This window comes from Jannaschia marina, assembly GCF_013404595.1.
Taxonomy (GTDB): Bacteria; Pseudomonadota; Alphaproteobacteria; order Rhodobacterales; family Rhodobacteraceae; genus Jannaschia; species Jannaschia marina.
In genome coordinates this window covers 1-54118 of sequence record NZ_JABVAX010000014.1, presented here as the reverse complement: position 1 = coordinate 54118, position 54118 = coordinate 1, and the positions used below count along the sequence as shown (strand labels likewise).

The 54118-nt window shown below is 68.0% G+C and carries 59 protein-coding genes and 1 pseudogene (1 of these 60 cut by a window edge); 34 read left to right on the top strand and 26 right to left on the bottom strand.

What is annotated here, in order from left to right; translation table 11 throughout:
- Positions 1 to 126, top strand: partial view of a PP2C family protein-serine/threonine phosphatase gene (locus HSX43_RS16640; RefSeq protein ID WP_179381262.1) — the final stretch only. 1161 nt of this gene lie to the left of the window's left edge; only the last 126 of its 1287 coding nucleotides appear in the window; the start codon falls outside the window, past its left edge; the stop codon is at positions 124 to 126.
- A gap of 8 nt (positions 127 to 134) precedes the next feature.
- Here HSX43_RS16640 and HSX43_RS16635 read toward each other — a convergent pair whose 3' ends face one another.
- Positions 135 to 590, bottom strand: a complete 456-nt coding sequence (locus HSX43_RS16635; protein WP_179381261.1) for an NUDIX domain-containing protein — start codon at positions 588 to 590, stop codon at positions 135 to 137.
- A gap of 108 nt (positions 591 to 698) precedes the next feature.
- Here HSX43_RS16635 and hslO point away from each other — a divergent pair, with 108 nt between their 5' ends.
- The 8 genes from hslO to HSX43_RS16595 all read left to right on the top strand — a co-directional run bounded on the left by hslO (position 699) and on the right by HSX43_RS16595 (position 9803).
- Positions 699 to 1709, top strand: a complete 1011-nt coding sequence (gene hslO / locus HSX43_RS16630; RefSeq protein WP_179381260.1) for an Hsp33 family molecular chaperone HslO — start codon at positions 699 to 701, stop codon at positions 1707 to 1709.
- Complete coding sequence (locus HSX43_RS16625; RefSeq protein ID WP_179381259.1) at positions 1699 to 2292, top strand: CoA pyrophosphatase; 594 nt, start codon at positions 1699 to 1701, stop codon at positions 2290 to 2292. Before hslO ends, HSX43_RS16625 begins: the two co-directional genes overlap by 11 nt.
- The gene (locus HSX43_RS16620; RefSeq protein ID WP_179381258.1) at positions 2276 to 3415 is read left to right on the top strand and encodes a CCA tRNA nucleotidyltransferase; all 1140 of its coding nucleotides are present in this window, start codon (positions 2276 to 2278) and stop codon (positions 3413 to 3415) included. The genes HSX43_RS16625 and HSX43_RS16620 overlap by 17 nt, the downstream gene beginning before the upstream one ends.
- Positions 3412 to 3996 carry a LysE family translocator gene (locus tag HSX43_RS16615; RefSeq protein WP_179381257.1) on the top strand — a complete coding sequence of 195 codons (585 nt, stop codon included), beginning with the start codon at positions 3412 to 3414 and terminating at the stop codon, positions 3994 to 3996. Before HSX43_RS16620 ends, HSX43_RS16615 begins: the two co-directional genes overlap by 4 nt.
- A 37-nt stretch (positions 3997 to 4033) precedes the next feature.
- Entirely contained in the window at positions 4034 to 5875 is a 1842-nt protein-coding gene (locus tag HSX43_RS16610) for an ABC transporter ATP-binding protein (RefSeq protein WP_179381256.1), read from the top strand.
- Positions 5872 to 7722, top strand: a complete 1851-nt coding sequence (locus tag HSX43_RS16605; RefSeq protein ID WP_179381255.1) for an ABC transporter ATP-binding protein — start codon at positions 5872 to 5874, stop codon at positions 7720 to 7722. Before HSX43_RS16610 ends, HSX43_RS16605 begins: the two co-directional genes overlap by 4 nt.
- 78 nt (positions 7723 to 7800) lie before the next feature.
- Positions 7801 to 9018, top strand: a complete 1218-nt coding sequence (locus tag HSX43_RS16600) for a class I SAM-dependent RNA methyltransferase (RefSeq protein ID WP_179381254.1) — start codon at positions 7801 to 7803, stop codon at positions 9016 to 9018.
- A gap of 5 nt (positions 9019 to 9023) precedes the next feature.
- The gene (locus tag HSX43_RS16595) at positions 9024 to 9803 is read left to right on the top strand and encodes an ion transporter (protein ID WP_179381253.1); all 780 of its coding nucleotides are present in this window, start codon (positions 9024 to 9026) and stop codon (positions 9801 to 9803) included.
- 3 nt (positions 9804 to 9806) lie between these two features.
- Here HSX43_RS16595 and HSX43_RS16590 read toward each other — a convergent pair whose 3' ends face one another.
- Together HSX43_RS16590 and HSX43_RS16585 are read right to left on the bottom strand one after the other, a co-directional pair.
- Positions 9807 to 10448, bottom strand: coding sequence for a sugar transferase (locus HSX43_RS16590; protein ID WP_179381252.1), 642 nt, complete (start codon positions 10446 to 10448; stop codon positions 9807 to 9809).
- On the bottom strand, positions 10445 to 11215 hold the full coding sequence (locus HSX43_RS16585) for an NAD-dependent epimerase/dehydratase family protein (RefSeq protein ID WP_179381251.1): 771 nt from the start codon (positions 11213 to 11215) through the stop codon (positions 10445 to 10447). Before HSX43_RS16585 ends, HSX43_RS16590 begins: the two co-directional genes overlap by 4 nt.
- Positions 11216 to 11409: 194 nt before the next feature.
- Between HSX43_RS16585 and HSX43_RS16580 the strand changes: the two genes are divergently transcribed.
- From HSX43_RS16580 to HSX43_RS16570, 3 genes are all read left to right on the top strand, one after another.
- Positions 11410 to 13548 carry a YjbH domain-containing protein gene (locus HSX43_RS16580; RefSeq protein WP_179381250.1) on the top strand — a complete coding sequence of 713 codons (2139 nt, stop codon included), beginning with the start codon at positions 11410 to 11412 and terminating at the stop codon, positions 13546 to 13548.
- Entirely contained in the window at positions 13545 to 14222 is a 678-nt protein-coding gene (locus HSX43_RS16575; RefSeq protein WP_179381249.1) for a YjbF family lipoprotein, read from the top strand. Before HSX43_RS16580 ends, HSX43_RS16575 begins: the two co-directional genes overlap by 4 nt.
- 171 nt (positions 14223 to 14393) lie before the next feature.
- Positions 14394 to 14630 carry a hypothetical protein gene (locus tag HSX43_RS16570; protein ID WP_179381248.1) on the top strand — a complete coding sequence of 79 codons (237 nt, stop codon included), beginning with the start codon at positions 14394 to 14396 and terminating at the stop codon, positions 14628 to 14630.
- Between the two features lie 80 nt (positions 14631 to 14710).
- Here HSX43_RS16570 and dxs read toward each other — a convergent pair whose 3' ends face one another.
- From dxs to HSX43_RS16540, 6 genes are read right to left on the bottom strand one after another with little or no spacing between them, the layout of a single operon-like run.
- Positions 14711 to 16627 (bottom strand): 1-deoxy-D-xylulose-5-phosphate synthase, encoded by a 1917-nt coding sequence (gene dxs, locus HSX43_RS16565; RefSeq protein WP_179381247.1) that lies wholly within the window; start codon positions 16625 to 16627, stop codon positions 14711 to 14713.
- Positions 16628 to 16636: 9 nt separating this feature from the next.
- Entirely contained in the window at positions 16637 to 17506 is an 870-nt protein-coding gene (locus HSX43_RS16560; protein WP_407929387.1) for a polyprenyl synthetase family protein, read from the bottom strand.
- Positions 17503 to 17742, bottom strand: coding sequence for an exodeoxyribonuclease VII small subunit (locus HSX43_RS16555; RefSeq protein ID WP_208454644.1), 240 nt, complete (start codon positions 17740 to 17742; stop codon positions 17503 to 17505). The genes HSX43_RS16560 and HSX43_RS16555 overlap by 4 nt, the downstream gene beginning before the upstream one ends.
- Positions 17732 to 18658 carry a histone deacetylase family protein gene (locus HSX43_RS16550; protein WP_179381246.1) on the bottom strand — a complete coding sequence of 309 codons (927 nt, stop codon included), beginning with the start codon at positions 18656 to 18658 and terminating at the stop codon, positions 17732 to 17734. The genes HSX43_RS16555 and HSX43_RS16550 overlap by 11 nt, the downstream gene beginning before the upstream one ends.
- 60 nt (positions 18659 to 18718) lie before the next feature.
- Positions 18719 to 19432, bottom strand: a complete 714-nt coding sequence (locus tag HSX43_RS16545) for a response regulator (RefSeq protein WP_179381245.1) — start codon at positions 19430 to 19432, stop codon at positions 18719 to 18721.
- Positions 19429 to 19923, bottom strand: coding sequence for a MarR family winged helix-turn-helix transcriptional regulator (locus tag HSX43_RS16540; RefSeq protein WP_179381244.1), 495 nt, complete (start codon positions 19921 to 19923; stop codon positions 19429 to 19431). The genes HSX43_RS16545 and HSX43_RS16540 overlap by 4 nt, the downstream gene beginning before the upstream one ends.
- Positions 19924 to 20057: 134 nt before the next feature.
- On the opposite strand from HSX43_RS16540, the gene HSX43_RS16535 reads away from it, so the two are divergent.
- Together HSX43_RS16535 and HSX43_RS16530 are read left to right on the top strand one after the other, a co-directional pair.
- Positions 20058 to 20927, top strand: a complete 870-nt coding sequence (locus tag HSX43_RS16535) for a branched-chain amino acid aminotransferase (RefSeq protein WP_179381243.1) — start codon at positions 20058 to 20060, stop codon at positions 20925 to 20927.
- Between the two features lie 336 nt (positions 20928 to 21263).
- Complete coding sequence (locus tag HSX43_RS16530) at positions 21264 to 21596, top strand: DUF2794 domain-containing protein (protein WP_179381242.1); 333 nt, start codon at positions 21264 to 21266, stop codon at positions 21594 to 21596.
- A 10-nt stretch (positions 21597 to 21606) separates the two neighbouring features.
- On the opposite strand, the gene HSX43_RS20040 is transcribed toward HSX43_RS16530, so the two are convergent.
- The 4 genes from HSX43_RS20040 to HSX43_RS16510 form a co-directional block, all read right to left on the bottom strand.
- On the bottom strand, positions 21607 to 21948 hold the full coding sequence (locus tag HSX43_RS20040) for a GNAT family N-acetyltransferase (RefSeq protein WP_179381241.1): 342 nt from the start codon (positions 21946 to 21948) through the stop codon (positions 21607 to 21609).
- A 108-nt stretch (positions 21949 to 22056) separates the two neighbouring features.
- A complete protein-coding gene (locus HSX43_RS16520) occupies positions 22057 to 22911 on the bottom strand; it encodes a C40 family peptidase (RefSeq protein ID WP_328795461.1) in 855 nt (284 codons plus the stop codon).
- Positions 22908 to 24293, bottom strand: coding sequence for a leucyl aminopeptidase family protein (locus HSX43_RS16515; RefSeq protein ID WP_179381240.1), 1386 nt, complete (start codon positions 24291 to 24293; stop codon positions 22908 to 22910). The genes HSX43_RS16520 and HSX43_RS16515 overlap by 4 nt, the downstream gene beginning before the upstream one ends.
- Before the next feature lie 90 nt (positions 24294 to 24383).
- Positions 24384 to 24767, bottom strand: a complete 384-nt coding sequence (locus tag HSX43_RS16510; RefSeq protein WP_179381239.1) for a hypothetical protein — start codon at positions 24765 to 24767, stop codon at positions 24384 to 24386.
- Positions 24768 to 24932: 165 nt separating this feature from the next.
- Between HSX43_RS16510 and HSX43_RS16505 the strand changes: the two genes are divergently transcribed.
- The 4 genes from HSX43_RS16505 (at position 24933) to HSX43_RS16490 (ending at position 27766) form a co-directional block, all read left to right on the top strand.
- Positions 24933 to 25583 (top strand): carbonic anhydrase, encoded by a 651-nt coding sequence (locus tag HSX43_RS16505; protein ID WP_179381238.1) that lies wholly within the window; start codon positions 24933 to 24935, stop codon positions 25581 to 25583.
- A 73-nt stretch (positions 25584 to 25656) separates the two neighbouring features.
- Positions 25657 to 26631, top strand: a complete 975-nt coding sequence (locus HSX43_RS16500; protein WP_179381237.1) for a sodium-dependent bicarbonate transport family permease — start codon at positions 25657 to 25659, stop codon at positions 26629 to 26631.
- A gap of 4 nt (positions 26632 to 26635) precedes the next feature.
- A complete protein-coding gene (locus tag HSX43_RS16495) occupies positions 26636 to 26947 on the top strand; it encodes a P-II family nitrogen regulator (protein WP_179381236.1) in 312 nt (103 codons plus the stop codon).
- A gap of 6 nt (positions 26948 to 26953) precedes the next feature.
- Positions 26954 to 27766, top strand: coding sequence for a helix-turn-helix transcriptional regulator (locus tag HSX43_RS16490; RefSeq protein WP_179381235.1), 813 nt, complete (start codon positions 26954 to 26956; stop codon positions 27764 to 27766).
- A gap of 3 nt (positions 27767 to 27769) precedes the next feature.
- Here HSX43_RS16490 and HSX43_RS16485 read toward each other — a convergent pair whose 3' ends face one another.
- The 6 genes from HSX43_RS16485 to HSX43_RS16460 form a co-directional block, all read right to left on the bottom strand.
- Positions 27770 to 29392: a DUF4139 domain-containing protein gene (locus HSX43_RS16485; RefSeq protein ID WP_179381234.1), complete on the bottom strand. Its 1623-nt coding sequence runs from the start codon at positions 29390 to 29392 to the stop codon at positions 27770 to 27772.
- A 75-nt stretch (positions 29393 to 29467) separates the two neighbouring features.
- Complete coding sequence (locus HSX43_RS16480) at positions 29468 to 30490, bottom strand: aspartate-semialdehyde dehydrogenase (RefSeq protein ID WP_179381233.1); 1023 nt, start codon at positions 30488 to 30490, stop codon at positions 29468 to 29470.
- A 219-nt stretch (positions 30491 to 30709) separates the two neighbouring features.
- Positions 30710 to 30964 (bottom strand): hypothetical protein, encoded by a 255-nt coding sequence (locus HSX43_RS16475; protein WP_179381232.1) that lies wholly within the window; start codon positions 30962 to 30964, stop codon positions 30710 to 30712.
- Positions 30954 to 31598 carry a Rho termination factor N-terminal domain-containing protein gene (locus HSX43_RS16470; RefSeq protein ID WP_179381231.1) on the bottom strand — a complete coding sequence of 215 codons (645 nt, stop codon included), beginning with the start codon at positions 31596 to 31598 and terminating at the stop codon, positions 30954 to 30956. Before HSX43_RS16470 ends, HSX43_RS16475 begins: the two co-directional genes overlap by 11 nt.
- Before the next feature lie 47 nt (positions 31599 to 31645).
- A complete protein-coding gene (locus HSX43_RS16465) occupies positions 31646 to 32806 on the bottom strand; it encodes an MFS transporter (protein WP_179381230.1) in 1161 nt (386 codons plus the stop codon).
- Positions 32803 to 33204, bottom strand: coding sequence for a hypothetical protein (locus HSX43_RS16460; RefSeq protein ID WP_179381229.1), 402 nt, complete (start codon positions 33202 to 33204; stop codon positions 32803 to 32805). Before HSX43_RS16460 ends, HSX43_RS16465 begins: the two co-directional genes overlap by 4 nt.
- Before the next feature lie 197 nt (positions 33205 to 33401).
- On the opposite strand from HSX43_RS16460, the gene HSX43_RS16455 reads away from it, so the two are divergent.
- Positions 33402 to 35057: an ABC transporter ATP-binding protein gene (locus tag HSX43_RS16455; protein ID WP_179381228.1), complete on the top strand. Its 1656-nt coding sequence runs from the start codon at positions 33402 to 33404 to the stop codon at positions 35055 to 35057.
- Here the strand turns inward: HSX43_RS16455 and HSX43_RS16450 are convergent.
- Positions 35048 to 35737, bottom strand: a complete 690-nt coding sequence (locus HSX43_RS16450) for a sulfotransferase-like domain-containing protein (protein ID WP_179381227.1) — start codon at positions 35735 to 35737, stop codon at positions 35048 to 35050. The genes HSX43_RS16455 and HSX43_RS16450 overlap by 10 nt on opposite strands.
- Before the next feature lie 215 nt (positions 35738 to 35952).
- Here HSX43_RS16450 and HSX43_RS16445 point away from each other — a divergent pair, with 215 nt between their 5' ends.
- Entirely contained in the window at positions 35953 to 37593 is a 1641-nt protein-coding gene (locus HSX43_RS16445; RefSeq protein WP_179381226.1) for a BCCT family transporter, read from the top strand.
- Positions 37594 to 37614: 21 nt separating this feature from the next.
- On the opposite strand, the gene HSX43_RS16440 is transcribed toward HSX43_RS16445, so the two are convergent.
- Positions 37615 to 38520: an aminotransferase class IV gene (locus HSX43_RS16440; RefSeq protein ID WP_179381225.1), complete on the bottom strand. Its 906-nt coding sequence runs from the start codon at positions 38518 to 38520 to the stop codon at positions 37615 to 37617.
- An 84-nt stretch (positions 38521 to 38604) separates the two neighbouring features.
- Here HSX43_RS16440 and HSX43_RS19865 point away from each other — a divergent pair, with 84 nt between their 5' ends.
- Positions 38605 to 38733 carry a hypothetical protein gene (locus HSX43_RS19865; RefSeq protein WP_268884085.1) on the top strand — a complete coding sequence of 43 codons (129 nt, stop codon included), beginning with the start codon at positions 38605 to 38607 and terminating at the stop codon, positions 38731 to 38733.
- Here the strand turns inward: HSX43_RS19865 and HSX43_RS16435 are convergent.
- Entirely contained in the window at positions 38730 to 39023 is a 294-nt protein-coding gene (locus tag HSX43_RS16435) for a YggT family protein (RefSeq protein ID WP_179381224.1), read from the bottom strand. The two genes, HSX43_RS19865 and HSX43_RS16435, sit on opposite strands and share 4 nt — an antisense overlap.
- Positions 39024 to 39134: 111 nt before the next feature.
- On the opposite strand from HSX43_RS16435, the gene HSX43_RS16430 reads away from it, so the two are divergent.
- The 7 genes and pseudogenes from HSX43_RS16430 to yaaA all read left to right on the top strand — a co-directional run bounded on the left by HSX43_RS16430 (position 39135) and on the right by yaaA (position 46346).
- Positions 39135 to 39698 carry an acyl-CoA thioesterase gene (locus HSX43_RS16430; RefSeq protein ID WP_179381223.1) on the top strand — a complete coding sequence of 188 codons (564 nt, stop codon included), beginning with the start codon at positions 39135 to 39137 and terminating at the stop codon, positions 39696 to 39698.
- A gap of 17 nt (positions 39699 to 39715) precedes the next feature.
- Complete coding sequence (locus tag HSX43_RS16425; protein WP_328795457.1) at positions 39716 to 41110, top strand: MFS transporter; 1395 nt, start codon at positions 39716 to 39718, stop codon at positions 41108 to 41110.
- Complete coding sequence (gene mepA / locus HSX43_RS16420; protein ID WP_407929386.1) at positions 41107 to 41961, top strand: penicillin-insensitive murein endopeptidase; 855 nt, start codon at positions 41107 to 41109, stop codon at positions 41959 to 41961. Before HSX43_RS16425 ends, mepA begins: the two co-directional genes overlap by 4 nt.
- Positions 41934 to 42785: an esterase-like activity of phytase family protein gene (locus HSX43_RS16415; RefSeq protein ID WP_179381220.1), complete on the top strand. Its 852-nt coding sequence runs from the start codon at positions 41934 to 41936 to the stop codon at positions 42783 to 42785. The genes mepA and HSX43_RS16415 overlap by 28 nt, the downstream gene beginning before the upstream one ends.
- Before the next feature lie 99 nt (positions 42786 to 42884).
- Positions 42885 to 43318, top strand: a pseudogene (locus tag HSX43_RS19710) (DDE-type integrase/transposase/recombinase); the annotation flags it as partial.
- Between the two features lie 180 nt (positions 43319 to 43498).
- A complete protein-coding gene (gene recQ / locus HSX43_RS16405; RefSeq protein WP_179381219.1) occupies positions 43499 to 45532 on the top strand; it encodes a DNA helicase RecQ in 2034 nt (677 codons plus the stop codon).
- A gap of 43 nt (positions 45533 to 45575) precedes the next feature.
- Positions 45576 to 46346, top strand: a complete 771-nt coding sequence (gene yaaA, locus HSX43_RS16400; protein WP_179381218.1) for a peroxide stress protein YaaA — start codon at positions 45576 to 45578, stop codon at positions 46344 to 46346.
- 10 nt (positions 46347 to 46356) lie between these two features.
- Here the strand turns inward: yaaA and dapE are convergent, their stop codons facing one another.
- Together dapE and HSX43_RS16390 are read right to left on the bottom strand one after the other, a co-directional pair.
- Positions 46357 to 47508 (bottom strand): succinyl-diaminopimelate desuccinylase, encoded by a 1152-nt coding sequence (gene dapE, locus HSX43_RS16395; RefSeq protein ID WP_179381217.1) that lies wholly within the window; start codon positions 47506 to 47508, stop codon positions 46357 to 46359.
- The gene (locus tag HSX43_RS16390; protein ID WP_179381216.1) at positions 47501 to 47842 is read right to left on the bottom strand and encodes a hypothetical protein; all 342 of its coding nucleotides are present in this window, start codon (positions 47840 to 47842) and stop codon (positions 47501 to 47503) included. Before HSX43_RS16390 ends, dapE begins: the two co-directional genes overlap by 8 nt.
- 64 nt (positions 47843 to 47906) lie before the next feature.
- Between HSX43_RS16390 and HSX43_RS16385 the strand changes: the two genes are divergently transcribed.
- Positions 47907 to 48977, top strand: a complete 1071-nt coding sequence (locus HSX43_RS16385) for a transporter substrate-binding domain-containing protein (RefSeq protein WP_179381215.1) — start codon at positions 47907 to 47909, stop codon at positions 48975 to 48977.
- Positions 48978 to 49055: 78 nt separating this feature from the next.
- Here the strand turns inward: HSX43_RS16385 and HSX43_RS16380 are convergent, their stop codons facing one another.
- Positions 49056 to 49301, bottom strand: coding sequence for a GlsB/YeaQ/YmgE family stress response membrane protein (locus HSX43_RS16380; RefSeq protein WP_179381214.1), 246 nt, complete (start codon positions 49299 to 49301; stop codon positions 49056 to 49058).
- Between the two features lie 101 nt (positions 49302 to 49402).
- Between HSX43_RS16380 and HSX43_RS16375 the strand changes: the two genes are divergently transcribed.
- Positions 49403 to 49645, top strand: coding sequence for a DUF6525 family protein (locus HSX43_RS16375; protein ID WP_235962707.1), 243 nt, complete (start codon positions 49403 to 49405; stop codon positions 49643 to 49645).
- Between the two features lie 70 nt (positions 49646 to 49715).
- On the opposite strand, the gene dapD is transcribed toward HSX43_RS16375, so the two are convergent.
- Positions 49716 to 50543: a 2,3,4,5-tetrahydropyridine-2,6-dicarboxylate N-succinyltransferase gene (gene dapD / locus HSX43_RS16370; RefSeq protein ID WP_179381213.1), complete on the bottom strand. Its 828-nt coding sequence runs from the start codon at positions 50541 to 50543 to the stop codon at positions 49716 to 49718.
- Positions 50544 to 50859: 316 nt separating this feature from the next.
- On the opposite strand from dapD, the gene HSX43_RS16365 reads away from it, so the two are divergent.
- The 4 genes from HSX43_RS16365 (at position 50860) to HSX43_RS16350 (ending at position 53772) form a co-directional block, all read left to right on the top strand.
- On the top strand, positions 50860 to 51042 hold the full coding sequence (locus HSX43_RS16365; RefSeq protein WP_179381212.1) for a hypothetical protein: 183 nt from the start codon (positions 50860 to 50862) through the stop codon (positions 51040 to 51042).
- A gap of 111 nt (positions 51043 to 51153) precedes the next feature.
- Positions 51154 to 52311, top strand: a complete 1158-nt coding sequence (locus HSX43_RS16360; RefSeq protein WP_179381211.1) for a helix-turn-helix domain-containing protein — start codon at positions 51154 to 51156, stop codon at positions 52309 to 52311.
- Positions 52312 to 52432: 121 nt separating this feature from the next.
- Positions 52433 to 52888: a DMT family transporter gene (locus tag HSX43_RS16355; RefSeq protein ID WP_179381210.1), complete on the top strand. Its 456-nt coding sequence runs from the start codon at positions 52433 to 52435 to the stop codon at positions 52886 to 52888.
- A gap of 44 nt (positions 52889 to 52932) precedes the next feature.
- Positions 52933 to 53772 carry an LOG family protein gene (locus tag HSX43_RS16350; RefSeq protein ID WP_179381209.1) on the top strand — a complete coding sequence of 280 codons (840 nt, stop codon included), beginning with the start codon at positions 52933 to 52935 and terminating at the stop codon, positions 53770 to 53772.
- The last annotated feature ends 346 nt before the right edge of the window (positions 53773 to 54118 follow it).

Sequence of the window (54118 nt, the reverse complement as noted above, 5' to 3'; positions counted from 1 at the left end):
GTCGACGCCATCGAGGCGGCGTTGGCCGCCCATTCGGGGATCAACGATTTCGCCGACGACATCTCGATGCTGCTCTTCCGCTACGATCGACCGGCGGGGGTGCAGCAGGGCCTCGCCGCGCGCTGAGGTGCCAGTCAGGCGGCGAGCTTCCGGAGGATCGCCTGCGCACCCGGGCTCGCTACCCGCCGCGCCGCCACCGCAAGCGGCAACCAGATCGCGCTGTGCCCCGCCTCTTCGGGCGGGCCGAGGCGCAGGCCCGGGCACGCGAGGTAGATGTGACAGAGCTTCTCGGCGTGAAAACCGTAGTCGGGCATGTAGGTGAAGATGCGGAACGTCCCGAGCCGGGCCCGCACGATGGTGGTGTAGCCCGTTTCCTCCCGCAACTCGCGGACGAGGGCGCGCAGCGGCGTCTCGCCCGGGTCGATGCCCCCGCCCGGAAGCTGCAACTCGTCGACGTCCTCTGTCACCTGCCGGGTGAGCAGGACGTCGTCACCCCGCCGCAACACCGCATAGGCCCCGTGGCGCAGCCGATAGGTGCGGCCGCGCTCGGGCGGCCGTCCCGCGCGGGGAATGGCGGGGCTGTGGAGCATGGGGTTGGTCCTGACGCTGCGGTGCCTATATGACACCCTTCAATTGACAGCCCCCGCGGCGGAGCGAAACCCGTTTCGACCGGCCGTGTGGCATGAAGGAGTCTGGCCATGACCGACGCCACCACCCGCCTCTGGGATGATACCGTCCTGCCGTTCCAGCTTGATGCGTCCGACATCCGCGGTCGCGTCGCGCGCCTCGACGGCGTACTGGAGGACGTGCTGCGCCAGCATGACTACCCGCCGGCGATCGAGGCGCTCGTGGCCGAGATGGCGCTGCTGACGGCGCTCATCGGTCAGACGATCAAGCTGCGCTGGAAGCTCTCGCTGCAGGTGCGCGGCGATGGGCCGGCCCGGCTCTTGGCGACGGATTACTACGGCCCGACCGAGGACGGGGAGCCCGCGCGCATCCGCGCCTGGGCCAGTTACGACCGCGACCGGCTCGACGAGATGACCGCGGCCAACCGAAACCCCTTCGACCTCGTGGGTAGCGGCTACTTCGCCATCCTGATCGACCAGGGCCCCGACATGGCCCCCTATCAGGGCATCACGCCGCTCGCCGGCGGGAGCCTGTCGGCCTGCGCGCAGACCTACTTCGCGCAGTCCGAGCAGATTCCGACGCGCTTCGCCCTGGCCTACGGGCGCTCGACCCTTCCGGGCGAGGAGGAACAATGGCGCGCCGGCGGCGTGATGCTGCAGCATATGCCTAAGGCCAGTCCGCTCCTGAAGGACGAGGGCGGATCGGGGCAGGGCGGTTTGCTCACGGCGGAGGACATCCTCTCGGACGACGAGGGCGAGAACTGGACGCGCGCGAACGTACTGCTCGACACGACCGAGGAGATGGAGCTCATCGGCCCGCAGGTGTCGCCCGCGGATCTGCTCCTGCGGCTCTTCCATGAGGAGGGCCCCCGCGTCTTCGAGAGCCAGCCGGTGCGCTTCGGCTGCACCTGCTCGCCGGACAAGGTGCGACAGTCGCTGTCGATCTATTCGGCGAAGGACATCGCGCACATGACGACGGACGAGGGCATCGTGACCGCCGACTGCCAGTTCTGCGGCGCGCACTACGAGTTCGATCCGGCGACGCTCGGCTTCGAGGCGACGAAAGAGCCCGATGACGCCTGAGACACTTCGGGCCGCGCTGGAGAGATCCGGCGCGGCCTCCTCCGATTTCGACCTGAACCCGGATGTCATCCTGCCGGGCCGGCGCATCTTGCGGGACGCGGCCGTCCTCGTGCCGTTCGTCGAGACGGAGCGGGGCCTGCGGCTCATGCTGACGAAGCGGTCGAGCAAGCTGCGCCACCATCCAGGGCAGATCGCCTTTCCGGGCGGCAAGCTCGACGAGGGAGAGGGGCCGGTCGAGGCTGCGCTGCGCGAGGCGCGGGAGGAGGTCGGCCTGCCAGAGGGCGCGGCGGAGATCCTCGGGACTCTGCCGAGCCACGAAACGGTGACGGGCTTCACTGTCACACCGGTCGTGGCGCAGGTCGCCGCTTTCGAACCTGTGCCCGAACCGGGCGAGGTGCAGGAGGTCTTCACCGTCCCGCCCGATCATGTCCTGCGATCCGCGCGCTTCGTGGTGGAGAAACGGCGCTGGCGCGGGGAGTGGCGCAGGTACTACGCCGTGCCCTATGGTCCCTACTACATCTGGGGCGCGACGGCCCGGATCTTGCGGGGGTTGGCGGGGCGCTTCGATGAAACTGACGGGTGAGTGGCTGACCACCGCCGCGACGCAGGCGGTCTTCGCGATGCTGAGTGACGCGGGGCATCGCGCGCTCGCCGTTGGGGGCTGCGTGCGCAATGCGCTGCTCGACGCGCCGGTGAGCGACATCGACATCGCGACCGATGCCACCCCCGAACGCGTGATCGCCTTGGCCGAGGCCGCTGGGCTGAAGGCGATTCCGACCGGTCTCGACCACGGCACCGTCACCGTTGTCTCCGGCGGGCTGCCGCACGAGATCACGACCTTCCGGCGCGACGAGGCCACCGACGGCCGCCATGCGACGGTGGCCTTCACCACCGAAGTCGCCGAGGATGCGGGGCGGCGCGATTTCACCATGAACGCGCTCTACGCGGAGGCCGACGGCACGGTGGTGGACCCGCTCCACGGCCTGCCGGACCTGCAGGCGCGGCACGTCCGCTTCATTCGCGACCCAGAGGAGCGGATCCGGGAGGACTATCTGCGCATCCTGCGGTTCTTCCGCTTCACGGCCTGGTACGGCGACCCGGCGCGGGGTCTCGATGCCGAGGGCCTCGCCGCCTGCGCGGCGCTGGCCGAAGGGCTCGAGCGGATCAGCGCGGAGCGGATCGGGGCGGAGACCTGCAAGCTCCTGGCCGCGCCCGATCCGGCTCCGGTGGTCGCGGCGATGGCGCAGGCGGGTATTCTGCAGCGCATCCTGCCGGGGGCCGACGCAACCGCGCTTCCGGTGTTCATTCACATGGCCCCTGACGCGGATTGGCTCGCCCGGCTTGCGCTCCTCGGGGGGGATGCCGCGGGCCTGCGCCTTTCGCGCGCCGATGCGAAGACGCGCGACACCCTGTTCCAGGCCGCGCGGGAAGATATTGCGCCCTTCGCTCTCGGGGACATGCTGGGTCTGCGTGCGGTCGATGCGCTCCTGATCCGCGCTGCGCTCATGGGGCTGCCGCCCGACCCTGCGGCGCTGACCTCGGCGCGAGAGGGCAATGCGGCGCAGTTTCCGCTAAGGGCGCGAGACCTGATGCCGGACCTCCAGGGCGCGGCCCTCGGCGCCGGTCTGGACAAGGCGCGCAGTCTCTGGCGCGCGCGCGAGGGCGAGGTCTCCAAGACGGAGCTGATCGCGGCGGCGCGCGCGTGATCGACCCGCTCTACCTTTTCGTGTTCTTCGGCCTGTTCACACCGGGTCCGAACGTGATCCTGCTGACGGCATCCGGCGCGCGGTTCGGCTTCCGTCCGACACTCCCGCACGTGTTCGGCGTCGCCGCCGGTGTCGGCATCACCGCGGGCCTGACCGCACTCGGGGTCGGGGCGCTCCTGCTCGCCATTCCCGCGCTCAAGTTCGCCCTCCAGGTCGTCGCCGTCGCCTGGATCCTCTGGATGGCCTGGAAGCTCTTCCGGTCCGCTGCGGGGCCCGAGGCCCGCGGGCGCGACCGGCCATTCACCTTCGTCGAGGCGGTCCTCTTCCAATGGGTGAACCCGAAGATCTGGATCATCGCGCTCGCTGCCGCATCGGGTTACGCGAGCGATCTTCCGGCCCAGCTGGAAGCCCTGCGCATCGGCAGCGCCTTCAGCGGCATCAACCTCTTCGTCTGCCTCTTCTGGACATTCGCGGGAACGCTGCTGGCCTATCTGCTGACGACGCCACGGGCCTGGCGGATCTTCACGACGATTATGGCAATTGCGCTTGCCGGTTCGGGGCTCATGGTCTTCGCCGCCTGAGCGCCTATACTCTGGGTTGCAGACAAGGCACCCCACGATGTTCCGCTACTTCGAAAACATGGTCGACCCCTATGCGCCGCATAAGGGGGACGATTCGCCGCCCGCCCGGCTCTGGCCCTTCCTCAAGGACTACTCGCGCCCCTTCGCGCGAGTGTTCTCGATCACCGGGGCCGTCGCCGTGGTCGTGGCCGTGGTCGAGGTCTGGCTGATCTACTACATGGGTCGGCTCGTCGACATCCTGTCGGCCAGCACGCCGGCGACGTTCCTGTCCGAGCATGGGGTCGAACTCCTTCTCGTGGCGCTCTTCATCCTCATCCTGCGGCCCGCGTTGCAGGGCGTGAGCACACTTCTGCTCAACCAGTCGATCCTGCCGAACTTCGGGACGCTGATGCGGTGGCGGGCGCACAACCATGTGCTGCGCCAATCCGTTGGCTGGTTCGAGAACGACTTCGCCGGCCGTATCGCCAACCGCATCATGCAGGCCCCGCCCGCCGCCGGCGAGGCGGTGTTCCAGGTCTTCGACGCGATCGCCTTCGCGCTGGCCTACCTGATCGGGGCGGCGATTCTCCTTTGGACGGGCGATCCGCGGCTCGTGCTGCCCTTGATCGCGTGGTTCGTCCTCTACGGTGTCCTCGTGCGCTGGACGATCCAGCGCGTCGGCCCCGCCTCCAAGGCCAGCAGCGACGCACGCTCGATGACGACGGGCCGGGTGGTCGACGCCTATTCGAACATCCATTCCGTCAAGCTCTTCGCCCACGAGGGAAAGGAGCTCGACTATGCGCACCAGGCCATCGAGGAGACGCGCCGCACCTTCCAGGCCGAGATGCGGATCTTCTCGATCATGGACATCTCGCTCGTCGTCCTGAACGGCCTGCTGATCGTCGGCGTGGTCGGCTGGGGCGTCTGGCTCTGGGTGTCGGGCACCTCGTCGGTCGGCGTGGTGGCGGCGGCGACGGCACTGGTCCTGCGGCTGAACGCCATGACCGGCTGGATCATGTGGGCGCTGACGTCCTTCTTCCGCTCGCTCGGCGTGGTGGAGGAGGGGATGGAGACCATCGCCCAGCCCATCCACCTGACCGATGCGCCCGATGCGAAGCCACTGACGCTCGGGGCGGGGGCGCTGTCCTTCGACGGCGTCACGCATCACTACGGCGGTGCGAAGGGGGGCGTAACCGACCTGACGCTGCACATCCGCGCGGGCGAGAAGGTCGGGCTCATCGGCCGCTCGGGCGCGGGCAAGTCGACGCTCGTGAAGCTGCTGCTGCGGTTCTACGACCCGGAACGGGGCCGCATCGCCATCGACGGGCAGGACATCCGCGGCGTCACGCAGGACAGCCTGCGCCACGCCATCGGCATGGTGCAACAGGACAGCTCGCTCCTGCATCGCTCGGTTGCCGACAACATCCGCTACGGCCGCGCCGACGCGACCGACGCGGAGGTGGAGGCCGCGGCGCGTAAGGCGCAGGCGCATGACTTCATCCTCGACCTCGCCGACCCCGAGGGCCGCACCGGATACGACGCGCAGGTGGGCGAGCGGGGCGTGAAGCTCTCGGGTGGGCAACGGCAGCGCATCGCGCTGGCCCGCGTCATCCTGAAGGACGCGCCGATCCTCGTGCTGGACGAAGCGACCTCGGCCCTCGACTCGGAGGTGGAGGCCGCCATCCAGGATACGCTCTATGGCATGATGGAGGGCAAGACGGTGATCGCAATCGCCCACCGCCTCTCCACCATCGCTGCAATGGACCGGATCCTCGTCATCGACGACGGGCGCATCATCGAGGAGGCGACCCACGAGGAACTGCTGGAGCAGGGTGGTCTCTACGCGCAGTTCTGGGCGCGGCAGTCGGGCGGATTCATCAACACGCAGGCCGCGGAATGATCGACCGCCTGCTGACCTGGATGGGCGACCGGATCGACCCGTTCGACCGGGCCGAAGGGCCGCCTCCACGGGAGCTGCGCGCCTTCTTCCGCTGGTGCCTCGCCGGGGCCTGGCCGGTGATCCTCGTGGCTTTCGCCGTTTCGGCACTGGCCGGCGTGACGGAGATCGTGACTGCCTTCCTGCTCGGCGCGGTGATCGACAGCGCGGTCGCGGGGACGGAGGATTACTTCGTCCGCAACGCGGCGCTGCTGATGCTTTTCGTGGGGTTCTACCTCGTGCTGCGCCCGATCATCTTCGGGGCCTCCGCCGCCTTCAACGGCCTGACGGTCACGCCCTCGGTCTATCCGCTCGTGCAGTCGCGGCTGCACCGCTGGACCATGGGGCAGGCGGTCACCTTCTTCGACAACGATTTCGCCGGCCGCATCGCCACCAAGCAGATGCAGACCGCCCGCGCCGTGACCGAGGTGACGTCGGAGCTCATCAACGTCGTCGCCTTTACCCTGTCTTCGGTGATCGGCTCCGCGCTTCTGCTGATCGCCATCGACTGGCGCATCGCGCTCGCCCTGACGGTCTGGCTCGTGGGCTATGTCTTCATGTTCCGCTTCTTCATGCCGCGCATCCGGGCGCGCTCGAAGGCACGGGCGGCGGCGCGCGCGATGGTGACTGGGCAGGTCGTCGATACCATCACCAACATCAAGACGGTCAAGCTTTTCGGCCATGGAGAACACGAGGACCGCGCGGCGCTCGACGCGATGGGCGCGCTGCGGGGCAGGTCCATCGCCTTCGGGCGCATGTCCACGGGCTTTCGCTTCACGCTGATGACGCTCGCCGGGGTGCTGCCCGTCGTTCTGATCGGTGGGGCGCTCCTGCTCTGGCGCGCGGGTCAGGCCACCCCGGGCGAGATCGCCACCGCCGGGGCCATCGCCATCCGTCTGAGCCAGATGTCGGGCTGGGTCAGTTTCACGCTCATGGCGATGTACGCCAACATCGGCGAGGTCGAGGACGGGATGAACACCCTCACGCCGCGCCCGACACTCGAAGATGCGCCGGACGCGGTCGAGATGGCGCGCGCCGACGGGCGCATCGCGGTCGAGGACGTGAGCTTCGCCTACGGGCGTGACGAGGGCGGCATCGCCGACATGACGCTGCGCGTCGCACCGGGTGAGAAGATCGGCGTCGTCGGGGCCTCGGGCGCGGGGAAGTCGACGCTCGTCGCACTGATCCTGCGGCTCTACGATCCCGAGGAGGGTCGCATCACGCTCGACGGGCGCGACATCCGCACGCTCAGCCAGGACAGCCTGCGCCGGCAGATCGGGATGGTTACGCAGGAGACGGCGATGTTCAATCGCACCGCCCGGGACAACATCCTCTACGGTCGCCCAGACGCGAGCCAGGCCGAGGTCGAGGATGCCGCGCGCCGGGCCGAGGCGCATGAGTTCATCACCGGGCTGCGCGATCACAAGGGCAACACCGGTTACGACGCGTTCCTCGGCGAGCGCGGCGTCAAGCTCTCGGGCGGGCAGCGGCAGCGGATCGCACTCGCCCGCGCGATCCTGAAGGACGCGCCTGTGCTGGTGCTGGACGAGGCGACATCTGCACTCGACTCTGAGGTCGAGGCGGCGATCCAGGCCGCGCTCGACAGGGTGATGGAGGACAAGACCGTCATCGCCATCGCCCACCGCCTGTCGACGATCGCGCGGATGGACCGGATCATCGTGCTGGAGGACGGTCGGATCGTGGAGGAGGGCACCCACAAGGAACTCTTGGCCGCAAAGGGCACCTACGCCCGCTACTGGGAGCGGCAGTCGGGCGGGTTCATCGGTGTCGAGGAACTGGCCGCGGAATAGGCGAACCGGCGTCGATGCCGGTTGCAACTCCGGTCGACCGGAGTTGCCTGCGCGCCGCGGATCGGTCAGGACGCGCGCATGACTCAGACGCATCGCATCACCCGTCTCGGCCACCACGGCGATGGCATCTCGGACGGCCCGCTCTTCGTGCCGCGCAGCCTGCCGGGCGAGGTCGTGACCGGGGAGATCGTGGGCGATCGTATCCCCGCGCCGAAGATCGTCACACCCTCGACAGATCGGGTCGCGGCCCCCTGCCGTCATTACAAGAGGTGCGGCGGATGCGCCCTGCAACATGCTTCCGATGCCTTCGTGGCCGACTGGAAGGCGGGTCTCGTCCGCGACGCGCTGGCCCGTGCCGGGCTCGATGCCGAAATCGCCGGGGTCGAGACCTCGCCGCCGCAGAGCCGCCGCCGCGCCGCGCTTGCGGGGCTCAAGACGAAGAAGGGCGCGCAGGTCGGGTTCCACGTCGCGGGCGGGTCCGCGATCGTCGAGATCCCCGATTGCACGTTGCTCGACCCCGCGCTGCTGGCCGCGCGCCCCGCTCTCGAACAGGTCACGCGCCTTGCCGCCGCCCGCGGGTCGGAGGTGACGCTGCACCTGACGCAGTCGGCGACCGGGCTCGACCTTGCCATCGAGGATGCCAAGCCCTTCGGCCGGGAGGAGATGCTGGGTCTCGCCGCGCTCGCGCAGTCCTTCGCCCGTATCACCTGGAACGGGGAGCCGGCGCTGCAGCAGACGCCACCTCAGGTCGCGATGGGACCGGCGCGGGTGACGCCGCCGCCCGGAGCCTTCCTGCAGGCGACCGAGGCCGGGGAGGCCGCGCTCGTCTCGCGCGTGGTCGATACGCTCGCCGGGGCCGCGCGTGTGGTCGACCTTTTCGCGGGATGCGGCACGTTCACCTTTCCGATCGCGCGCGCGGCCCCCGTCCACGCGGTCGAGGGCGCACGCGCGCTGATCGATGCGCTCGACGGCGGAATCCGCCGCGCGACGGGTCTCAAACCGATCACGACGGAGGTGCGCGACCTGTTCCGCAATCCGATGCTGCCCGAGGACCTGAAGGGCTTTGACGCGGCCATCATCGACCCGCCGCGCGCGGGGGCCGAGGCGCAGGTATCGCAGCTGACGCACGCCACGGACCTGGAGCGGATCGCCTTCGTCAGTTGCAACCCCGGCACCTTCGCCCGCGATGCCGCCACGCTCTCGCAGGCGGGATGGCGCATGGGTCCGGTCACGGTTGTTGACCAGTTCCGCTGGTCCGCCCATGTGGAGCTGGTCGCAGCCTTCCACCGGACCTGACCGCCATGACCGCCTTTCGCACCCGCCTCGATGCCTTCCTGAACCGTGCCGCCGTGACCCGGTTCATCACGGCGGTGATCCTCTTCAACGCGGTCCTCCTCGGTCTCGAGACCGTTCCCGCGGCGATGGAGGCGGCCGGCCCGCTTATCCTGGCTCTCGACGCGGCATGCCTTGTGATCTTCGTGGTCGAGCTTCTGGCCAAGATGGTGGCGCAGGGGCGGCGCTTCTGGCGCGATGGCTGGAACCTCTTCGATGCGGTGATCGTCGGTGTCGCCCTGATCCCCGGATCGGGGTCGTTCAGCGTGCTGCGGGCGCTACGCATCCTGCGGGTCCTGCGGATCGTGTCGGTCTTCCCGCGCCTGCGCCGGGTGGTCGAGGGCCTCATCACGGCGCTGCCGGGGATGGCCTCGGTCTTCGTGCTGATGGGGATCATCTTCTACATCGGCGCAGTGATGGCGACGACGCTCTTCGGTCCGTCCTTCCCCGAGTGGTTCGGCACGCTGCCGCGTTCGGGCTACTCGCTCTTCCAGATCATGACGCTCGAGAGCTGGTCGATGGGCATCGTGCGCCCCGTGATGGAGGTCTACCCCTACGCCTGGGCGTTCTTCCTGCCGTTCATCCTGGTGACGACCTTCGCGGTGGTGAACCTTCTCGTCGGCCTCGTCGTGAATTCCATGCAGGACGCCCACGCGGAGGAGACGAACGCCGCGACCGACGCCTACCGCGACGAGGTGCTTGCGAAGCTCGCCGCGATCGAGGAGCGGCTCGACCGGTCCGGCTCCTAGGCGTCAGACCCAGCGGCCCTTGCGCTTCGGGCGGATGCGCTTGGGGAAGAACTTGGCGGTCGTCCAGCTGATGAGCTTCACGTCCATCCAGAACGTGCGGTGACGCTGATAGAGCATGTCGAGGTGAGCCTTCCGGGGGATGCAGATGCGGGTATAGACCGCCTCGGTCTCGGCGGGCGTGCGCGTCTCGGCGAGGACGCGCGCCTCGTGCGGGGCGTAGATGAGGCTCGCGAGGCCGGTCACGCCGGGGCGGGACTTCAGCACCTCGCCGTAAAGCTCGGGAAACATCTCGACGTAGCGGCGGAGGGGCGGGCGCGGACCGACGAAACTCACGTCGCCCCTGAGGATGTTCCACAGCTGCGGCAACTCGTCGAGGCGGCGACGGCGCAGGGCGCGGCCGAGCGGCGTGATCCGCGCGGACTTGTCTCCGCCGGTGACGCCCGCGTCGTTCGGATCGGCCGACATGGTGCGGAACTTCCAGAGCGTGAAGCCCTTGGTCGGCGTCTGCATACGTTCGGAGCCGTAGAAGATCGGCCCGTCCCCTTGTCGCCAGACCTTCCAGGTCACGACGGCGATCACGGGCGCGAGGAACATCATCAGGTAGATCGAGAACACCACGTCGAAGAGCCGTTTGCCGGGCGTCATCCGCAGACCTCCCGCCATTCGGCGACGATCTTGTCCGCGTCGGCCGCGTCTGCAGGCAGGGGGGCGATCGTCTGCAGGAGCCGGGTATCGAGCGTCACCTCGGCGATGGCCGTGGGCGCGGGCGTTGCCGGTGTCCAGTCGCGCCCCGCGGCGCGCAGCAGGTCGAGCATGTCGGTCGCCACGGGGGCGGCGACGTTCAGGACGGGCGGTAGTGGATCCGGGTGACGTGCCAGCCGCAGGAGCGTCCGGGCCAGGGTCACCGGTCCGACATAGCTGCGGCGCGGGCCGCGTCCGTCCTCGAAGACGTCGACCGTCGGCACCGCCGGGCCGAGCCTCGACAGCAGCGCATCGGCCCCGGCGACGTTGCCGAGCCGCAGGACCACGGCTTCGGGCCCCTCGGGATGCGCCGCGCGCCACTCGGCGGCCGCGGCCTCCATCGCGGCCTTCGCCGTGCCGTAGGGTGCAGCCGGGGTGGGATACATCGTCTCGCCGAGGGCCCCCGTCCGACGCCCGTAGATCGCCGCTGAGGAAAAGAGCAGGACACGGCGCGCGCGCACCGCCCTTGCCGCCTCGAGTGAGTCGAGGGCGGTGCCGGTATTCGCGGAGAGCGCCGCGGCATCGCCCAGGGTCACCCCGGCCAGCGCGATCACGCAGTCCCGGCCCGCGAACCCGTCGGCCGACACATCGCCGCGTCCGAGCCAGGCCGTGTCCGAGCCCGACCAGACCCGTTGCAGCATCCGCCCGATGCGGCCGGTGGCACCGGTCACGGCGAGGCCCGAGGGCGAAGGCGCGTTTCTTTGCATCGGATGTCCGTCGGTTGCGGGTTTGACAGGGGGTGGCCCGGCGGAGTTGCAGAATCAAGACAGTCCTTTGCCGGTGGGGCCGGTTTTCGCCGGCCTGCCCTTTCGTGATGACGACTTTCGGGCCATGAACGTCTGGCACAGCCACGGAGGGCCTGGCCATGACGATCCGCACCCGCGTCTCCGCCCTTGTCGCGGCCCTTGTCCTCGCCAGCGGGGCCGACGCGCAGCAGATCCGCTCGATCAACAGCTACGGCGTGCCGGGCCTGATCGACATGCCCTCCGCGCAGATGCAGCCCGATGCGGAGCTGACGACCTCGCTGACGCTGCTCTCGAACGGTGTGGGACGCGGACAGATCGCGTTCCAGCTTCTGCCGCGCCTGCAGGCGGTGTTCCGCTATGCCACGCTTCCCGATTTCCTGAATGTCGGCGGCGGAGAGTTCGAACGGACCTACGATCGCAGCTTCGACCTGCGGTTCCAGCTTCTCAAGGAGGGGCGCTATCGTCCGGCGGTGACTGTCGGGCTGCAGGATTTCGGCGGTACGAGCATCTACGCGGCCGAATACCTCGTCGCCACCAAATCCTTCGGCGACTTCACGGTGACAGGCGGTCTCGGCTGGGGCCGGTTCGCGACGCGGGGCGGGTTCGGCAACCCGCTCGGTGCGATAAGCGACCGTTTCGATGATCGCCCGCCCGTCGACGTGGGCGAGGGCGGGCAGGTGCAGTCGGGTCAGCTGTTCCGGGGCGACGCGGCGCTCTTCGGCGGGGTCCAGTATCAGTGGTCCGACCGCCTCATCCTCAAGGCCGAGTATTCCTCCGACGCCTATGTCGTGGAGGAGGACCGCGGCATCATCGACCAGCGCACGCCCATCAACGTCGGATTCGACTATGCCCTGCGGCCCGGCGTCCGCCTCGGCGGATATATCCTGAACGGGGCGGAGGCCGGGCTGACGCTTCAGTTCACGCTCAACCCCAAGCGCAGCACCTTCGGCTCGGGTGTCGAGGCGCGACCTCAGCCGGTGACCCTGCGCCCCGACCGTTCGGCGAACCCGGCGGTCTGGGACACGGCCTGGACGCAGGACGGGGTCACGCCCGTCGTCACCCGCGCACGGCTCGTCGACGATCTCGACGATGAAGGCCTCGAGGTCGTCGCCACGAAAATCGACGGCAACCGTGCCGAGATCCATTTCCGCAACCCACGCTACACCACGAACGCGCAGGCCATCGGCCGCGCCGCCCGACGGGCGACGGCCATCCTGCCGGCGTCGGTCGAGACCTTCGTGCTCGTGCCGCTCAATGCACGCGGTCTTTCCGGGACTGCGGTGATCCTGCGGCGCAGCGATATCGAGGCCCTCGAGAACAGCCCGAACGGGACGGCCGAGATCCTGGCCGTGGCCGGGCGCGTGGATGCCGCCACGCTCGACCGGACGGGCCTCGTCGTGCAGCCCGACGCCTTCCCGCGCTTCAACTGGAGCCTCGGCCCCTACGTCTCGCTCAGCACCTTCGATCCGGACAATCCGGCGCGCATCGACCTCGGGGCGCAGCTCTTCGGCTCCTACGAACCTGTGCAGGGGGTGCTCTTCGAAGGCGCGATCCGGCAACGCATCGTCGGAAACCGGGACGAATCGACCCGGCGCTCCGAATCGGAGCTGACACGCGTGCGGACCGACACGAACCTCTTCGCGCGCACCGACGGCCCCTTCCTGCAGTTCGCGACGGCGAATTACCTCTGGCGGCCCGGTCGCAACCTCTATGCCCGCGTCTCGGGCGGATACCTCGAGGAGCAGTTCGGCGGCATCTCGACCGAGCTTCTGTGGAAGCGCGACGGCAGCCCGCTCGCGATCGGCGTGGAATACAACCGCGTCCGGCAGCGTGACTTCGACAAGCGCCTCGGCTTTCAGGATATCGACGCGACCACGGCTTTCGTCACCGGCTACTACAACCACGGCAACGGCTTCCACAGTCAACTGTCGATCGGCCAGTATCTGGCCGGCGACCGCGGCGCGACCTACGAACTGGCGCGCGAGTTCAGCAACGGGTGGCGTGTCAGTGCCTATGCCACCAAGACGAACGTGAGTTCTGAGGATTTCGGTGAGGGCAGCTTCGACCGGGGCATCCGTATCACCGTACCCTTCAGCTGGGTGCTCGGCACGCAGACGCAGACGAGCTCGTCCCTGCTGATCCAGCCGATCCTGCGCGACGGTGGTGCGCGGCTCAACCTGCGTAACCGGCTCTATCCGATGGTGCGGGAACAATCGGCACCGGATCTGACCGACGATTGGGGAAGGTTCTGGAGATGACGATGCAGCCCTTGCGCAAGACCCTTGCCGCCCTTGCCCTGACCGTTCTCGCGGCATGCGGCAACCAGCAGGAGAGCAACACCCTCCTCGTCGCCGGCCAGGCGGCGTTCGACGTGCTGCGTCCGGGGGGGCGCACGCCGCCGCCCGACGCGCGTCAGGTGCTGTCGCCGGCGCTCATCGCGCAGTCGGATACCTCCGCGCTCCTCGTGGTGCAGCTCGATCAGAATCAGGGTTTCACGGTAATCCCGGAGGCCGCCAATCGTGGAACGGTGCAATGGCGTTCGGGCGACGACCGCGGCCTTCTGCGCCGTGACGGTATCATCGTCGGCACGCGCGGCTTCGGGCACGATCTCTATACCGCCGATGTCGCGGCGCTCGACGCTGCGTTCGACGCCGGGGGCGCGGCGGATGCCCTGCGCGTCAATCGCTTCCTGACGCCCGAGGGCAAGATCGACACGGTCGACATGATCTGCGCCGTGCGCCTGACCGGAACGGAAACGCTCAACATCTACGGCAAGCTCAAGCGGACCCGGGTGTTCGAGGAGGACTGCCGCGCGGGCGGAGGCGATTTCGTCAACCGCTACTGGGTCGAAGCGAACGGAACCGTGCGCAAGAGCATCGAGCGAATCAGTCCCGAACTCGGCGCATTCGAGATCACACGCCTGACCGAGTGACCGTTCTGCGGTGCAGAAATGTGCAGGTTCCAGTGTGGCCGCTCAAAACCGTGACAATGATGCATAGCCGTCGTCAATAAACCGCTCTTTCAGGGTTGGCAAAAAAGCATTCCTTGAACGTCTATGGTGAGTACAATACCTGTGGGGCGAGTCGAAACCTGGAGTGTTGCTATGACTAAATTCTTTGCATTGACCGCCGCCACGCTCGTGGCCGCCGCGCCGATTGCCGCGACCGCCGACGAGGCCGTGCGCCTCGAGACGGACAAGGCGTCCCAGTCGGCCGGTATTCTCGCCGGTGGCACCGCCCTGACCGCGGGCACCGTCGTGGTCGTCGCCGGCGTCCTTTTCGCCGTCGTCGCGGACGACAGCTCGTCCTCCTCGACCACGCTGGAGCCGGTCGCCGAATAAGGCGATATGCCGAGCGGAGAGATTTGAAGAGGGCAGGTCGATCGGCCTGCCCTTTATCCTTTGCGCAGTCGTCAGGCGCGTCAGGCGCGGCGTTCGAGCACCTCGATCCCCAGAACCGACAGCACCTTCGCCTCGATATCGATGGCGGCGAGGCCCGCGTCGGCGTACATCTGGGCCGGCCCGGCCTGGTCGATGAAGGTATCGGGCAGAACCATGGAGCGGAACTTCAGCCCGGTGTCGAAGACGCCCTCCTCGGCCAGAAGCTGCGCGACGTGGCTGCCGAAGCCGCCGACGGCCCCTTCCTCGATCGTCAGAAGCGCATCGTGATCGGCGGCGAGGCGCAGGATCAGATCGCGATCCAGCGGCTTGGCAAAGCGCGCGTCGGCCACCGTCGGCGTGATCCCGCGCGTGATGAGCCGCTCCCGCGCGGCCTCGACCTCGGCCAACCGGGCCCCGAACGACAGGATCGCGACGCCGGACCCCGCATGGATCAGACGGCCCTTGCCGATTTCGAGCGGGATGCCGCGCTCCGGCATCTCCGCGCCGACGCCCTCTCCCCGCGGAAAGCGGAAGGCGATCGGTCCCGCGTCATGCGCAGCCGCCGTCGCCACCATATGGCGCAGCTCCGCCTCGTCGGCAGCGGCCATGACGGTCATCCCCGGAAGGTTCGACAGATAGGCGATGTCGAAGGATCCGGCGTGTGTCGGCCCGTCCGCGCCCACGAGCCCCGCGCGGTCGATGGCGAAGCGGACCGGCAGGCGCTGCAGGGCGACGTCATGGACGATCTGGTCGTAGCCGCGCTGCAGGAATGTCGAGTAGATCGCACAGAAGGGCTTCATACCGGAGGCGGCGAGCCCCCCGCAGAACGTCACGCCGTGCTGCTCGGCGATGCCGACGTCGAAGCACCGCGCCGGATAGCGCTCGGCGAAGAGGTTGAGGCCGGTGCCGTCCGGCATCGCGGCCGTGACGGCACAGATGCGATCGTCGTCCGCCGCTTCCTGAATGAGGCTCTCGGCGAAGACCTTGGTGTAGCTCGGCGCATTCGAGGGGGCCTTCGACTGGGCTCCGGTCGAGACGTTGAACTTCGCGGTCGCATGTCCGCCGTCGCGGGCCGTTTCGGCCGGGCGGAAGCCCTTGCCCTTCTTGGTGATCGCATGGATCAGGATCGGCCCGGTCGCCCGGGTCTTCACCGCGCGCAGAACGCCAAGCAGCGTCTCCATGTCGTGCCCGTCGATCGGGCCGACATAGCTGAAACCCAGTTCCTCGAAGAGCGTGCCGCCGACGGTCATGCCCTTGAGCATCTCCTTCGCCCGCCGCGCGCCTTCCTGAAACGGGGGCGGCAGGAAACCGACGGCCCCTTTCGCCGCAGCCTTCAGGTCATGGAACGGATTGCCCGCATAGAGCCGCGAGAGATAGCCCGAGAGCGCCCCGACGGGAGGCGCGATCGACATCTCGTTGTCGTTGAGGATGACGATCAGACGCTTGCCCAGGTGCCCCGCGTGGTTCAGCGCCTCGAAGGCCATGCCCCCGGTCAGCGCCCCGTCGCCGATCACCGCGATCGCGTCGCCGTTGCCCGGCGCGCCGAGTTCCCGTCCCATGGCGAAGCCGAGTGCGGCGGAGATGGAGGTCGAGGAATGGGCGGCTCCGAAGGGGTCGTAGTCGCTCTCCGCGCGTTTCGTGAAGCCGGAGAGTCCGTCCTTCTGCCGCAGGGTATTCATGCGCCCGCGCCGCCCCGTCAGAATCTTGTGCGGATAGCACTGGTGCGAGACGTCCCAGATCAGCTTGTCGCGCGGCGTGTCGAAGACGGCATGGAGCGCGACGGTCAGTTCGACCACGCCGAGGCCGGCACCGAGATGCCCACCTGTCTGCGATACCGCGTGGATCGTCTCCGAGCGCAGCTCATCGGCGACCTGCCGCAATTTCCTGTCGCTCAGGGGGCGCAGATCGGCTGGCCCCGCGATCCGGTCGAGCAGGGGGGTCTTGGGAGCATCGGACATCGGGGGCCTCTACTTGTCGCGGGTCACCACATAGCGGGCGACGGCAGCAAGGGTAGCAGCGCGGTCCCCGAAGGGCAAAAGGGCTTCCTGTGCAGATTGAACAAGGGCTTCGGCCCGCGCACGGGCCGCATCTGCGCCCATGAGCGAGACAAAAGTGGCCTTTCCGGCCTGCGCGTCCTTGCCCACGGCCTTGCCGACTGTGGCCGCGTCGCCCTCCACATCAAGCAGGTCGTCCGCGATCTGGAACGCGAGCCCGATGTCGGCCGCATATTGCAGCAGGGGCGCCGCATCGGCCTGCCCCAGAAGGGCTCCGGCGCGGCAGGGCCATTCCAGAAGACGACCCGTCTTCAGGCGCTGCAGTTCGGTAATCTGCGCCAGGTCGAGCGGCTCCGCCGCCGTTTCGGCCGCGATGTCGAGCGCCTGACCGCGCACCATCCCCGCAGCCCCCGCATCGCGCGCAAGCGTCAGCACGAGTTCTGCACGAATCGCCGGATCCGGATGCGTCAGCGGTCCGGACAGCCACTCGAAGGCGGCCGTCTGCAGCGCATCCCCGGCCAGAACGGCGGTCGCCTCGTCCCACTTGCGGTGCACCGTCGGCTGGCCGCGTCGCAGATCGTCGTCGTCCATACAGGGCAGGTCGTCGTGGATCAGCGAATAGGCGTGAACCGCCTCGATCGCCGCTGCTGCCCGAAGGGCCTGGACGCGCGGCACATCGAAGAGCCCGGCGGTCTCGAGCACGAGGAACCCGCGCAGGCGCTTGCCCCCCGCCGTGGCGTAGCGCATGGCATCGGCGACGGGGCCGTCGAAGGGGGCGAGCAGGTCGTGAAGCGCGTCCGCGATCTCGTTCTGCGCGGCGCGCAGGGCCGTCTGGAAGTTCACATGCCCTCGACCGGTTTCGCGCCCGTCGGTTCGCCCTTCGCGTCGAGGGTGATCTGGGCCACCTTCTCCTCGGCGGCCTTGAGCTTGGCGTCGCAGTGCTCCTTCAGTTTCGCCCCGCGCGCATAGAGTTCGATCGACCGCTCGAGCGGCACGTCGCCGGAGTCGAGCTGCGTGACCACCTCTTCCAGCTGCGCAAGCGCCTCCTCGAAGCTCAGGCTCTCGATCTCATCCGCCATTTTCCCGCCTCCGCAGAACGTCCACATGGGCCGCGGCCGAGGCCGCGAGCGCTTCGAGGTCATAGCCCCCTTCGAGACAGGAGACCAGCCGCCCGCCTGCGTGGGCGTCGGCCAGGTCGCAAAGCCGCTCGGTGATCCAGGCGAAGTCTTCCTCCACCCACTCGAGCTGCGCGAGGGGATCGGCGCGGTGGGCGTCGAAGCCGGCGGAGACGAGCACGAGTTCGGGCGCGAAGGCGTCGAGCCGCTCCAGCGCGGGCGCGATCTTGGCGCGGAACGTGCGGCCGTCGGATCCGGGCGGCAGGGGCACGTTGATAACGTTGTCATGGGCTCCGCGCTCCGACCGTTCCCCTGTCCCGGGCCAGAGCGGCGACTGGTGCGAGGTCACGAAGAGCGCGCGGGCTTCCTCCCAGAGCAGATCCTGCGTCCCGTTACCGTGGTGGACATCGAAATCGACCACGGCGACGCGGCTCAGCCCGTGCACTTCGAGTGTGTGTTTCGCGGCGATGGCGACCGTTCCGAAAAGGCAGAAGCCCATGGGCTTCGCCGTCTCCGCGTGGTGGCCCGGCGGGCGCATGGCGACGAAGGCATTGCCGGCCTCCTCGTCGAGCACGGCATCGACCGCCCGACAGGCCGCGCCGACGGCCAGGCGCGCGGCGTGCAGGCTGCCCGGCGACATATAGGTATCCGCGTCGAGCTGCGCCCAGCCTTCGGTGGGCGAGGCGGCGGTGATCGCGTCGAGATAGGCCTGCGGATGGCAGCGCAGGATCTGCGCATCCGTTCCGTCCGGTGCCTCCTCCCGCCGAAGGTCCATATCGTCCAGCGCCGCGCGGATCGCAGGCAGGCGCGCGACCTGTTCGGGGTGGCCCGGCGGGGTCTCGTGCAGGTCCGCGTCCGGGTGGGTGATAAAGAGCGTCATGGTCGTCCTCTGGCCGGAAATACGCCGGGGCGCGCAAGGGGCCGTGCCCCTCCGCCCGTGTCAATCGGGGGCCAGCATGTAGCCTGCGCCGCGCACCGTCTGCAGGTAGCGCGGCTGTTTCGGGTCGGTCTCGAGCTTGCGGCGGAGGCGCGTGATCTGCACGTCGACCGCGCGTTCGCCGGCGGTGTCGCCATCACGGCCCAGCTTCTCGACCAGATCTGCACGGCTCACCGGCTCGTGCGGGGTGGCCGCCAGCACGCGCATCAGCGTCGTCTCCGTCGCCGTCAGGCGGATCGGGTCTTCGCCACGATAGAGCTCGCCCCGGTCGAGATCGTAGCGCGCGGGTCCGAGGTTCAGCGTCTTGGGCATCGCGTTTCCGGCGTTCTGCGGCGCGCGTCGCAGGATCGCCTTTAGCCGCAGGAGCAATTCCTTGGGCTCGAAGGGCTTCGCGAGATAGTCGTCGGCCCCCGATTCGAGGCCGGTGATCCGGTCAGAGGTCTCGCCCTTCGCCGTCAGCATCAGGATGGGCATCTCCCGGCTCTCGCGGATTTCGGCGCAGAGGACGTAGCCGTTGTCGCCCGGCATCATCACGTCGAGGATGGCCATGTCGAAGTCGAGTCCGGCCAACAGGCGACGCGCGTGCTCGGCATCGCGCGCCGCCGTCGTCAGGTAGCCGTTGCGCACGAGGAACTTCTGCAGAAGGCCCCGGATGCGTTCGTCGTCGTCGACCAGCAGGACATGGGCCTGATGGCCGGGCGTGGCATCGTCGGTCATCTGTCGCCTTCCTTGACCGCCGCGAAGTGGCGGCGCAATTCCGGGTCCATCATATGTTCAAGAACTTCCCGAAATCCAGCGACGGAGGCCGGGCCCGCCTCGCGGAAGGCGGCGCGCATCCGCGCGCGCTGCGCGTCCGACAGCCGTTGCTCGAGCGCAGCCCCCGCATCCGTCAGGAAGAGATGCCGCTCCCGCCGGTCGCGCGTGCCCACGCGGCTGTCGACGAGGCCGTCCTCGATCAGCGTCCGCAGGACGCGGTTGAGCGATTGCTTGGTGACGCCGAGGATCGCCAGAAGGTTGTTGACCGTCGTGCCCGGCGTGCGATTGATGAAGTGGATCGCGCGGTGGTGCGCGCGGCCGTAATTCAGGTCCGACAGGATGCGGTCCGGGTCGGCGGTGAAGCCGCGATAGGCGAAGAACATGGCTTCGATCGCCCGGCGCAGTTGCTCGTCGGTCAGAAACAGCAGATTGTCGCTATGTCCCTGGGCCATGCGGTTCCTCCTTGCCGTGAAATTACGTCAGCCTTGTTGACATTCCAAGAGTCGATTGTTACCCACCGTCAGCTTTTGCGCAATATTATGTCCGTTTCGGGCATAAATTGGAAATATATGGGAAGGAGATCGTCATGGCTGGGTCTTATGCCGAGCTTGAGGGCAAAATCTGGATGGACGGCACGCTGGTCGACTGGAAGGACGCGAATGTCCACCTCCTGACCCACGCGATGCACTACGCGAGTTCCGTCTTCGAGGGCGAGCGCGCCTACTCCGGCAAGATCTTCGAGAGCCGCAAGCACTCCGAGCGCCTTCTGGCCAGCGGCCGGGCCCTCGACATGGAGATCCCTTGGACGGTCGACGAGATCGAGGCCGCCAAATACGAGACGATGCGCGCCAACGGGCTCGAGGATGCGTATGTTCGCGTTCTTGCCTGGCGGGGCGCCGGGGAGGACATGGGCGTCAGCTCCGCGCGCAACCCGGTGCGCATGGCCGTCGCGGTCTGGCCCTGGGGCAACTACTACGGCGACGCCAAGACGCGCGGCGCGAAGCTCGACATCGCCAAGTGGAAGCGCCCCTCGCCCGAAACGGCGCCGCACACGGCCAAGGCCGCCGGACTCTACATGATCTGCACGATGTCGAAGCACGCCGCCGAGGCGAAGGGCTGCTCGGACGCCATGATGTTCGACTATCGCGGCTACGTGGCCGAGGCGACGGGGGCGAACATCTTCTTCGTCAAGGACGGTGAGGTCCACACGCCCGATCCCGATTGCTTCCTCAACGGGATCACGCGGCAGACGGTCATGGGGATGCTCAAGGACCGTCAGATCAAGGTCCACGAACGCCACATCATGCCCGAGGAACTGGAAGGCTTCGAGCAATGCTGGCTGACGGGCACAGCGGCCGAGGTCACGCCCGTCGGGCAGATCGGGGACTACAATTTCGAGGTCGGCGCGATGACGCGCGACATCTCCGATGCTTACGAGAAGCTCGTCCGCAGCTGAGGTGACCGGGGGCGACGCGAAACGGCCCCGTTCACGCGAACGGGGCCGTCTTCATGTCGCGATGGCGCAGCGTACTGCGCCGAAAGTGTAGGCCCCCGAAGCGGCGACTGGGTGGGGGCTATGATCCGCCGCCCCGGGGGTGAGCTATTCGCTCCTACACGAAACGGTATGACGGGCCCTGAGGGCGATCCGAGGGAAGGCGCGCGGTCTTGATCGGGTGATTTCGTGGCCGGATGAAGGCGTGGTAAACCTTTGTTAACCATGAATACCGCCGATTACGGGCGCGCGATCCCCGGGGGGCTTGCCTTGTGGGGCTGCCGGGGCCACGTTTCCGGTATGAATGCGCCGACCCCGATCCGGCCCGCACAGGACGCGGTTCATTTCCACCGCACCGAATTGCAGGTCATCCTGTCGCTCTATGGCCGCTTCGTCGCCGCCGGCGAATGGCGCGACTACGGCATTTCCTCGCTGCGCGACGTGGCGATCTTTTCGGTATTCCGGCGCACGGCCGAGCAACCGATGTACCGGATCGAAAAGCGCCCGAAGATGGCGGCGAAGCAGGGGCAGTATTGCGTGATCGGCATGGATGGCCGGATACTGCGGCGCGGGCATGATCTGAAGACGGTGCTGCGGGTGTTGGAGCGCAAGTTGATCCGGGCGGTGGAGTGAGGCAAGGCTTTCAGGCGCAATGGTCGCCTGTCGAGATCCGGAAAACGTTTACGTCCCCGACAGCGCTTTCGATCCGATCAAAGCCTCTCTGTTCATAATACGGTGAGTTCTCGTCCGTGGCGTTTAGATAACAGTCCGTGTAGCCTATCTGCGCCGCCGCGCTGACGGCCGATCGGATCAACCGAAATGCGATACCTCGCCGCCTGAAGTCAGGCTCGACCCATAGTGCCGCGATCCAGGGAGTGAGCGCGGGACGTAGTGGAAGGTCGTCCTCGATCAGAAGTGCCGAACCGAGATACTCCGGGCCATCACAGGCAACGAATGCAGATGGCAGGCAATTAGGTACCGCCATCGCACGGACAGCACGCAGTCCAGCATCGGTGAGCTATCGTGCCTGCGAACTCCGGCCGGTCTTCGAGATGGAAGATGTGCATCTATCCCGTCCGAAGGTGCATGGTAACTAATGGTGCCCTTCGACCCGCCGCCGCATCGCGATCTCGCCGGTTCCCGCGCCGTTCGCTCCCGACGCGATCCGCGCCGCGGCCTGCCCAAGCGGCTCGTAGGCGACGGCCATGTGATGCGCGTTGGCGTGCAGGAGCGTCTCCGCGTCGGACATGAGGCCGACATGGCCCTGCCAGAAGACGAGGTCGCCGCGCTGCGCGGGCTCGTCCGGATGCAGTTCCCGCCCGACGCCGCGTTGCTGATCGCTGTCGCGGGGGCAGTCGGTGCCGCAGGCCACCAGTGCGGCCTGCACGAGCCCCGAGCAGTCGATGCCCCACCGCGAGGAGCCGCCCCAGAGATAGGGCGTGCCGAGGAACATGTCCGCGACGCCGACCGGGTCGGAGAAGCGTGCGCGTAGCGGTTGCAGGTGCCCGGTCGGGATGAAGTGGCCGGTGGAGATCTTCTTGAAGTCGCCGAGGTCGGACGTCACGCGCACGTGGCTGCCGAAGAAGATCGCGACTTCCGGCGGGGCCTTCAGTCGCGCCTTCGGGTACAGATGCGTGGCCGGTGCTGCGACCCAGTGGGTCGCGGCTTCCTGCCGGGTGAGGGCCCCGGCGATGACATAGCCGCAATAGCCGTCGCGGAGGGACTGACCGAAGGCGAAGCCGTCGCGCTCGTCGATCACGCGAAAGGCCTCGCCGAAGAGAAGCTGGCTCGCGCGCTCGCCGCGCGGGCTGTCCGAGAGGTTGACGAGCGGTTGCTGCACCGTGCGCACCGTCCCCTTGACGTAGCGCGTGGCCTCGACGATCCCGCGCAGCTCGTGCGCGGCGGCGTGGCCGTTCGCGGGCGTCATCCGGGGATCGTAGGCGCTCACAGGTCGAGCACCCTTGGCAGCGCGTCGAAGATCGCCCGCGCGCCCATGCCGACGCCGCCCTTGGGCCGGCCCGGCGCGGCCGAGGGCGTCCAGCCGTAGATGTCGAAATGGGCGAAGCGCGGTGTCTCGCGCACGAAGCGGTCTAGGAAGAGCGCGGCCGTGATCGAGCCGGCGAAGCCGCCCGAGGGCGCATTGTCGAGATCGGCGATGCCCGGTTCGATCATCGCGTCGTAGGGGCGGTGGAACGGCATCCGCCAGAGCGGGTCGCGCACGCGCTTGCCCGCCTGCGCAAGTGCCATCGCGAGCGCGTCGTCGTCGGTGTAGAACGGCGCGAGGTCGGGGCCCACGGCGACCCGCGCCGCCCCCGTCAGCGTGGCCATGCAGATCATCAGGTCGGGCGGCGTCTCGTCGGCGAGGGCCAGCGCATCGGCCAGCACAAGGCGGCCCTCGGCGTCGGTGTTGTTGATCTCGACCGTCAGCCCGTTGCGTGCCGTGAGGATGTCGCCGGGGCGGAAGGCATTGCCCGAGACCGCGTTCTCTACCGCGGGGATCAGAACGCGCAGGCGCAGGGGCGTACTCGTCGCCATGATCATATGCGCAAGGCCCAGCACCGTCGCGGCCCCGCCCATGTCCTTCTTCATCAGGCCCATGGAGGCTCCGGGCTTCAGGTTGAGCCCACCGGTATCGAAGCAGACCCCCTTGCCGACGAGCGTGACCTGCGGCCCCTCGGTGCCCCAGCTCAGGTCGATGAGCCGCGGCGCGCGTGTCGAGGCCCGGCCGACCGCGTGGATCATCGGGAAGTTCGAGGCCAGCAACTCGTCGCCCTCGGTGACGTGCAGACGGGCGTCGTGCCGCGTGGCGAGATCACGCACCGCCGCCTCGAGCTCGGCGGGACCCATGTCGGACGCGGGCGTGTTGATAAGGTCGCGGGTCAGGAACTCGCCGGCGGCGATCGCCTCCAGCCGCGTGGCGTCGACGCCCTTCGGCACCTTGAGGCGCGCGGGCTCTCGCTCTTCGCCTGCGTAGCGCGTGAAACCATAGCCTGCGAGAAGCCAGCCGAGCGCGGCTTCCTCCATCTCGTTCGCGGACAGATCGCCCTCGAGCGCGTAAGTGCCGGACTTCAACTGCGTCGCGATGCGCGCCGTCTGAAATCGGACGCGCGCGCGCTCCTTAGCGCCGCCCCAGCCGGCAAGCACCCTGGCGACCGCCATGTCGGGGGCCGGCAGGCGCAGAACCTGCCCGGCGGTTCCGGTGAAATCGCTGGCCGCGACCCAGTCTCGGACGGGCTCGTCCTGCGCGGCGAGCCAGCCGTCGAAGCCTTGCCGGGGGACGATCCGGAGGGGGATGGCCCGCGTGTCGGGGGCGGCGAACTTGGGTGTCATAGGTCCTCGGGGCGCGCAACGGCTCGGCAGAGGACACGATAGCGAAGGCACCCCCCGCCGCAAGGTCCGCGACGGGTTTTGCCCGGCAGGTCAGGCGACGGGCTGGGGCGCGTTGTCCATATGCCACCCTCCGGTGCTGCCCGGCGTGCCGAGACGCTTGAGCCGGGCGACGCAGGCCGCGACCGCGGCCCCGTCGCCGCGCCGGGTGCAGTCGACGACGGCCGCGGCGGTGTCGCGGATCGTCATCATCCCGATCTTGCCGGCAACCGCCTGAAGATCGGTGCAGCTGCGGATGAGGCCCTGGCGGTGATCCTCCTGCGCCCCGACGAGTTGCACGAGCCCCTCGATCCGGTCGAGCGCCTCGGTGATCGTCGCTTCGGCCCGCAGACCTTCGTCGGTGCAGAGCGCGGCCAGAGTGGCATGGTCGAAGGTCACGTCTTCGACGGGTTTCAACTTGACGATGGTGTCGTTCATCGGTTCGATCCTCGGTCAGAAGCCCCCACGGCGTCTGACGTCCGGTCTGCTGGCGGAACGGGGCGAAACTCGGGCAAGCCTTCGGCGATCAAACGTAGAAATCGCTCGAATTGTACGAGCCCCTGCGGTTAGAAGCCCCGGAAACGACGCTGCAGGACGAAGCACATGCGCCAAACTCGACCGCTTCCGGGGTCTCTCGTGCAACGCTATCACGGTTGGAAGGCCACGACCTTCTCCGAGAACGCGGCCTGGTATCGCAAGCTCGCCACCGACGGGCAGCGGCCGCGCGCCATGGTCATCAGCTGCTGCGACAGCCGAGTGCACGTGACGTCGATCTTCGGTGCGGAGCAGGGCGAGTTCTTCATTCATCGCAACATCGCGAACCTCGTGCCGCCCTACGAGCCCGACGGGCAGATGCACGGCACCTCGGCGGCCGTCGAATATGCCGTCACCGCGCTCAAGGTCTCGCAGATCATCGTCCTCGGACATTCGCAGTGCGGCGGCGTGCAGGGGTGCGACGCGATGTGCTCGGGCCATGCGCCGGAACTCGAGGCGAAGGACAGTTTCGTCGGCCGCTGGATGGACCTGCTGCGTCCGGGTTGGGAGGAAGTGCGCGATATCCCCGACGATGCCGAGCGGCGGCAGGCGCTGGAAAAACGTGCGGTGCTGACCTCGATCGACAACCTGATGACGTTTCCCTTCGTAAAGTCTGCCGTGGAGGCGGGCGATCTGGTTCTGCACGCGCTCTGGAACGACATCGTCGAGGGCACGCTCGAATACCACGATGCCCAGACCGACAGTTTTCAGCCGATCTAGGCCGAGGACCCTTGCCCTTGGGGCAATTCAGGCGGCATCGAGCGCTTGTTCAATCTAGTTGGAGTTCAAGACGATGGACCTTTTCGCGCTGGCCGTGGGCAACCTGACCTCGCCGATCATCCTGTCCTTCGCGCTCGGGCTCTTCGCTGCCCTGGCGCGATCCGATCTCTCGATCCCCGAGGCGGTGGCGAAGGGGATGTCGATCTACCTGCTCTTCGCGATCGGCTTCAAGGGCGGTGTCGCCGTCGACGAGGCGGGGCTTTCCGGCACGCTCCTCGGTGCGCTTCTCGGGGCCGTCGTTCTCTCCTTCGCCTTGCCCTTCGCAGCCTATGCGCTCCTGCGCGTTATGACGCGGCTTTCGGCGCTCGACGCGGCCGCGGTCGCCGCGCACTACGGCTCGATCTCGATCGTGACCTTCGTGGCCGGCACCTCCGTCCTCGAAAGCGCGGGCCTTTCCTACGATGGCTGGATGGTCGCCGTCGCCGCCGCGATGGAGGCCCCGGCGATCCTCTCGGCGCTCTGGCTCGTGGCGCGCTCCGGCGGCGGGCGACAGATGGATGGCGAGTTGATGCGCGAGATCCTGTTGAACGGTTCGATCGTCCTGCTGATCGGCAGCTTCGTCATCGGCTGGGTCACCGGGTCCGAGGGCCTCGCGCGGATCGAGAGCTTCATCGTCTCGCCGTTCCAGGGCGTGCTCTGTCTCTTCCTGCTGGACATGGGCCTCGTCGCCGGCCGGGGGCTGCGCAATGCGCGCGGCGTGTTGCGGCCCGGCCTGCTGACGTTCGGTGTAGTGATGCCACTCGTCGGCGCGGCCAGCGGCGCGGCGGCGGGCCTGATCCTCGGGCTCGGCACCGGCAGTACGATGCTCTTCATGGTGCTCGGGGCCTCGGCCAGCTATATCGCCGTACCGGCCGCCATGCGCGTGGCCCTGCCCGAAGCGAACCCCTCCGTCTACCTCACGCTTTCGCTCGGGGTGACGTTTCCGTTCAACCTGACCCTCGGCCTCGCGATCTATCTCGCCGTGGCCCGGTTCCTCACCGGAGGCTGACGACATGCAGACCCACCCCGCCAAGCGCGTCGAGATCATCATCGAAGAGGTCATGGAGAAGCGCCTCACGTCTGCTCTGCTGGGCGCGGATGTGACGGGGTTCACCGTGCTGCCGGTCAAGGGCGGGTCGGGGCGATCGGGCCACTGGAGCCGCGCCGGACAGGTCGGGCGCGCCACGGGTATGGTCTCGGTCGTCTGCATCGTGCGTCCCGACCGCCTCGACACGCTCCTCGAGGCGGCCTTCGCCGTGGTCGAGCCGCATATCGGTGTCGTCTCGGTGACGGACTGCGAAGTTCTGCGCGCCGAGCGGTTCTGACCCCCTATGCCCGACACGAGTTTTGACCAGTACATGCCCGCGCTCGAGCGGATCGACCCGCCGCAGGTTCTGCCGATCCTGCGGAACATCCTTTTCGCCGCCTGTGTCGAGGACGTCTGGGCGCTCCTGCGCGAGACGATGGCCCGCTTCGGCTTCGACCGTATCAACTACAGCTATGCGCCCGCGCTCCGCGATCCGGCTCAGGCGAGCCGATCGCTCCGGTTCACGCTGACGAGCCATCCGAACCCGCGGGTCGCCACCGTCTATCGCGGTGCGCTTCTCGACCGCTCGCCCATGCGGCGCTGGGCGAGCGAGAACGTGGGCGCGATCAGCTGGTCCCGGCAGCCCGACCTCCTGCGTTCCTACGACATGGTCGAGGAGGGGCCGGCGCTGAACGCGCTCCTGGCCGAACTCGGCTTCCATGCGGGCTATACGCTGGGCTTCCCGCGGACGGCCGAGACGGGCAAGGGCGCGATGGGCCTCACGGCGCGCGCCGATTTCGACCAGGCGGACGTCGATGTCATCTGGGCGCGGCACGGCACGGCCATCGAAGCACTCGCCGGGGCGGCGCACGCCCGGATGGTGCAGCTGCCGCTCGTGTTGCCCCACGTCTCGCTGACCGACCGGCAGCGGGCGATCCTGAACTGGATCGCCGACGGCAAGACCGTTCAGGACGTCGCGCTGCTCCTCGACCGGTCGGTCGGCGCGATCGAGAAGCAGCTGCGCGAGGCGCGGACGCGGCTGGGCGTCGAGACGACGGCCCATGCCATCGCCCGCGTCGCGCTCCTCAATCAGTTGAGCGTGCCCGGCTCGTCCTGAGGTTCAGGGCTGCCATTCGAGCCGCTCGCCCTCGGGCCATTCGAGGGTGACGCCGATCTCCACCTCGACTTCCGCCCCGGCGGCGACCTCCAGATCCCACTGCGCCACGCCGCGCCGATCCTCGACGTTGCGCGCGTCGGGCTCGGGCGTCGTCGTGATCGCGACCTCCAGGTCCTCCTCTTCTGAGTAAGGCAGGGCGAAGCGCGTCTCGACCACTTCCGGCTCGGTCGACAGATTGCGGACCCGGAACAGCAGATCCTGTTGCCGCGTGCCGGAGGTAAAGAAAAGGCCCCGGTCCCCGGTCGAGTTGAGCCGGCGGATGAATTCCAGCCGCAGATGCTCCTGCGGGCCGAAGGCCAGCTCCACCTCGTCCCCCGCAGGCATCAGCGGCAGGCGCGACTCGCCGATGCGCGCGCCCTCCCGGTAGAGCGTCGCCGCGCCGGGCAAGAGGGGCTCGCCGGTCGAATTGGTCAGCTCCGCCATCAGGAAGGCCGTCTGATCGACCCTCGGGTTCGCACGGTTGAAGACCCGCGCGTCGAGCGTCTGCGTATCGAGCGCCAGCGTCACGCTGCCGCCCGCGGGGAGCGTAACGGGCTCGGGGTAGTCGTAGGTAACGACCGGGCCGTCGAAATTGGCCTGCGCCACAACCGGCTCCGCCATGGCCGCGGGCCGCGGCGGGGCGCGAAAGACGCTTTCGGACGCCGCGCCGAGGTCCGCCTCCTCACGGGCCCGTTCCGGTTCTTCCTGCCGCAAGCGCGCCTGATCCGGGAAGACGGGGTTCGGCGCGGTCTGCGCGAAGGGATCGGCGGTCGAAAGCGTCACCGCCACGTCGGTGAGCGGCAGGTCGGTGCGCTGCCAGACGTCCACCTTGCGATCGAGCGTGACGACATCGTCCGCCCCGAGGCTCACGTCGTACTTCGTGGCCCAGCCCGCCTGATCCGAAAAGCTCTCGATCTCGAGCGTGACCGACCCGGCCTCTGCCATCGTCACGCCGACCGCCAGAAGCGACAGCGGCCCGAGGTTCGCACCTGTCGCCCGCAGGTCGATCCGGGCCTGGGCGAGGTCGCGCTCGGCCTCCTCCACCGCGCGCTCGGCGGTGCGCAGTTCCGCGCGTGCGTCGGTGCGTGCCACTTCGGCCGGTGCGACCCGGGTGGCAAGCAGGTCGAGCGTCGCCTCCATCGCCTTGGCGTCGAGCTCCGACAACGACTCGCCGCCGAGCGACCGCAGGAAGGAGAGTTGATCCTCGGCCGACTTCATCGCCGCCGCGGCGCGCAGTCGCGCGTCCTCGGCCTCATGCGCCGCTTCCTCGGCAGCGAGCAGCGCCTCATGCGCGGTCTGCTGTGCGGGCGTCAGGAAGGTGCGGCCGTCGGCGATTGCCTCGGGCAGGATCTCGACCGCGCCGAGGGTTCCGTTCGACAGGGCGATATCCGGCAGTCCGTGTCCGCCAGAATAGGGCACCAGCAGCCGATGCGTGCCTGCCGGCAAATCGACAGTGCCGCTGCGAAGAAGGGTCGCGCCCTGCAGATAGATCTCGGCCTCGGTTACCGGGGCGGGCAGATTGAAATCCGCGGCAAAACCGGCGGCCGGCATGAAAAGAAGTGTTGTGGAGAGAAGAATTTGGCGCATGAAAAGGCCCCCGAAAAATGTAATCGGGGGCCAGTGTCGCGCGGCGGGCCGACGGTGTCAGCCCTTGTAATTGCGTCAGTGTTTCTTAAGCACCCGCTCGCCCAGCGTCTCGGCGATCTGGACCGCGTTGAGCGCCGCGCCCTTGCGCAGGTTGTCGGAGACGCACCAGAGGTTCAGGCCGTTCTCGATGGTCGAGTCCTGCCGGATGCGGCTGATGAAGGTGGCGAAGTCGCCCACGCATTCGATCGGCGTGACGTAGCCGCCGTCCTCGCGCTTGTCGACGACCAGGATGCCCGGGGCCTGGCGCAGGATATCGAGTGCCTCATCCTCGTCGAGGAACTCCTCGAACTCGATGTTGATCGCCTCGGAGTGGCCGACGAAGACCGGCACGCGCACGCAGGTGGCCGTGACCTTGATCGACGGATCGACGATCTTCTTCGTCTCCGCGACCATCTTCCACTCTTCCTTTGTGGAGCCGTCCTCCATGAAGACGTCGATGTGGGGGATGACATTGAAGGCGATCTGCTTGGTGTAGACCTGCGGTTCCTTCTCCTGACCCGGCACGTACATGCCCTTGGTCTGGTCCCAGAGCTCGTCGATCGCGTCCTTTCCCGTGCCCGACACCGACTGATAGGTCGAGACGACGACGCGCTTGATGCGCGCGCGGTCATGGAGCGGCTTGAGCGCCACGACCATCTGCGCGGTCGAGCAGTTCGGGTTCGCGATGATGTTCTTCTTGGCGTAGCCGTCGACGGCCTCCGGGTTCACCTCCGGCACGACAAGCGGCACATCCGGGTCGTAGCGGTAGAGCGAGGAGTTGTCGATCACGACGCAGCCGGCCTTGGCGGCGACGGGCGCGTACTTCTTCGTGGCGTCCGATCCGATGGCGAAGAAGGCGATGTCCCAGCCGGTGAAGTCGAACGTCTCGAGATCCTTCGTCTTCAGTGTCTCGTCCCCGAAGCTCACTTCCGTCCCGAGCGACCGCCGCGACGCAAGCGCGGTGATCTCATCGACGGGAAACTGGCGTTCGGCCAGGATGTTCAGCATTTCGCGGCCCACGTTCCCCGTGGCGCCGCAGACGACGACCTTGTAGCCCATCATATCCTCCGAAGGGTTGGGGAGCGGGGGCGGGCTATACCCGAAACACCGCGGGGGCAAGCGCCGGTGGTCACAGGCCCGCGAAGGGTGACCGCAGAGCCGCGTCTTTAGCGACGCCGGCCCAGTCGCGTGTCGCGGCTTCTGTCGTCGCATCGCTCCGGGACGGTCGACGGCCACGCGGGTCATTTCCGCCAGAGCAGCAGCAGCGATCGCGGCTGGTCATCCCCTTTGTGCCAGCGCCTCCAGCAGCTCCCACTTCTGCTTGTCCTTGCGGTCTTCGATGCCCGCCTCGCCCGCTGCCTCGTAGATCTCCGCCCGTGGTTTGCCAAGCCAGCGGGCCAGGGCATCCTCGACCGGTCCATCGAGCGCGTCGAGGAGGTCGTCGCGCGTCATATCGTTGTGGCCCTTGACCTTCTGGACGCGTCCGAGATCCTTCAGCGCGCCGACCGTCAGCTCTTCCAGGTCAACCGCCATCGGACAGCGCCTCGACCAGCTCGGCCTTGTCCATGTCCGACCGACCCTCGATGTCGCGGTCCTGTGCCATGTCCATCAACTCGTCCTTGGTCTTCTGCTCGAGCGCGACCTTGGAGCCCTTGCCGCGCCCGTTCTCGTCGGTCGCGGCCTCGATCGCGTCGAGGAGCGCGTCCTTGTCCATGTCGCTGCGGCCCTCGATGTGGAGGTCTCGGGCGCGCTCCATCAGCATCTCCTTGGTGGGGCCGTCCTCCTTGATGCGGGCGACTTTCTCCTTCACGTCGTCCGGCTGGTCGACGAACTGGGCCGTTCCGTCCTTCTTCTTCTGGGTGGAGCGCGCGTATTCGTCTTCGGTCAGGAGCATCCGGACCTTCTTCGGCAGGTAGCGTTCACCCGTCTCGGCGCTCTCGCCGCCCGACTTCGTGCCCCAGTCCTCCTCGGTCCACTCGTGGAGGTCGGTTTCGTCCTGATCGGGGCCGTCGTCGGCATAGCCGCCGCCGCGCTTCTTGTATTCCTGCACCGCCATCTGGGCCTTGCGCGCCGACCACTGGCCGGGCTCGCCGCCCTTGTCGGACTGCATCATCTCGTCCTTCACCTCTTCCCAGAGGTCGGGATCGGTCTTCTTCGCGTCACTCATCTCGGGGGCCTCCTATGCCGGGAGAACCGCGTCCGGCCCGATTCGGTTCAGTCGGTGCTGTCGGGCGCGAAGAGGTAGATGACGCAACCGAGGGCCAGCACGACGGCGAAGACGCCGAAGAGGGTCTGGAACCCGGCGAGCCCTTCGCCCGCGGCGCGGAAGACCGGGCCCGTGGCGAACTGCGCGATGCCGACGCCGCCGATGGAGAAGAGGTTGAGCAGGGTGACGCCCCGGCCGGTCAGGTGGGCGGGGAAGAAGGCGCGCCCGTGCGCCACGCAGAGCGCATAGCTCGACCCGAGTGCCCCGATCGCCGCCAGCAGCGCCGCGCTGGCCCAGAGGCCGGGCACCGGCTGCCACCAAAGGATCGCGAGCATCGCCGCGCCGAGAAGGTTGCCGGTCAGAACCACCCACTTGCGGGTGCCGAAGATGCGGTCGGCGGGCGCATAGACGAAGTTGCCCGCGATCATCGCCGCCGCCATGACGAGCGTGACCGTCCCGACGAACGCGACGTCGTAGATCTCGGCGATGTAGGGGCCGACCCAGAGACCGCGCAGTCCCGCGGCCGGCGCGTAGTTCACGAGGAGCATCGGCAGGATGAACCAGATCGCCCGGATACGCAGCACGTCGAGGAGCGAGCCGCGCTCTCCGCCCTCCACCGCCTCGGGGTCGCGGACGAAAGCCCAACAGCCGAGGGCCGTTGCCGCCGTCAGCATGGCCAGTGCCTGCATCGCGCCGCGCCACCCGAGGAGGTCCGCCGCCCAGCCGAGCGGCACGCTGGCCGCGATGTTGCCGAGCGAGCCGACCCCGACGAGGACGCCGGCCAGCGTGGCGAAGACGCGGGCAGAGAAGACGCGGGCGAAGATGAAGTAGCTTGCCATCAGCACGGGCGCGCAACCGGCACCGATAAGCCCCATGGCGAGGTCGATGTGCCAGCCCTCGGTGGCGATGGCGAAGAGCGCGGCTCCGCCTCCACCGCAGACCCCGAGGAGCAACGCGGCCGTCCGGCGCGGACCGACCCGGTCGAGCGCCCAGCCCACCGGCAGCTGCATCGCCGCGAAGGTCAGGAACCAGATGCCCGAGGCGCGGCTGAGCGTGGCCGGATCGACGCCGAGGTCGGCGGTCAGATCGGGGGCGAGGACGGCGAGAAAGGCGCGGTAGAACTGGCTGAGCACATAGGCCAGCGTCAGGATCGCGATGCCGGTCTTCACGGTGCCACCTCGGAGCGCGCGCGCCGCCCGCGCCAGAGCGCCGTTCCGATGAGGGCCCACCCCAGAAGACCCTTGCCGTGGTCCGAGAGCGTCGGTTCGGCGCGGAACGTCAGCAATCGGACGACGTCGACCGGGCCGGGCGGATGCTTGACCACGATCTGCCACGGCAGCCCGTCGAAGATGGCCTGATAGTAGAGGTAATAGACCTGCGGAGAGAGCCAGACGAACGCCCAGAAGAGCAGAAGCGCCGCGGGCAGGCCGATACGCCGGCCGCGCCGGGCGATCCCGACGACGAGCGCGATCCCGGCGGCGGACAAAAGCAGCGTCACGATCAGGAGGCCGATCTGCTCGCCACCCGTGAGGGTGTGGAAGCTGTCATCGGGGTAGCCGAAATCCATGTCTCCTCCCGGCCGCGCCGCGCGGTCGTCCGCCGTTCCTGCCACTCCCCGCGCTTGCCGCCTAGCCCCCGCCTGCGCTAAGTCCGCGCAAAACCGCATGAGGTCCTTTCCTGTCCAAGCCGGCCCATCCCTTCGCCCGCCTGTGGCGCGGCTACCTGCGCCGGCACCTCTGGTGGATCGCGCTCGGGGCCCTCCTGATGAGCGTCGAGGGCGGCACGGTCGGCGTGCTGGCGTGGATGCTGGAGCCGATGTTCGACCTCGTCTTCGTCGAGGGACGTGCCGATGCCGTCGGCTGGGTCGGTCTCGCCATCCTGTCGCTCTTCGTGCTGCGCGGGGCCGCGGGTGTGGCGCAACGCGTGGTCATGGCCCGGGTCGCCTTCACGGCCTCGTCCCGGCTTCAGCAGGATCTGCTCGAACACGTCCTGCGGCTCGACAGCGCCTACTTCAGCCGCAACTCCCCGGGTCAGCTCATCGAGCGGGTGCAGGGCGACGTGCAGGCCATCCAGACCATGTGGGTCCAGCTCATCACCGGGGTCGGGCGCGATGCCGTGGGGCTGATCTCGCTGATGGTCGTGGCACTCTCGGTCGATCCGGTCTGGACGGCGGTGGCCATCGTCGGCGCGCCCCTTCTGGTGCTGCCGAGCCTCGTGGTGCAGCGCTACATCCGCAAGAAGGCGTTCCGCCTGCGGGAGATCGCCGGGCGGCGCACGACGCGGCTCGACGAGATCTTCCATGGGATCACGCCGATCAAGCTCAATGCGATGGAAACCTATCAGCAGGCCCGCTTCCGCAGCGCGACCGAAGATATGGTGCGCGCCACGATCCGCACGCAGGCGGGTCAGGCCACGGTGCCGGCGCTCGTCGATTTCGCCATCGGCTTCGGCTTCTTCGCCGTGCTGCTCTATGGCGGGCCGCAGATCATCGCGGGCGAGAAGACGGTGGGCGAATTCATGGCCTTCTTCACCGCCATGTCGCTCGCCTTTCAACCGCTTCGTCGCCTCGCCAACATGTCGGGGGCGTGGCAGACGATGAATGCCTCGCTCGACCGGATCTATGCGCTGCGCGATACGGTGCCCACCATCGTCGATCCGGTGACGCCCGCCGCGGCGCGGCCGGCCTCCACCGAGATCGTCTTCGACGACGTCCACCTCGCCTATGGCGACAATCCGGTGCTTCGCGGTGTCGACTTCACCGTGCCCGAGGGCACGACGACGGCGCTCGTCGGTCTGTCGGGGGCGGGGAAGTCGACGGTGTTCAACGTGCTGACCCGCATGGTCGACCCGGAGGCGGGCCGGGTCACGATCGGCGGACAGGCGCTCGGCGACTACCGGCTCGCGGAGCTGCGGGGGCTCTTCTCGGTCGTGTCGCAGGATACGCTCCTCTTCGACGAGAGCCTGCGCGAAAACCTCCTCCTCGGGCGTACCGACATATCGGAGGAGGCGCTCCGCTCGGCGCTCGACGCGGCCCATGTCTCCGACTTCCTGACCGACCTGCCGCAGGGCCTCGAAAGCCCGGCCGGGCCGCGCGGTTCCAACCTCTCGGGCGGGCAGCGGCAGAGGGTCGCCATCGCGCGCGCGCTTCTGCGCGACACGCCGATCCTGCTCCTCGACGAGGCGACCTCGGCGCTCGACACCAAATCCGAGCGTCTGGTGCAGAACGCATTGAACCGCCTGTCGCAGCAGCGCACGACCCTCGTGATCGCCCACCGTCTCTCGACCATCCGGGAGGCGGACGAGATCCTCGTGCTCGACAAGGGCCGGGTCGCCGAGCGCGGCACTCACGCCGAGCTTCTGGACCGGGCGGGTCTCTACACGCAGCTGCACGGGATGCAGTTCGGGGCCGATCAGACCTGAAGCGCCCGCGCCCTCATCGCCTCGTAGAAGGTCAGCGCCGCCCGCAGCAGGTCGCCGCGCGTGACCGGGGGCATTGGCCCCTCGGGCCCGGCGAACCCGGTCGAGCGGTGGACCGCCCCGTACCAATGCGCGGCCCAGACGCCATCGGCCGGGTGCCCACCCGCGGGCCATTCGAGCATCGCCGCATCGAACGGCAGGCCGATCTCGGCGCAGATCCGCCTGAGCATCGCGGCCGGATCCTGCCGCAGGTCGGCGGTGTCGACCACGAGGCCGCCGAACCGATCGTAGAGCGTGGCCTGCGCGGCGAAAGCGATGTCGGCTTCGGTGATCTCGTCCCGCTTGGCACCGTAGCTCGCGATCACCCGCGCCGGATGGCGGATCAGATGCAGATGCACCGCCCCCTCGGCCCAGTCGAGCGGCATGCCGTCGACCATGTGGTGCGCCATGTGCTTCTGGTAGCCGTGTCGCATCGGCGGTGCGGCACAACGCCGGGCGACGTCGGCGGGGTCGGTCGGCTGGCTCGCCAAGATCGCGTCTCGCATCGGATGATCGAGGCCGGTGCGTGCGAGGTAGGCGGCATAGAAAGGCTCGTCCATCACCTCGACGTCGGCGCGGTTGCCGAAGGCATACATCATGGCAGTGGAGAGGTTCCGCGGCCCGGACCAGGCGACGATCTTCATGGGCACCTCCCGCATGGCACGCGGGAGAGACCCGCACGCCCCTCGTCCGATGCGGCGCGCGCGCGGTCAAGGGGGCGTGCCCTGCCCCTGCAGTCGAGCCATGCAAGCGCGGAGGTTGATCTCCGGTGCATGACGCTAGGTCAATAACACAGGGCCGGGCCAGCCCTCTTTCGGATCAATCGGGCGCGGACGGACCGCAAGGAACGGAGACAGACATGACCGATGCGACAGCCGGGACGGGTATTCCCGCACCCGAGGGGACCAGTGACCTGATCGAGACAGACTACGAAATCGGCCAGGACAACGTGCAGAAATCGGTCGGGCCGTTCGGGCTCGACGTCCACAACCCCGTCTTCGCGATCTCCGGTCTCGCGGTCGTGGCCTTCGTGTTCTTCACGCTGGCCCTGCCGACACAGGCCGAGGCGATCTTCAGCGCCATGTTCGACTTCACCACCAAGAATTTCGACTGGTTCCTCCTCGGCGCGGCGGACCTCGTGGTGATCTTCGCGCTGCTGCTCATCGTCACGCCCTACGGTTCGATCCGGCTCGGCGGAACGAATGCGACGCCCGACTACCGCTACCCGGCCTGGTTCGCGATGCTCTTTGCCGCGGGTATGGGCATCGGCCTCATGTTCTACGGCGTCTCGGAGCCGCTGACCCATTTCTCGGCTGCCTTCGGCGAGACGGCGACGGAGGGCGATCTGCGGACCGACTGGGCCCCGCTCGGCGCGGCGACCTGCGACGAAGCGGGGTCGATCCGGCTCGGCATGGCGGCGACGATCTTCCACTGGGGGATGCACCCCTGGGCCATCTACGCGACCGTGGCGCTGGCCCTCGCGCTCTTCACCTACAACAAGGGGCTGCCGCTGACGATCCGATCGGCCTTCTATCCGCTCCTCGGAGAGCGGGTCTGGGGCTGGCCCGGCCATGTCATCGACGTGATCGCCGTCTTCGCCACGCTGTTCGGCCTCGCCACCTCCCTCGGTTTCGGCGCGACGCAGGCGAACGCCGGCCTCAACGCGCTCTTCGGCTTGCCCACGGGCACCACCTCCGAGGTGGTTCTCATCACGCTCATCACCTCTGTCGCGCTCATATCGGTGGTGCGCGGTCTCGACGGTGGCGTGAAGATCCTCTCCGAGATCAACCTCGGCCTCGCCGCGCTTCTCGCGCTCTTCGTGCTCATCGTCGGGCCCACGGTCTTCCTGCTGACGTTCTTCTGGGACAGCCTGCTGGCCTATTTCACCTTCCTGCCCGCGCTCTCCAATCCGTTCGGGCGTGCAGACGTCAACTTCAGCCAAGGCTGGACGGCCTTCTACTGGGCCTGGTGGATCAGCTGGTCGCCCTTCGTCGGCATGTTCATCGCCCGCGTCAGCCGCGGCCGGACGGTACGCGAGTTTGTGACCTGCGTGCTCATCATCCCGTCGTTCGCCTGCGTGGCCTGGATGGCGATCTTCGGCGGGGCGGCGATCAACCAGGTGCTGGCCGACGGCTATACCGCCGCGCAGGAGGCCGATCTGCCGTTGCAGCTCTTCAAGATGCTGGAGCAACTGCCGCTCGCCGGCATCACCTCCTTCATCGGGATCGTGCTCGTCATCGTCTTCTTCGTCACCTCGTCCGACTCGGGCTCGCTCGTGATCGACACGATCACGGCCGGCGGCAAGATCGACGCGCCCGTGCCGCAGCGCATCTTCTGGTGCGTGTTCGAGGGCGCGGTCGCCATCGCGCTGCTGGTCGGGGGCGGTCTGGCCGCATTGCAGTCGATGGTGATCTCGACGGGCCTTCTGTTCACCCTCGTCCTGCTGGCCATGTGCTGGTGCATCTTCCGCGGCCTGGCCAGCGAACGCGAGACGCTCTGACCCGACGGGCGGCGAACCGTTTCAGGCCCCGCCCGCGACCCTCGCCTTGTAGAGGTCGCGCAGCCGCGCGGTGACCGGCCCGAGCGCGCCGTCGCCGATCACCCGGCCGTCGATCGCTCCCACGGGCGTCTGTGCGCCGAAGGTACCGGTCAGGAAGGCCTCGTCCGCGCCATATGCATCCACAAGCGAGAAGTTGCGCTCGAAAACCGGGATGTCGTTCGCACGGCAGAGGTCGATCACCGTCTGTCGGGTGATCCCGTTCATGCAGTAGTCGCCGGTCGAGGTCCAAACCTCGCCCTTGCGGACGATGAAGAAGTTGCAGGCGTTGGTCGTGTTCACGAAGCCATGGACGTCGAGCATCAACGCCTCGTCCGCGCCGGCCTTCTCGGCGGCGATGCAGGCGAGGATGCAGTTGAGCTTCGAATGGGAGTTGAGCTTCGGATCCTGCGTCATCGGCAGGCCGCGCAGATGCGGCACGGTGGCGAGCGTCACGGGCCGGGGGATCCGGGGCGTCGAGTGCTCCATGATGATGACCATCGTGGGCCCTCGGGTCGACAGGCGCGGATGCTGGAACGGCAGGCGCTTGACGCCCCGCGTCACCATCAGGCGCGCATGGGCATCGGTCGTCATGGCGTTCGCCGCGCGCGTCTCCTCGATCGCGGCGATCACCTGATCGGGCCTGCACCCTATGTCGAGGTCGATGGCCTTCGCCGCTTCGAAGAGCCGCGCGATGTGTTCGTCGAGGAACGCCCACCGACCGTCGTAGAGGCGCAACCCCTCCCACACGCCGTCGCCCAGCATGAAGCCGCTGTCGTAGACCGAAACGACCGCGTCGTTCCGGTGTCTGAGGGTTCCGTCGACCCAGATGCGGATGTCCGCGTTGCGGGCATCCTCCTCGGCGTCATGGGTGCTGATCCGATCGTCCATGGCGCGACCGTGCCGTCACCATCACGTGATTTGCAAGCGCCCCGCTTGCGGGCGCAAGATCGAACCCCGTGATGGAGGTGTCCCATGGCAGTGAGAACCGAAACCCGCGCGATCCTTCTGGCGCTTGCGATCCTCGGCGGCGTGGCTTTGCAGCATGTCGACCACGTCGAGCAGGCAAACTGCCTGTTCTGCCGGATCGCGGCGGTGCTTTAACCCAGGAGCAGCGATCGCTGCCAACTGGCGAGGATCATCCGCGCGATGATGATCCCGAGGAAGAACACGAGCGGCGCGAGGTCGAGCGCGCCGGTGTTCGGCAGAACCCGGCGGATGGGGGCATAGGCCGGTTCGAGGATGCGGTTCAGACCGTCCCAGAGCTGCGCGACGATCGGCTGGTGCAGGTTCAGGACCCCGAAATTGATGAGCCACGACATGATGATGTGCGCGATCGCGAAGAACCAGGCGACGCTCAGCAGCAGTTGCAGGATGTCGATGATAAGGATCATGTCGGGCCTTCCTTCGGATCTGTCGCCCTGATCTAGGCGCGGGGCACGTCACCCGCAAGCTGACGCGTGGTCGGGGTTGACGTAAACCGCACCAAGGTCAACACGGCACCCATGTATCCCTTCGTCCGACTGGCCTGGCAGCTCTGGCAGCAGCGCAAGGCCCCGCCGATCGCGCCGACCGAAACCCATGTGTCGCATCACATCTGCCTGCCTTGGGATCTCGACGGATTTCTCGAACTCAACAACGGGCGCACGCTCACGCTCTACGACATCGGCCGGTTCACGGCCGGGCAGCGCATGGGGCTTGCCGCGGCGCTGCGTCGGCGCAAATGGGGGCTCGCCGTCGCCGGCGCGAGCATCCGCTACCGCCGCCGCGTGACAGGCTTCCAGCGGATCGAGATGCACACGCGCTGCGTCGGCTGGGACCACAAGTTCGTGTATATCGTCCAGGCGATGTGGGTGAACGGCACCTGCACGTCGCAGGCCCTCCTGCGCACGGCGGTCACCGCGAAGGGCGGCACCGTCGACCCCGCCGAGGCCCTGCGCGAGATCGGCCACGACGGCCCCGCGCCCGAGATGCCGGCCTGGGTCGCCGCCTGGATCGAGGCCGAGGGCACCCGCCCCTGGCCACCCGAAGGAGCCGTACCCGCGGGTCACACACCCCCCTCGATCTAGGGGGGCGGCCACTGCCCGTGTTGCACCGCGTCACAAAGCCGCCCAAGGTGCGCCCTGCACCTGGGGAAGGGCGGACGATGATCGACACGGCACTGAGACGCCGCGTGCGCGGCTGGATGATGTTCGACTTCGCGTCGCAGCCCTACAACACGCTGCTCCTGACCTTCATCTTCGGTCCCTATTTCGCCAGCGCCGTCATGGACGACCCGGTCGAGGCGCAATCGGCCTTCGGCTTCGCCGTCGGGGCCGCCGGTTTCGTCATGGCGATCAGCGCGCCTGTCCTTGGGGCGATGGCCGATGCCTCGGGCAGGCATCTGACCTGGATCAAGACGTTCTCGGTCCTCTACGTTCTCGGCTCGGCCGCGCTCTGGTTCGCGGTGCCGGGGGCCGAAACCGTCTGGCCCATTCTGCTGGTCTTCTGCATCGGCCTCATCGGCATGGAATTCGCGACGATTTTTACCAACGCCATGCTGCCGACCCTCGGCCCGCGCGAGGAGATCGGGCGCATCTCGGGCTCCGGATGGGCGCTGGGATACGTCGGCGGCGTGCTCTCGCTCGTGGTGATGCTGCTTTTCTTCGCCGAGAACGAGGCCGGCGTGACCTTCCTCGGCATCGCGCCGATCCTCGGTCTCGATCCCGATATGCGCGAGGGCACACGCTTCGTCGGCCCGTTCACGGCCCTTTGGTACGTCGTCTTCATGGTGCCGTTCTTCCTCTGGGTGAAGCCCGCGCGCGCCGTTTCCGACACGATGACCTCGGTCGGCGAGACACTCCGCCGTCTGGCCGAGACCGTCCGGTCGTTGCCGGGCCGCCCCTCCTTCATGGCCTATCTCGGAGGGTCGATGCTCTACCGCGACGCGCTCAACGGGCTCTACACCTTCGGTGGCATCTATACCGCCGGCGTCCTCGGCTGGAGCCCGGTCGACATCGGCGTCTTCGGCATCATCGCCGCGATCACCGGGGCGATCTTCGCGTGGATCGGCGGACGCGTCGACCGGGCGCGGGGCCCGAAACCCGTGATCGTCTTCTGCGTCGTCGCGCTCACGCTCATCTCGCTGACCGTGGTGACGGTGACGCCCACTACAGTCCTCTTCGTGCCGGTGCCAGAAGGCTCCGCCCTGCCGAGCCTCACGTTCTATGTCCTCGGCGCGGCGATCGGGGCCGCCGGCGGGTCGCTGCAGGCGTCGAGCCGGACCATGCTCGTGCGTCTCGTCGACCCGGATCACGTGACCGAGGGCTTCGGCCTCTACGCGCTCGCCGGAAAGGCCACGGCCTTCCTTGCACCGCTTTTGATCGGCATCGTGACGCTGATGTCGGGAAGCCAGCAGATCGGGGTTCTCCCGGTGGTTGGATTGTTCATACTGGGTCTGATCCTGCTATTCTGGGTCAAAGCGGAAGGGGAGAGCGCATGATGATCCGTGCCATCGCAATCTGCCTCGGGCTGGCGCTTGCGCCGCCCGCCGAGGCGCAGCTTGCCAAGACGCAGTTCGGAGCGGCGCAGACCGGCTCGCAACAGCGCGCGGAGCCCTTCGGGAGCTACGCACGGGGCTGTGCCGCGGGTCTGGTGGAACTGCCCGAGACGGGCGACAGCTGGCAGGCGATGCGCCTCAGCCGCAACCGCAACTGGGGCCATCCCGAGCTCGTCGACCTCGTGCAGGACATCGGCCGCCATATGAACCGGATCGGCTGGGGCGGCATCTACGTGGGCGACCTGAGCCAGCCGCGCGGCGGTCCCATGCTCTCGGGCCACCGGAGCCACCAGATCGGCCTCGACGCCGACATCTGGCTCTATCCGGCGACCGACATGACGCTCACCCGGCGCGAGCGCGAGAACCTCTCGGCCGTTTCCATGCGCCGCTCGAACGGGGCCTTCGTCAATTCGAACTGGAGCCGGGGGCAGCACGAGCTGGTGAAGAAGGCCGCGCAGGATCCGCGCACGGCGCGCATCTTCATCTTCCCCGGTGCCAAGGTCGAGATGTGCCGTACCGAGACGGGGGACCGTTCGTGGCTCCGCAAGGTCCGGCCCTGGTACGGGCACCATTATCACATGCACGTCCGCATCTCCTGCCCGCGCGGCGCGAGCGGCTGCCTGAACCAGGACCCGCCCCCCCCGGGCGACGGCTGCGCCGAGGCGCAGGACTGGGTGAACAACATCCTGAACCCGCCGCCGCCCGACCCGAATGCCGCACCCGCGCGCCCGCGGCGGGAGCTGCAACTCGCCGACCTGCCAACGCAATGCGTCTCGGTCCTCTCCTCGCGCTGACCCTGCTGCCCGCCTCGGCGGCCGCGGAGGCCGTCTTCCTCGGCTCCCACGTCTGGGATCCGGGGTTCGACGGCGCGGGGGGCTATTCGGCTCTCCACCTCGAGGCGGGCGGTACGGCGCTCCTGCTGTCGGACCGCGGCCATTGGGTGCGCGGGACGCTCGCGCGCGACGCCGACGGCGCGGTCAGCGCGTTCCGCCCGACAGCTCATGGTCCTCTCCTGCGCTCGACCGGCGGCACGCTGCAGGCGGGCGAGACCGACGCCGAGGCCATCGCCGCCGCGGGCGATGCGCTCTACGTGGCCTACGAGGGGGCACACCGCGTCATGCGCCATGCAGACATCGCGACGCCGCCGGAACGTTTCACGCAGGACGCCGGTTTCGACGGGCTGCAGGAGAACTCGGGTCTGGAGGCGCTCGCGGCGGATGCCGACGGCACGCTCTACGCGATCCCAGAACGGTCGGGCGGCCTCGGTACGCCGTTTCCCGTCTACCGCTTCGACGGCACGACCTGGTCGAAGCCGTTTACCCTCAGGCGGGACGGACGTTTTCTCGTATCGGGGGCCGACATCGGCCCCGACGGACGGCTCTACCTGCTCGAACGTGACTTCGCGCTCCTCGGGTTCCGCAGCCGCGTGCGCAGCTTCGACCTCGACGGAAGGGACGAACGCCTCGTGTTCCAGAGCGGGATCGGCGTGCACGACAACCTCGAGGGTCTTGAGGTCTGGCAGGACGAGTCGGACCGTATCCGGCTCACGATGATTTCCGACGACAACCAGCGCCCGCTGATCCAGCGGACGGAGTTCGTGGACTACGTGGTCGAGTAGCGGCGGGCCGGCCGACCGGCGACACCCGCGCGTTCGGCGTCGGCGCGCTGCACGAGAAGAGAGGCCAGCCGCACTTCGGGCGCGCCTTTCGCGCATATCGTATTCGATGCGTTTTCGCGCCGGATCCTCGGCTGGGCCATGGGGAGGAACCTGAAGACGCAGCTCGTCCTCGATGCAGCGAACATGGCGATCGGCCAGCGCAAGCCGTCGGATGTGGTGCAATATAGCGACCATTCGCGCAATACACATCCGTTGCGTGCGGTCTCGGTTGCAAGGAGGCGGGCGTCAGGCCGTCCGTAGGATCGGTCAGTGACACATACGACAACGCCATGTGCGAGAGCTTCTCTGCGACCTTCGAATGCGAGCTTCCGGACAGGCGAAAGTCCCGGACCAGGGCGGAAGCCCGCATGGCGATCTTCGAATTCATCGAGGGCTGGTACACCCCCGGCCGCCGTCACCTGGCTCTGGGCTATCTCTCGCTCATCGACGACGAAAGAATCGCGCTCGAAACGCTAGAGTTCTCCAACTTATAACCGTCCACAAAACCGGGAGAGCTCCAATCTGGGCTATACTCTGACGCTACCGCAAACCGGCAAAAGCATCCGAATAAACGGCATTGTTGGGTTTGTGAAATATACAGTCACCTATCTTTAATCGCTTGTTTCCCATCCGCCGCTATGGGATTCGGAGGGAAACCGAGCAGAGCAGACCCGATGCCAGATCCGCAGGACCTCCTGTCCTCCATCTTCGGATTCGACGCCTTCCGCCCCGGCCAGTCGGAAATCGTGGAGGCGGTGGTCGCGGGGCACGACGTGCTCGCCATCATGCCGACCGGCGGTGGCAAGTCGCTCTGCTTCCAGCTGCCGGCGCTCTGCCGTGACGGGCTGACCGTGGTCATCTCGCCGCTCATCGCGCTGATGCGCGACCAGGTGCGCGCGCTGCAGGAGGCCGGGGTCGTGGCCGGGGCGCTCACCTCCGGCAACACCGAGGAAGAGACCGAGGCTGTCTGGCAAGCGATCGAGGACGGTACGCTCAAACTGCTCTACATCGCGCCCGAGCGGCTCGCCTCCTCGGGCACGGAGCGGATGCTGCGGCGCGCGGGATGCGCGCTCATCGCCGTGGACGAAGCCCATTGCGTCAGCCAGTGGGGCCACGATTTCCGCCCCGACTACCTGCGCATCGGAGAATTGCGCCGCGCGCTCGACGTGCCGCTCGCCGCCTTCACCGCGACCGCCGATGCCGAGACGCGGGACGAGATGGTGCGCCGCCTCTTCGCCGCGCCGCCCGAGGTCTTCCTGCACGGTTTCGACCGACCGAACATCACGCTGACCTTCCAGCCGAAGGACGGGCCGCGCCGGCAGATCCTTTCGTTCGCGGCCGCCCGCAAGGGGCAGTCGGGCATCGTCTACTGCGGCACCCGGGCCAAGACCGAGACGCTGGCGAAGGCACTCGGCGACGATGGCCATAGCGCCTGCCACTATCACGGCGGCATGGATGCGGAGGACCGGCGGGCTGTCGAGCGGAGGTTCCAGCAGGAAGACGGGCTGATCGTCGTCGCGACAGTGGCCTTCGGCATGGGCATCGACAAGCCGGATATTCGCTGGGTGGCGCACGCCGACCTGCCGAAGTCGATCGAGGCCTATTATCAGGAGATCGGCCGCGCCGGGCGCGACGGGGCCCCGGCCGACACGCTCACGCTCTTCGGGGCAGACGACATCCGCTATCGCCGGCAGCAGATAGACGAGGGGCTTGCCCCGCCCGAGATGCGCGCCGCAGACCACGGCCGACTGAACGCTCTCCTGGGCCTCGCCGAGGCGCAGGTCTGCCGCCGCGTGACGCTCCTGCGGTACTTCGGCGAGGGGGCCGAGCCCTGTGGCAATTGCGACCTCTGCGAGACACCGCCCGATCTCTTCGATGCGACGACCGAGGTGCGCAAGGCGCTCTCGGCGATGCTGCGCACGGAGGAGCGGTTCGGCACCGGCCATCTGATCGACGTGCTGACCGGGACGGAGACGGAGAAGACCCGGCGCTTCGCGCACGACAGCCTGCCGACATGGGGCTGCGGCTCTGACACGCCGAAGCCTCAGTGGCAGGCGATCTTCCGGCAGATGATGGGCCTCGACCTCGTGCGGCCCGACGCCGAGCGCCACGGCGCGCTGCGCATGACCGAGCCGGCCCGGCCCATCCTGCGCGGGGAGGAGAGCGTGACGCTGCGCCGCGACAGCATCAAGAGGGCCGAGCGCCGGCCGGCCGTCAAACAGCTGGTGTCGGAAGAAGATGCACCGATGCTCTCGGCGCTCAAGGCGAAGCGCCGCGCGCTGGCCGAGGCGCAGGGGGTGCCGGCCTACGTCGTCTTCACCGACCGCACCCTGATCGAGATGGCAGAGACGCGGCCCGAAACGCTCGACACGATGGCGCGGATCTCTGGCGTCGGGGCCAAGAAGCTCGACCGCTACGGTGCGACATTCCTTGCCGTCCTGACCGGCGAGATGCCCGAGGCCGTGCACCCGGCCCGCCGCAAGCTCGCCGGGCGGAGCGAGGGGGCGATCTACGACCGGCTCCTTTCGGTACAGAACGACCTGAGCCGCGGCGAGACCGGAACCGACAAGCCGATGACCTGTTCGTCGTCGCAACTGGCCAAGGTCGCACGCGCGCGCCCCGAGGCCGACGACATCACCCGTATCCTCGGCGAGCGCCACGCAGAGCGCTTCGGCGACGCCTTCCTCGAAGTGCTGCGCGAGGGTTGAGGCCCGCGCGCCGGTCCCTAGATTGAGGCCAAAGGAGCCGCCCATGCTGACCGTCCTCTCGCCCGCCAAGAAGCTCGACTTCGACGTCGTGACGCACGAGACCACGCCGATCCGCTTTCCGGGCGAGGTGACGGAGCTTCTCGACGTGACGCGCGGGCTGTCGGTGGCCGATCTGATGAAACTCATGTCGATCTCGGAGAGCCTTGCCGTCCTGAACCGGGACCGCTTCCGCGACTGGGATAAAGCCCCCGAGAAGGCGGCGCTCTTCGCCTTCGCGGGCGACACCTATACCGGGCTCGAGGCCGCCACGCTGTCGGAAGACGCGCTGCGCCACGCGGGCGGGCATCTGCGCATCCTGTCGGGGATGTTCGGCCTGCTCGGCCCCTTCGATGCGCTCAAGCCGTACCGGCTGGAGATGGGAAGCCGCCTCAAGACGCCGCGCGGCAAGACGCTCTATGCCTTCTGGGGCGACCGGATCGCGCGGGCGCTAAACGCCGACGCGGAGGCGGTTGGCGCGACCCATCTTCTGAACTGCGCAAGCCAGGAGTATTTCGGCGCGGTCGACCGCTCGGTCCTGACCCTTCCGGTCATTACGCCGACCTTCCTCGAGGACAAGCCCGCCGGCCCCAAGGTGATCAGCTTCTTCGCCAAGCAGGCGCGCGGGGCAATGGCGCGTTTCGTCATGGAGAACCGTATTACCGACCCGGCCGAGCTCGCGGCCTTCGAGACCGGCGGCTATGCCTACCAGCCCGACCGCTCGACCGCCGAGGCCCCGGTGTTCCTGCGGCCCGATACGGCACAGAAGGCCGCCTGACCCGAGAGGCTCAGCCGGGCGTCCCGTCGAAATAGTCGCGCAGGATGCGACCGTAGATCGCCTTCAACTGCCCGATCTGCTCCACCCGGACGCGCTCGTCGACGGCATGCATCCGGTGACCGACGAGGCCGAATTCCACGACCGCGCAATGGTCCTTAACGAAACGCGCATCCGAGGTGCCGCCTGTCGTCGAGAGCTCCGGCACGCGGTTCGTCTCGATCTGCACGGCCTGCGAGACGAGGTCAGACAGGGGACCGGGCGGCGTCAGGAAGCTCTCGCCCGAGATCTTCGTCTCCATCCCGATCGTCACGCCAGTCTCGGCGGAAATGCGATCGGCCTCGCCGCGCATCCACGCGATGAGGTCCGCGCCGGTATGCGCGTCGTTGAAGCGGATGTTGACGGTCGCGCGGCCTTCGGCGGGGATGACGTTCGTGGCCGGGTTCCCGACGTCCATCGTGACCAGCGCAAGGGTCGACGCATCGAAGTGATCGGTGCCCTCGTCGAAGACCTGCTCCGACAGGTCGGCCATGAGCCGTGCGAGCGCCGGCAAGGGATTGAGCGCCAGATGCGGGTAGGCGGAGTGCCCCTGCCGTCCCGTTGCCGTGAACCAGGCCGTAAGCGAGCCGCGCCGGCCGATCTTGATCATCTGGCCCATGTGTTCGGGGCAGGTCGGCTCACCGACGAGGCAGACGTCGAGTCTTTCCCCCTCCGTCTCCATCCAGTTGAGAAGCGCGACGGTCCCGTCGGTCGCGCCCCCCTCCTCGTCGCCGGTGATGGCGATGACGACCGCGCCGTCGGGCGGGCTTTCGTTCACGAAGTCCACGGCAGCCGCGGCGAAGGCGGCGACGCCAGATTTCATGTCGGTCGCGCCGCGCCCGTAGAGCCAGCCGTCGTCGATTTCGCCGCCGAAGGGGTCCTTCGTCCAGGCCGCACGGTCGCCCACGGGCACCACGTCGGTGTGGCCATTGAAGCCGAAGGTCCGCGGGTGGCCCTTCGCGCCCCAGCGGGCGTAGAGGTTCGGCGTCCCGTTCCGGTCGACCCGCGTGCAGGCAAAGCCCGCGCCCGACAGCAGCTCCTCCAGCAGCACGAGCGCCCCGCCCTCCTCGGGCGTGACCGAGGGACAGCGGACGAGCGCCTGCGTGAGCGCGACCGGGTCAGTCATCCTCGCCCTCCCGGAAGACGGTCGTCTGCGCGACCACGACCGAGTTCTCGCGCAGCGCCCGCGCCATCAGCTTGCGTTCCTCGGGGTCGATGTCATGGCCCTCGGCCTCCCGCTCCTCGAGCGAGCCGTAGCCCGTCACCTCCAGCACGTTCAGATCGGCGGTCTTGAGAACGGCGACCGTCTCGCGCACGGCTTCGTCCTCGTCGACGCCACTGGCGTAGCACATGAGGGCCGCACCCGAAGCCCCGTCGGGCAGACCGTCACCGGACTTGCGGCCCACCTCCACGAGGAGCGTGAAAACGAAATGCGGGCGCTTGGGCTTCTTGTCGGACATGCTCCCGGGTGTCCGCCCTGACCGGGGGCTTGTCAACCGAGCCCGCCCCGTGCGTCATGCCCCAATGCGTGTCCTGTTGAGCCTGTTCCTCGTTCTGATTACCGCACTGCCCGCTCGGCCGCAGGGCTCGGAGAGCGACCGGCTCATCGTTGCAACGGTAACGCGCCCGCCCTTCTCGATGACGGTCGACGGCGCAGAAACGGGCTTCGCGCTCGATCTGTGGGCCGCGCTCTCGGCGGAACTGGGTCTCGTCTACGACGTGCGCCGCTATGCTTCCTTTCCCGACATGCTCGCGGCCGTCGAGGCGGGCGAGGCAAATGCCGCCGTCGCCAACATCTCGATCACGGCCGACCGGGAAACCCGCATGGACTTCACGCAGCCGATCTTCAGCGCCGGCGTGCAGGTGCTGATGACCTCCGAGACGGGGATCTGGCCGATGCTGCGCGCGGCCTTCTCGCCGCGGCTTCTTCTGCTCGGGCTTCTGGCCATAGGCGGGCTCTTCGCCCTGGGGATGCTGATGTGGGCCTTCGAGCGGCGACGGCACGACTACTTCGGCACCGATGCCCGCAGCGCGGCCTTTCCGGCCTTCTGGTGGGCGCTGAACGTGCTGATCTCGGGCGACTACAAGGAGAAGGACCCGGCCTCACCGCTCGGCCGGGTCTTCGGTGTGCTGATGATCGTCGGCAGCCTCTTCGTCGTCTCGATCTTCGTGGCGCAGATCACCGCGAACCTGACGCTCGACGCGATCAATCAGGACGTGGCGCGCATCACCGATCTCGACGGTCGCAAGGTCGGCACGACCGAAGGCTCGACCACCGCCACCTATCTCGAAACCCGTCGCGTCGCCCATCAGACATACGCGGACCTCGCGACGCTCCAGAATGCCTTCGAGGGCGGCGAAATCGACGCGATCGCCTTCGACGGCCCGGTTCTCGCCTACTACCTGCAGAGCACGCCCGACCTCGACGCGCGGCTCATCGACCGGGTGTTCCAGCGGGAATACTACGGCATCGCCCTGCCGACCGGCTCGGACCTGCGGGAACGCATCAACCGCGCACTCCTGCGGTTGGAGGAAGACGGCACCTATGGCGAGATCCAGCGGACATGGTTCGGGGCGTCCTACACGGACCGCTGAACCGACGCGAAAATGGCCAGGCGTGACCCGGCCATCTATTGGGAAGATCGTCGGGTCGGGCCCGACGATTACGTGACCCTAGTTGCGCACCGCCCGCACACCGAAGATCAGCAGGCAGGCCCCGGCGATGCCCACGAAAAGCTGCGGGATCCACGCGTTCGCGGCATAGATGCCGACGAGGCTCAGGATCGCGTTCAGGACGACGGCCCCGACGATCCCGAGGACGATGTTCAACAGAAGGCCCGTGTCGGCCTTCATAATCATGCTGGCGATCCATCCGGCCAGGCCGCCGACGATGATGGAGGCGAAGAATCCGAGACCCATGACGCATCTCTCCTTGGTTGTGCGTGATGGAGTGAAAACGCGCGGAACGCGCCGCGGTTCCCGGGTTTGACAGCACCCGCGCGGAGGCGCATGTCACCTCCATGCCCCGCAAGTCGCCCCTGATCGAAGCCCGTGACCGCAAGCGGGTCATGGCCGACTACGATGCCCTGCCGCCTGCCCTGCGCGACTGGCTGGCGACCGCGCGCCTGCAATGGGAGCCGCGCTCGGCACATCGCGCGTGGCGCAAGGCGCTCTGGAGGGGGCTTGGCCGCACAAAGGCCGCACGCGCCTACATGGATGCACTGGAAGAAGCGGCCCTCGAAAGGGACGCCTCGGGCAAATAGCCGCTTCTCTACTTCCCCAATACTCCGGGGTCCGGGGTAGGGCCCCGACAGACCAGATGCTTCTGCCCGCTCAGTCGCGCAGAAGCTCGTTGATACCGGTCTTGGAGCGGGTCTGCGCGTCGACCCGCTTCACGATCACGGCGCAATAGAGGTTCACGCCGTTCTTCGAGGGCATCGAGCCCGCCACGACGACAGAATAGGGCGGTACCTCGCCGTACATCACGTCCCCGGTCTCGCGGTCGACGATCTTGGTCGACTTGCCGATGAAGACGCCCATGCCGAGCACCGAACCTTCGCGCACGATGCAGCCCTCGACGACCTCCGAGCGGGCCCCGATGAAGCAATTGTCCTCGATGATCGTCGGTCCCGCTTGCATCGGCTCCAGAACCCCGCCGATGCCGACGCCGCCCGAGAGATGCACGTTCTTGCCGATCTGCGCGCAGGACCCGACGGTGGCCCAGGTGTCGACCATGGTGCCGCTGTCGACATAGGCCCCGAGGTTCACGAAGGACGGCATCAGCACCACGCCAGGCGCGACGTAGGCCGACTTGCGCACCACGCAGTTCGGCACCGCGCGGAAGCCCGCCTGCTCCCACTTGGCCGCGTTCCAGCCGTGGAACTTGCTGTCGACCTTGTCCCACCAGCTGCTGCCCTGCGGACCGCCCGACTGCAACTCCATGTCCTTGAGGCGGAAGCCCAGAAGCACGGCCTTCTTGGCCCATTGATTGACGTGCCAGTCGCCACTGTCCTGCCGCTCCGCGACGCGCAGGCTGCCGCTGTCGAGGGCGTCGAGCGTGGCCTCGATCGCCTCCCGCGCCTCGCCCGTGGTCTGCGGCGTGATCGTGTCGCGCGCCTCCCAAGCGGCTTCGATGGCGGTTTCCAGCTGATCGTTCGACATGGGCGGCCTCTTTGGGGCGGGGAAAAGACTGGCCCGCTCTTATCCGCCTGCCCCGCACGGGGCAATCCTGCGGGCGCGCGGAAACCCGGCCCGTGGGGGGCCGGCCGCCTCGCCGCCGCAAAGAGGTGTCTCCGCCCGTTGGGGTGGACGACAGGACCGCATCAGACGGGTCAGGGTCCCACCGATCGCTCATCCAGGAGACCCGGTACGACCTCACTCACAAAGACAGACTTCCCTCCAACACAGACCTGCGCGCGGACCGACCCTCGTTCCTGGCCGTGACGGCCCGCGCCGAAGAAAGAAGAGAAAAACGACGATGAAGAAACTCATGATCCTGGCCTTCCTGGGCCTCAGCGCCTGCGAGTCCCCCGCGGAGATCGCCGCGCGCGAACAGCTCGATACGGCCTGCCTCGAAGGAAACCTTCAGGCCTGCCGCGCCGTCCAGGAACGGGTGGCCGCCGAGAACCAGGCGCTCGCGACCTCGGTCATCGGCCTTTGACGCAGACGGCGGGTCCCCGTCCGACGGGGACCCGATCTCACCCGGGATTGCGATCCCCTCGGCGGCGTCGCAGACCATCTAGAAACGCAAGGAGGCCGGGACGGGCATCCCATGACACTGGAAACCTCCATCGGTATCGCCACGACCGGCATCTGCCTGTTCTGCGCGCATCTCCTGCTGCTCCGCCGGCGGGATCCCGGTGTTTATCTTCCCCTCGCGCTTCTGTTCCTGTTCCAGGGGGCGTCGCTCGGGATCGGCCTGTTGCACGAGACGTTCGATCCCGACGGCACGGGGCTCCTCTTCCGCGCAAGCGTGCTCGTCGCGGGGCTCGAGACGACCCTGCCGTTCCTGCTCTGGGCCTACGTGCGCGCGCTCACGACCGAGGGCCCAGTCGACCGCATCCCGAACCTCTTGCGCCACGTGGCCGCGATCGTTCCGGTACTGCTGCTCTTCTGGACGCTTCTGCTGCTGCCGAACGGGTTCGACGCGGACGCGCTGCAGGAGAACGACCCCCGCGCCCTGCGCTTCGTCCTCGTCGGGGCAGCCGTCCTGCTGGCGGACCTCCTCTTCAAGGCGGTCGTCGCCACTTACATCTACCTGATCGTCCGTCGCCTGCTGGCCTATCGCGTCCGTCTCCGGGAGGTCTTCGCCAGCACGGAGAACCGCGAGTTGACCTGGATCTGGGTCCTCCTGGCCTGCATGGCCGCCTACCTCTGCGTGAACATCGCGCTCACCGCATCGGTCGTGTCCGGCCTCTTTGCCGAGCAGACGCGCGATATGTGGTGGCCCGTCGTGAACAGCCTGGCGTTGCTCGGCCTGTTCTGGGCTCTCGGGGTCTGGGGCCTGCGCCAGCGGCCCGGCCTGACCCGCCACCCCGTCGTGGCGACGCCGGAACCCGACGCGCGGCAGTCGAGGAAATACGAGAAATCCGCACTGGATGACGACCGCCTGCGCCGCATTGCCCGCAAGGTCGAGGACGCCATGGCCGAGGACGCGCTCTACCGCGACCCCAACCTGTCGCTCTGGGATCTGGGAAAGCACATCGGCGTCACCTCCCATTACGTGTCGCAGGCTTTGAACACGCACCTGAACAAGAGCTTCTTCGACCTCGTGAACGGATGGCGGATCGAGAGCGCCATCGAACAGCTGAACACGACGGACGAGACGATCCTGACGATCGCCTATGACGTGGGCTTCAATTCCCGCTCGGCCTTCTACAAGGCTTTCAAGCGCCATACGGGCAAGACGCCCTCCGACCTGAGACGCTGAGCCCCGAGGGCCGCGGCAACCCGGCGGACAGCAGGGTCTCCTCGCCGCGTGCCGACAAGAAACCCCTGTGCATCGCGGCACGGATCGCTACCGTGCCGTGAAACCCGCACCGGAGGTCCCCATGCCCAGCCTGTCGCCCGCCCTCCTGATTCCCATCCTCGTGGTCTTCGCCGCCGGCGTGGGCTTCGGCGTGCAGGCCCCGCTCAACGCCGCGCTCGGCCGGGGCATCGGCGGGGGCGTCGCCGCCGCGGCGATCAGCTTCGGCGTGGGCTTCGTCGCGCTCCTTCTGCTGACGGTCCTCTTCGGTCAGGCACCGTCGCTGGCGAAGGCCACGTCGATGCCCCCGGTCTACTGGCTCGGCGGGCTTCTCGGTGCGGTCGTCGTCTGGGCGATGCTCTGGTCGGTGCCGACGATCGGCATCCTCACGGCCTTCGCCGCGCTTCTGCTCGGGCAGCTCTCGGCGGCGCTCGTCCTCGACGCGATCGGGGCCTTCGCCGCCCCGGTTCACCCGATCACGCCCACGCGGGTGCTGGCGCTGGCGATGGTGGCCGGCGGGCTCATCCTCTCTCGGCTTTGACGCGAACGCCTGCTAGACCCCGCTGATCCAATCCGAGGACCGACATGACCGACGCCCGCCACCCGCTCCGCCATTCCAAGGAAGACCGCACCACGGCCCGCACCGTCCCCGAGACGCCGCAGACCCGGAACCCGGCCTACCGTCTGGCCTTCGCCGACGAGGATTTCCTCTGCCGGGACGAGTTGCGCCCCGTGCGCCTGCAGCTCGAGCTGATGAAGCCGGAACTTTTGATGGACGAAGCCGAGGTCACGTCGACCGTGGTGATGTTTGGCGGCGCGCGCATCCCCCGTCCCGAGCACAGGGAGACGGCGCGCACGGAAACGCTGCGCAGGCTGACCGCGCAGTACGACGAGGCCCGCCGCTTCGCGAAGATGGTGACGGAGCGGTCCCTCGCGACGTCGGACGGTCGGGAGAACGTCATCGTGACCGGGGGCGGGCCGGGGGTGATGGAAGCGGGCAACCGCGGAGCCGCGGACGCCGGCGGCCGCTCGATCGGTCTCAACATCGTTCTGCCGCACGAGCAGGCCCCGAACGAGTTCGTCACACCGGATCTGAGCTTCAACTTCCACTACTTCGCGATCCGCAAGATGCATTTCCTGATGCGGGCGAGCGCGATCTGCGTCTTTCCGGGTGGCTTCGGCACGCTCGACGAGCTCTTCGAGGCGCTGACATTGATCCAGACGGGCCGGATGGAGCGCGTGCCGTTCCTTCTGTTCGGCGAGGACTTCTGGCGCTCCATCGTGAACTGGGAAGCGCTGCAGGAGGCCGGAACGATCGGAGCGGACGACATCGACCTCTTCCGCTTCGTGGAAACCGCCGAGGACGCGCTTGCGCTGATGGAGAACTGGCCACACCCGCGCACGCGGCGGGCATGGCATCGCTGAGATCGGCTGGACGAGGGGCCGTGCACGGTACGCGGTAGATCGAACCGACGGTGCGACCGACAGGTCTTCGATGTCCTGTCGGCCCGGTGCCATCCGGGTCGGATCCGCCACGACCTGGCCCGCACGCGTCGGAACCCGCATCGTTAACCTTAGGCGATTATATATTTGGCAAACCAGTCGCCGAGCGCCCTAATTGTCGCCCTTCTTGGTCTCGTCACAAGCGTCCGATGCTGGTGAAAAACTCTGGCCTTGATTGGGGTGTGATCGGCTGATTCAATCGTGCCATATGGCATGGGGGGCGGGCGATGATGGGACGGTTGGAAGCGCAGGAGAACCTGTTTTATCG

Excerpts from the sequence above, each read along its gene's own strand:
- hslO (WP_179381260.1), top strand. The coding sequence starts at position 699 with ATGACCGACGCCACCACCCGCCTCTGGGATGATACCGTCCTGCCGTTC.
- HSX43_RS16600 (WP_179381254.1), top strand. The coding sequence starts at position 7,801 with ATGACTCAGACGCATCGCATCACCCGTCTCGGCCACCACGGCGATGGC.
- HSX43_RS16450 (WP_179381227.1), bottom strand. The coding sequence starts at position 35,737 with ATGAAGATCGTCGCCTGGTCCGGGCCGCGGAACCTCTCCACTGCCATG.
- HSX43_RS16540 (WP_179381244.1), bottom strand. The coding sequence starts at position 19,923 with ATGGCCCAGGGACATAGCGACAATCTGCTGTTTCTGACCGACGAGCAA.
- HSX43_RS16485 (WP_179381234.1), bottom strand. The coding sequence starts at position 29,392 with ATGCGCCAAATTCTTCTCTCCACAACACTTCTTTTCATGCCGGCCGCC.
- HSX43_RS16610 (WP_179381256.1), top strand. The coding sequence starts at position 4,034 with ATGTTCCGCTACTTCGAAAACATGGTCGACCCCTATGCGCCGCATAAG.
- HSX43_RS16355 (WP_179381210.1), top strand. The coding sequence starts at position 52,433 with ATGCCCAGCCTGTCGCCCGCCCTCCTGATTCCCATCCTCGTGGTCTTC.
- HSX43_RS16350 (WP_179381209.1), top strand. The coding sequence starts at position 52,933 with ATGACCGACGCCCGCCACCCGCTCCGCCATTCCAAGGAAGACCGCACC.
- HSX43_RS16575 (WP_179381249.1), top strand. The coding sequence starts at position 13,545 with ATGACGATGCAGCCCTTGCGCAAGACCCTTGCCGCCCTTGCCCTGACC.
- HSX43_RS16435 (WP_179381224.1), bottom strand. The coding sequence starts at position 39,023 with ATGATCCTTATCATCGACATCCTGCAACTGCTGCTGAGCGTCGCCTGG.
- HSX43_RS16550 (WP_179381246.1), bottom strand. The coding sequence starts at position 18,658 with ATGACGCTCTTTATCACCCACCCGGACGCGGACCTGCACGAGACCCCG.
- HSX43_RS16625 (WP_179381259.1), top strand. The coding sequence starts at position 1,699 with ATGACGCCTGAGACACTTCGGGCCGCGCTGGAGAGATCCGGCGCGGCC.
- HSX43_RS16500 (WP_179381237.1), top strand. The coding sequence starts at position 25,657 with ATGGACCTTTTCGCGCTGGCCGTGGGCAACCTGACCTCGCCGATCATC.
- HSX43_RS16430 (WP_179381223.1), top strand. The coding sequence starts at position 39,135 with ATGTATCCCTTCGTCCGACTGGCCTGGCAGCTCTGGCAGCAGCGCAAG.
- HSX43_RS16515 (WP_179381240.1), bottom strand. The coding sequence starts at position 24,293 with ATGACACCCAAGTTCGCCGCCCCCGACACGCGGGCCATCCCCCTCCGG.
- HSX43_RS16470 (WP_179381231.1), bottom strand. The coding sequence starts at position 31,598 with ATGAGTGACGCGAAGAAGACCGATCCCGACCTCTGGGAAGAGGTGAAG.
- HSX43_RS16505 (WP_179381238.1), top strand. The coding sequence starts at position 24,933 with ATGCGCCAAACTCGACCGCTTCCGGGGTCTCTCGTGCAACGCTATCAC.
- HSX43_RS16570 (WP_179381248.1), top strand. The coding sequence starts at position 14,394 with ATGACTAAATTCTTTGCATTGACCGCCGCCACGCTCGTGGCCGCCGCG.
- HSX43_RS16510 (WP_179381239.1), bottom strand. The coding sequence starts at position 24,767 with ATGAACGACACCATCGTCAAGTTGAAACCCGTCGAAGACGTGACCTTC.
- dapD (WP_179381213.1), bottom strand. The coding sequence starts at position 50,543 with ATGTCGAACGATCAGCTGGAAACCGCCATCGAAGCCGCTTGGGAGGCG.
- yaaA (WP_179381218.1), top strand. The coding sequence starts at position 45,576 with ATGCTGACCGTCCTCTCGCCCGCCAAGAAGCTCGACTTCGACGTCGTG.
- dapE (WP_179381217.1), bottom strand. The coding sequence starts at position 47,508 with ATGACTGACCCGGTCGCGCTCACGCAGGCGCTCGTCCGCTGTCCCTCG.
- dxs (WP_179381247.1), bottom strand. The coding sequence starts at position 16,627 with ATGTCCGATGCTCCCAAGACCCCCCTGCTCGACCGGATCGCGGGGCCA.
- HSX43_RS16555 (WP_208454644.1), bottom strand. The coding sequence starts at position 17,742 with ATGGCGGATGAGATCGAGAGCCTGAGCTTCGAGGAGGCGCTTGCGCAG.
- HSX43_RS20040 (WP_179381241.1), bottom strand. The coding sequence starts at position 21,948 with ATGGCGGTACCTAATTGCCTGCCATCTGCATTCGTTGCCTGTGATGGC.
- HSX43_RS16375 (WP_235962707.1), top strand. The coding sequence starts at position 49,403 with ATGCCCCGCAAGTCGCCCCTGATCGAAGCCCGTGACCGCAAGCGGGTC.
- HSX43_RS16605 (WP_179381255.1), top strand. The coding sequence starts at position 5,872 with ATGATCGACCGCCTGCTGACCTGGATGGGCGACCGGATCGACCCGTTC.
- HSX43_RS16580 (WP_179381250.1), top strand. The coding sequence starts at position 11,410 with ATGACGATCCGCACCCGCGTCTCCGCCCTTGTCGCGGCCCTTGTCCTC.
- HSX43_RS16490 (WP_179381235.1), top strand. The coding sequence starts at position 26,954 with ATGCCCGACACGAGTTTTGACCAGTACATGCCCGCGCTCGAGCGGATC.
- HSX43_RS19865 (WP_268884085.1), top strand. The coding sequence starts at position 38,605 with ATGGCAGTGAGAACCGAAACCCGCGCGATCCTTCTGGCGCTTGCGATC.
- HSX43_RS16380 (WP_179381214.1), bottom strand. The coding sequence starts at position 49,301 with ATGGGTCTCGGATTCTTCGCCTCCATCATCGTCGGCGGCCTGGCCGGA.
- HSX43_RS16545 (WP_179381245.1), bottom strand. The coding sequence starts at position 19,432 with ATGACCGACGATGCCACGCCCGGCCATCAGGCCCATGTCCTGCTGGTC.
- HSX43_RS16460 (WP_179381229.1), bottom strand. The coding sequence starts at position 33,204 with ATGGATTTCGGCTACCCCGATGACAGCTTCCACACCCTCACGGGTGGC.
- HSX43_RS16595 (WP_179381253.1), top strand. The coding sequence starts at position 9,024 with ATGACCGCCTTTCGCACCCGCCTCGATGCCTTCCTGAACCGTGCCGCC.
- HSX43_RS16385 (WP_179381215.1), top strand. The coding sequence starts at position 47,907 with ATGCGTGTCCTGTTGAGCCTGTTCCTCGTTCTGATTACCGCACTGCCC.
- HSX43_RS16530 (WP_179381242.1), top strand. The coding sequence starts at position 21,264 with ATGAATGCGCCGACCCCGATCCGGCCCGCACAGGACGCGGTTCATTTC.
- HSX43_RS16495 (WP_179381236.1), top strand. The coding sequence starts at position 26,636 with ATGCAGACCCACCCCGCCAAGCGCGTCGAGATCATCATCGAAGAGGTC.
- HSX43_RS16390 (WP_179381216.1), bottom strand. The coding sequence starts at position 47,842 with ATGTCCGACAAGAAGCCCAAGCGCCCGCATTTCGTTTTCACGCTCCTC.
- HSX43_RS16440 (WP_179381225.1), bottom strand. The coding sequence starts at position 38,520 with ATGGACGATCGGATCAGCACCCATGACGCCGAGGAGGATGCCCGCAAC.
- recQ (WP_179381219.1), top strand. The coding sequence starts at position 43,499 with ATGCCAGATCCGCAGGACCTCCTGTCCTCCATCTTCGGATTCGACGCC.
- mepA (WP_407929386.1), top strand. The coding sequence starts at position 41,107 with ATGATGATCCGTGCCATCGCAATCTGCCTCGGGCTGGCGCTTGCGCCG.
- HSX43_RS16475 (WP_179381232.1), bottom strand. The coding sequence starts at position 30,964 with ATGGCGGTTGACCTGGAAGAGCTGACGGTCGGCGCGCTGAAGGATCTC.
- HSX43_RS16360 (WP_179381211.1), top strand. The coding sequence starts at position 51,154 with ATGACACTGGAAACCTCCATCGGTATCGCCACGACCGGCATCTGCCTG.
- HSX43_RS16535 (WP_179381243.1), top strand. The coding sequence starts at position 20,058 with ATGGCTGGGTCTTATGCCGAGCTTGAGGGCAAAATCTGGATGGACGGC.
- HSX43_RS16480 (WP_179381233.1), bottom strand. The coding sequence starts at position 30,490 with ATGGGCTACAAGGTCGTCGTCTGCGGCGCCACGGGGAACGTGGGCCGC.
- HSX43_RS16415 (WP_179381220.1), top strand. The coding sequence starts at position 41,934 with ATGCGTCTCGGTCCTCTCCTCGCGCTGACCCTGCTGCCCGCCTCGGCG.
- HSX43_RS16635 (WP_179381261.1), bottom strand. The coding sequence starts at position 590 with ATGCTCCACAGCCCCGCCATTCCCCGCGCGGGACGGCCGCCCGAGCGC.
- HSX43_RS16365 (WP_179381212.1), top strand. The coding sequence starts at position 50,860 with ATGAAGAAACTCATGATCCTGGCCTTCCTGGGCCTCAGCGCCTGCGAG.
- HSX43_RS16590 (WP_179381252.1), bottom strand. The coding sequence starts at position 10,448 with ATGACGCCCGGCAAACGGCTCTTCGACGTGGTGTTCTCGATCTACCTG.
- HSX43_RS16455 (WP_179381228.1), top strand. The coding sequence starts at position 33,402 with ATGAGCGTCGAGGGCGGCACGGTCGGCGTGCTGGCGTGGATGCTGGAG.
- HSX43_RS16445 (WP_179381226.1), top strand. The coding sequence starts at position 35,953 with ATGACCGATGCGACAGCCGGGACGGGTATTCCCGCACCCGAGGGGACC.
- HSX43_RS16620 (WP_179381258.1), top strand. The coding sequence starts at position 2,276 with ATGAAACTGACGGGTGAGTGGCTGACCACCGCCGCGACGCAGGCGGTC.